The sequence below is a fragment of the Cytobacillus eiseniae genome (assembly GCF_017874625.1).
Taxonomy (GTDB): Bacteria; Bacillota; Bacilli; order Bacillales; family Cytobacillaceae; genus Cytobacillus; species Cytobacillus eiseniae.
In genome coordinates, this window is the sequence record NZ_JAGIKZ010000008.1 from 1 (window position 1) to 57671 (window position 57671).

At 36.3% G+C, this 57671-nt stretch carries 63 protein-coding genes and 1 pseudogene (1 of these 64 running past the window's edge); 9 read left to right on the forward strand and 55 right to left on the reverse strand.

The annotated features are described in order from the left end of the window. Positions 1-145 precede the first annotated feature (145 nt). The 6 genes from J2Z40_RS08700 to J2Z40_RS08725 form a co-directional block, all read right to left on the reverse strand. Complete coding sequence (locus J2Z40_RS08700; protein WP_066395093.1) at positions 146-1048, reverse strand: CAP domain-containing protein; 903 nt, start codon at positions 1046-1048, stop codon at positions 146-148. Positions 1049-1504: 456 nt separating this feature from the next. Continuing rightward, on the reverse strand, positions 1505-1966 hold the full coding sequence (locus J2Z40_RS08705; RefSeq protein WP_066395094.1) for a FixH family protein: 462 nt from the start codon (positions 1964-1966) through the stop codon (positions 1505-1507). 16 nt (positions 1967-1982) lie between these two features. Then, positions 1983-3377, reverse strand: a complete 1395-nt coding sequence (locus tag J2Z40_RS08710) for a sensor histidine kinase (RefSeq protein WP_066395097.1) — start codon at positions 3375-3377, stop codon at positions 1983-1985. Beyond that, complete coding sequence (locus tag J2Z40_RS08715) at positions 3374-4057, reverse strand: response regulator transcription factor (RefSeq protein WP_066395099.1); 684 nt, start codon at positions 4055-4057, stop codon at positions 3374-3376. Before J2Z40_RS08715 ends, J2Z40_RS08710 begins: the two co-directional genes overlap by 4 nt. A gap of 2 nt (positions 4058-4059) precedes the next feature. Then, the gene (locus J2Z40_RS08720) at positions 4060-5034 is read right to left on the reverse strand and encodes a YncE family protein (protein WP_066395101.1); all 975 of its coding nucleotides are present in this window, start codon (positions 5032-5034) and stop codon (positions 4060-4062) included. Positions 5035-5123: 89 nt separating this feature from the next. Then, positions 5124-5399 carry a hypothetical protein gene (locus J2Z40_RS08725; protein WP_066395103.1) on the reverse strand — a complete coding sequence of 92 codons (276 nt, stop codon included), beginning with the start codon at positions 5397-5399 and terminating at the stop codon, positions 5124-5126. 106 nt (positions 5400-5505) lie between these two features. Here J2Z40_RS08725 and J2Z40_RS08730 point away from each other — a divergent pair, with 106 nt between their 5' ends. After that, positions 5506-5763 carry a DNA alkylation repair protein gene (locus J2Z40_RS08730; RefSeq protein ID WP_066395104.1) on the forward strand — a complete coding sequence of 86 codons (258 nt, stop codon included), beginning with the start codon at positions 5506-5508 and terminating at the stop codon, positions 5761-5763. A 123-nt stretch (positions 5764-5886) separates the two neighbouring features. Here J2Z40_RS08730 and J2Z40_RS08735 read toward each other — a convergent pair whose 3' ends face one another. The 5 genes from J2Z40_RS08735 to deoD form a co-directional block, all read right to left on the reverse strand. Continuing rightward, positions 5887-6717 carry a hypothetical protein gene (locus J2Z40_RS08735; RefSeq protein ID WP_066399352.1) on the reverse strand — a complete coding sequence of 277 codons (831 nt, stop codon included), beginning with the start codon at positions 6715-6717 and terminating at the stop codon, positions 5887-5889. 128 nt (positions 6718-6845) lie between these two features. Then, positions 6846-7760 carry a CobW family GTP-binding protein gene (locus J2Z40_RS08740; RefSeq protein WP_066395105.1) on the reverse strand — a complete coding sequence of 305 codons (915 nt, stop codon included), beginning with the start codon at positions 7758-7760 and terminating at the stop codon, positions 6846-6848. Continuing rightward, the gene (locus J2Z40_RS08745) at positions 7753-9237 is read right to left on the reverse strand and encodes a lmo1851 family serine protease (protein ID WP_066395108.1); all 1485 of its coding nucleotides are present in this window, start codon (positions 9235-9237) and stop codon (positions 7753-7755) included. The genes J2Z40_RS08740 and J2Z40_RS08745 overlap by 8 nt, the downstream gene beginning before the upstream one ends. Before the next feature lie 264 nt (positions 9238-9501). Next, positions 9502-10353 (reverse strand): M15 family metallopeptidase, encoded by an 852-nt coding sequence (locus tag J2Z40_RS08750; protein WP_066395111.1) that lies wholly within the window; start codon positions 10351-10353, stop codon positions 9502-9504. 283 nt (positions 10354-10636) lie between these two features. Beyond that, positions 10637-11341: a purine-nucleoside phosphorylase gene (gene deoD / locus J2Z40_RS08755; RefSeq protein WP_066395113.1), complete on the reverse strand. Its 705-nt coding sequence runs from the start codon at positions 11339-11341 to the stop codon at positions 10637-10639. Between the two features lie 151 nt (positions 11342-11492). Here deoD and J2Z40_RS19995 point away from each other — a divergent pair, with 151 nt between their 5' ends. Next, on the forward strand, positions 11493-11627 hold the full coding sequence (locus tag J2Z40_RS19995; protein WP_281064459.1) for a hypothetical protein: 135 nt from the start codon (positions 11493-11495) through the stop codon (positions 11625-11627). Between the two features lie 17 nt (positions 11628-11644). Beyond that, positions 11645-11794 (forward strand): hypothetical protein, encoded by a 150-nt coding sequence (locus J2Z40_RS08760; protein WP_162840486.1) that lies wholly within the window; start codon positions 11645-11647, stop codon positions 11792-11794. Positions 11795-11812: 18 nt separating this feature from the next. Here J2Z40_RS08760 and J2Z40_RS08765 read toward each other — a convergent pair whose 3' ends face one another. After that, positions 11813-12121: a hypothetical protein gene (locus tag J2Z40_RS08765; RefSeq protein ID WP_066395115.1), complete on the reverse strand. Its 309-nt coding sequence runs from the start codon at positions 12119-12121 to the stop codon at positions 11813-11815. A 498-nt stretch (positions 12122-12619) separates the two neighbouring features. Between J2Z40_RS08765 and J2Z40_RS08770 the strand changes: the two genes are divergently transcribed. After that, positions 12620-13474 (forward strand): glycerophosphodiester phosphodiesterase, encoded by an 855-nt coding sequence (locus J2Z40_RS08770; RefSeq protein WP_162840487.1) that lies wholly within the window; start codon positions 12620-12622, stop codon positions 13472-13474. Between the two features lie 38 nt (positions 13475-13512). Here the strand turns inward: J2Z40_RS08770 and J2Z40_RS08775 are convergent, their stop codons facing one another. Beyond that, positions 13513-14283 carry a sporulation protein gene (locus J2Z40_RS08775; RefSeq protein WP_066395117.1) on the reverse strand — a complete coding sequence of 257 codons (771 nt, stop codon included), beginning with the start codon at positions 14281-14283 and terminating at the stop codon, positions 13513-13515. A gap of 133 nt (positions 14284-14416) precedes the next feature. Next, a complete protein-coding gene (locus J2Z40_RS08780; RefSeq protein ID WP_066395119.1) occupies positions 14417-14590 on the reverse strand; it encodes a YozD family protein in 174 nt (57 codons plus the stop codon). Between the two features lie 167 nt (positions 14591-14757). On the opposite strand from J2Z40_RS08780, the gene J2Z40_RS08785 reads away from it, so the two are divergent. Next, on the forward strand, positions 14758-14928 hold the full coding sequence (locus J2Z40_RS08785) for a hypothetical protein (protein WP_157087828.1): 171 nt from the start codon (positions 14758-14760) through the stop codon (positions 14926-14928). On the opposite strand, the gene J2Z40_RS08790 is transcribed toward J2Z40_RS08785, so the two are convergent. From J2Z40_RS08790 to rsgA, 13 genes and pseudogenes are all read right to left on the reverse strand, one after another. Beyond that, positions 14925-15620 (reverse strand): hypothetical protein, encoded by a 696-nt coding sequence (locus J2Z40_RS08790; protein ID WP_066399356.1) that lies wholly within the window; start codon positions 15618-15620, stop codon positions 14925-14927. The two genes, J2Z40_RS08785 and J2Z40_RS08790, sit on opposite strands and share 4 nt — an antisense overlap. Positions 15621-15736: 116 nt before the next feature. Further along, positions 15737-15967 (reverse strand): YozE family protein, encoded by a 231-nt coding sequence (locus J2Z40_RS08795; RefSeq protein ID WP_066395122.1) that lies wholly within the window; start codon positions 15965-15967, stop codon positions 15737-15739. 238 nt (positions 15968-16205) lie between these two features. Beyond that, positions 16206-16523: a hypothetical protein gene (locus J2Z40_RS19775; protein ID WP_245350038.1), complete on the reverse strand. Its 318-nt coding sequence runs from the start codon at positions 16521-16523 to the stop codon at positions 16206-16208. A gap of 55 nt (positions 16524-16578) precedes the next feature. Continuing rightward, a complete protein-coding gene (locus tag J2Z40_RS08805) occupies positions 16579-16863 on the reverse strand; it encodes a YokU family protein (RefSeq protein WP_066395124.1) in 285 nt (94 codons plus the stop codon). Positions 16864-16876: 13 nt separating this feature from the next. After that, positions 16877-18301, reverse strand: coding sequence for a lysine 2,3-aminomutase (kamA, locus tag J2Z40_RS08810; RefSeq protein ID WP_066395128.1), 1425 nt, complete (start codon positions 18299-18301; stop codon positions 16877-16879). Between the two features lie 371 nt (positions 18302-18672). Next, the gene (locus J2Z40_RS08815; RefSeq protein WP_245350039.1) at positions 18673-20079 is read right to left on the reverse strand and encodes a sigma-54 interaction domain-containing protein; all 1407 of its coding nucleotides are present in this window, start codon (positions 20077-20079) and stop codon (positions 18673-18675) included. Between the two features lie 13 nt (positions 20080-20092). Then, positions 20093-20950, reverse strand: coding sequence for a putative beta-lysine N-acetyltransferase (gene ablB / locus J2Z40_RS08820; protein WP_066395130.1), 858 nt, complete (start codon positions 20948-20950; stop codon positions 20093-20095). Between the two features lie 133 nt (positions 20951-21083). Then, positions 21084-22349 carry a peptidase gene (locus J2Z40_RS08825; protein WP_066395139.1) on the reverse strand — a complete coding sequence of 422 codons (1266 nt, stop codon included), beginning with the start codon at positions 22347-22349 and terminating at the stop codon, positions 21084-21086. Between the two features lie 28 nt (positions 22350-22377). Beyond that, positions 22378-23016 carry a 3-oxoacid CoA-transferase subunit B gene (locus J2Z40_RS08830; protein WP_066395141.1) on the reverse strand — a complete coding sequence of 213 codons (639 nt, stop codon included), beginning with the start codon at positions 23014-23016 and terminating at the stop codon, positions 22378-22380. Beyond that, positions 23001-23693, reverse strand: a complete 693-nt coding sequence (locus tag J2Z40_RS08835) for a 3-oxoacid CoA-transferase subunit A (RefSeq protein ID WP_066395143.1) — start codon at positions 23691-23693, stop codon at positions 23001-23003. Before J2Z40_RS08835 ends, J2Z40_RS08830 begins: the two co-directional genes overlap by 16 nt. Further along, the gene (locus J2Z40_RS08840; RefSeq protein WP_066395146.1) at positions 23693-25054 is read right to left on the reverse strand and encodes an aspartate aminotransferase family protein; all 1362 of its coding nucleotides are present in this window, start codon (positions 25052-25054) and stop codon (positions 23693-23695) included. The genes J2Z40_RS08835 and J2Z40_RS08840 overlap by 1 nt, the downstream gene beginning before the upstream one ends. 341 nt (positions 25055-25395) lie before the next feature. Then, a pseudogene (locus J2Z40_RS19780) lies at positions 25396-25482 on the reverse strand (YjcZ family sporulation protein); the annotation flags it as partial. A 479-nt stretch (positions 25483-25961) separates the two neighbouring features. Next, complete coding sequence (gene rsgA, locus J2Z40_RS08850) at positions 25962-27032, reverse strand: ribosome small subunit-dependent GTPase A (protein ID WP_066399362.1); 1071 nt, start codon at positions 27030-27032, stop codon at positions 25962-25964. 309 nt (positions 27033-27341) lie between these two features. On the opposite strand from rsgA, the gene J2Z40_RS08855 reads away from it, so the two are divergent. Continuing rightward, entirely contained in the window at positions 27342-28097 is a 756-nt protein-coding gene (locus J2Z40_RS08855; RefSeq protein WP_066395150.1) for a DUF4397 domain-containing protein, read from the forward strand. A gap of 83 nt (positions 28098-28180) precedes the next feature. Here the strand turns inward: J2Z40_RS08855 and J2Z40_RS08860 are convergent, their stop codons facing one another. The 4 genes from J2Z40_RS08860 to J2Z40_RS08875 form a co-directional block, all read right to left on the reverse strand. Next, complete coding sequence (locus J2Z40_RS08860) at positions 28181-28765, reverse strand: YpmS family protein (protein WP_066395152.1); 585 nt, start codon at positions 28763-28765, stop codon at positions 28181-28183. Then, complete coding sequence (locus J2Z40_RS08865; RefSeq protein WP_066395156.1) at positions 28762-29571, reverse strand: SGNH/GDSL hydrolase family protein; 810 nt, start codon at positions 29569-29571, stop codon at positions 28762-28764. Before J2Z40_RS08865 ends, J2Z40_RS08860 begins: the two co-directional genes overlap by 4 nt. A 131-nt stretch (positions 29572-29702) precedes the next feature. Next, positions 29703-30281 carry an SCO family protein gene (locus J2Z40_RS08870; protein ID WP_066395158.1) on the reverse strand — a complete coding sequence of 193 codons (579 nt, stop codon included), beginning with the start codon at positions 30279-30281 and terminating at the stop codon, positions 29703-29705. Between the two features lie 91 nt (positions 30282-30372). Then, on the reverse strand, positions 30373-31353 hold the full coding sequence (locus tag J2Z40_RS08875; protein WP_066395160.1) for a nucleoside hydrolase: 981 nt from the start codon (positions 31351-31353) through the stop codon (positions 30373-30375). Positions 31354-31948: 595 nt separating this feature from the next. Between J2Z40_RS08875 and J2Z40_RS08880 the strand changes: the two genes are divergently transcribed. Continuing rightward, positions 31949-32455, forward strand: coding sequence for a PCYCGC motif-containing (lipo)protein (locus J2Z40_RS08880; protein WP_066395163.1), 507 nt, complete (start codon positions 31949-31951; stop codon positions 32453-32455). A gap of 951 nt (positions 32456-33406) precedes the next feature. Here the strand turns inward: J2Z40_RS08880 and J2Z40_RS08885 are convergent. From J2Z40_RS08885 to ilvA, 4 genes are all read right to left on the reverse strand, one after another. Further along, positions 33407-33658 (reverse strand): DUF2535 family protein, encoded by a 252-nt coding sequence (locus J2Z40_RS08885; protein ID WP_066395164.1) that lies wholly within the window; start codon positions 33656-33658, stop codon positions 33407-33409. A gap of 92 nt (positions 33659-33750) precedes the next feature. After that, positions 33751-34509, reverse strand: coding sequence for a twin-arginine translocase subunit TatC (gene tatC, locus J2Z40_RS08890; protein WP_066395165.1), 759 nt, complete (start codon positions 34507-34509; stop codon positions 33751-33753). An 86-nt stretch (positions 34510-34595) separates the two neighbouring features. Next, the gene (locus J2Z40_RS08895) at positions 34596-34793 is read right to left on the reverse strand and encodes a twin-arginine translocase TatA/TatE family subunit (protein ID WP_066395167.1); all 198 of its coding nucleotides are present in this window, start codon (positions 34791-34793) and stop codon (positions 34596-34598) included. A gap of 212 nt (positions 34794-35005) precedes the next feature. Continuing rightward, the gene (gene ilvA, locus J2Z40_RS08900; RefSeq protein WP_066395169.1) at positions 35006-36274 is read right to left on the reverse strand and encodes a threonine ammonia-lyase IlvA; all 1269 of its coding nucleotides are present in this window, start codon (positions 36272-36274) and stop codon (positions 35006-35008) included. Between the two features lie 186 nt (positions 36275-36460). On the opposite strand from ilvA, the gene J2Z40_RS08905 reads away from it, so the two are divergent. After that, on the forward strand, positions 36461-36697 hold the full coding sequence (locus tag J2Z40_RS08905; protein ID WP_066395172.1) for a hypothetical protein: 237 nt from the start codon (positions 36461-36463) through the stop codon (positions 36695-36697). Positions 36698-37044: 347 nt separating this feature from the next. Here the strand turns inward: J2Z40_RS08905 and J2Z40_RS08910 are convergent, their stop codons facing one another. The 7 genes from J2Z40_RS08910 to J2Z40_RS08940 form a co-directional block, all read right to left on the reverse strand. After that, positions 37045-37761, reverse strand: coding sequence for a lysophospholipid acyltransferase family protein (locus tag J2Z40_RS08910; RefSeq protein ID WP_066395175.1), 717 nt, complete (start codon positions 37759-37761; stop codon positions 37045-37047). 424 nt (positions 37762-38185) lie between these two features. Next, on the reverse strand, positions 38186-38674 hold the full coding sequence (locus J2Z40_RS08915; protein ID WP_066395176.1) for a dihydrofolate reductase: 489 nt from the start codon (positions 38672-38674) through the stop codon (positions 38186-38188). Then, positions 38671-39465 carry a thymidylate synthase gene (locus tag J2Z40_RS08920; protein WP_066395177.1) on the reverse strand — a complete coding sequence of 265 codons (795 nt, stop codon included), beginning with the start codon at positions 39463-39465 and terminating at the stop codon, positions 38671-38673. The genes J2Z40_RS08915 and J2Z40_RS08920 overlap by 4 nt, the downstream gene beginning before the upstream one ends. 78 nt (positions 39466-39543) lie before the next feature. Continuing rightward, positions 39544-40245, reverse strand: coding sequence for an anthrax toxin lethal factor-related metalloendopeptidase (locus tag J2Z40_RS08925; protein WP_066395178.1), 702 nt, complete (start codon positions 40243-40245; stop codon positions 39544-39546). A 200-nt stretch (positions 40246-40445) separates the two neighbouring features. After that, on the reverse strand, positions 40446-41057 hold the full coding sequence (locus tag J2Z40_RS08930; RefSeq protein ID WP_066395179.1) for a TerD family protein: 612 nt from the start codon (positions 41055-41057) through the stop codon (positions 40446-40448). Between the two features lie 55 nt (positions 41058-41112). Then, positions 41113-42213: a toxic anion resistance protein gene (locus J2Z40_RS08935; RefSeq protein ID WP_425351384.1), complete on the reverse strand. Its 1101-nt coding sequence runs from the start codon at positions 42211-42213 to the stop codon at positions 41113-41115. 5 nt (positions 42214-42218) lie between these two features. Then, positions 42219-43853 (reverse strand): YceG family protein, encoded by a 1635-nt coding sequence (locus J2Z40_RS08940; RefSeq protein ID WP_066395185.1) that lies wholly within the window; start codon positions 43851-43853, stop codon positions 42219-42221. A 417-nt stretch (positions 43854-44270) separates the two neighbouring features. Between J2Z40_RS08940 and J2Z40_RS08945 the strand changes: the two genes are divergently transcribed. After that, the gene (locus J2Z40_RS08945) at positions 44271-44522 is read left to right on the forward strand and encodes a hypothetical protein (protein WP_066395187.1); all 252 of its coding nucleotides are present in this window, start codon (positions 44271-44273) and stop codon (positions 44520-44522) included. On the opposite strand, the gene J2Z40_RS08950 is transcribed toward J2Z40_RS08945, so the two are convergent. The 13 genes from J2Z40_RS08950 to J2Z40_RS09010 all read right to left on the reverse strand — a co-directional run. Then, entirely contained in the window at positions 44515-45318 is an 804-nt protein-coding gene (locus J2Z40_RS08950; RefSeq protein WP_066395189.1) for an HAD family hydrolase, read from the reverse strand. The two genes, J2Z40_RS08945 and J2Z40_RS08950, sit on opposite strands and share 8 nt — an antisense overlap. Further along, positions 45315-46433 (reverse strand): cysteine protease StiP family protein, encoded by a 1119-nt coding sequence (locus J2Z40_RS08955; protein ID WP_066395191.1) that lies wholly within the window; start codon positions 46431-46433, stop codon positions 45315-45317. Before J2Z40_RS08955 ends, J2Z40_RS08950 begins: the two co-directional genes overlap by 4 nt. Continuing rightward, positions 46426-47808, reverse strand: coding sequence for a phosphoribosyltransferase family protein (locus tag J2Z40_RS08960; RefSeq protein WP_066395192.1), 1383 nt, complete (start codon positions 47806-47808; stop codon positions 46426-46428). Before J2Z40_RS08960 ends, J2Z40_RS08955 begins: the two co-directional genes overlap by 8 nt. Next, positions 47735-48946: an HpcH/HpaI aldolase/citrate lyase family protein gene (locus tag J2Z40_RS08965; protein ID WP_066395194.1), complete on the reverse strand. Its 1212-nt coding sequence runs from the start codon at positions 48944-48946 to the stop codon at positions 47735-47737. The genes J2Z40_RS08960 and J2Z40_RS08965 overlap by 74 nt, the downstream gene beginning before the upstream one ends. 219 nt (positions 48947-49165) lie before the next feature. Next, positions 49166-49945 (reverse strand): TerC family protein, encoded by a 780-nt coding sequence (locus J2Z40_RS08970; protein ID WP_066395196.1) that lies wholly within the window; start codon positions 49943-49945, stop codon positions 49166-49168. 69 nt (positions 49946-50014) lie between these two features. Next, positions 50015-50596: a TerD family protein gene (locus J2Z40_RS08975; RefSeq protein WP_066395198.1), complete on the reverse strand. Its 582-nt coding sequence runs from the start codon at positions 50594-50596 to the stop codon at positions 50015-50017. Positions 50597-50688: 92 nt separating this feature from the next. After that, positions 50689-51294 carry a YpjP family protein gene (locus J2Z40_RS08980; RefSeq protein WP_066395201.1) on the reverse strand — a complete coding sequence of 202 codons (606 nt, stop codon included), beginning with the start codon at positions 51292-51294 and terminating at the stop codon, positions 50689-50691. A 511-nt stretch (positions 51295-51805) separates the two neighbouring features. After that, a complete protein-coding gene (locus J2Z40_RS08985) occupies positions 51806-52543 on the reverse strand; it encodes a class I SAM-dependent methyltransferase (RefSeq protein WP_245350042.1) in 738 nt (245 codons plus the stop codon). A gap of 235 nt (positions 52544-52778) precedes the next feature. Continuing rightward, complete coding sequence (locus J2Z40_RS08990; RefSeq protein ID WP_066395209.1) at positions 52779-53213, reverse strand: BrxA/BrxB family bacilliredoxin; 435 nt, start codon at positions 53211-53213, stop codon at positions 52779-52781. A 99-nt stretch (positions 53214-53312) separates the two neighbouring features. Continuing rightward, complete coding sequence (locus J2Z40_RS08995) at positions 53313-54440, reverse strand: virulence factor (RefSeq protein WP_066395216.1); 1128 nt, start codon at positions 54438-54440, stop codon at positions 53313-53315. 427 nt (positions 54441-54867) lie between these two features. Continuing rightward, complete coding sequence (locus J2Z40_RS09000) at positions 54868-55152, reverse strand: hypothetical protein (protein ID WP_066395224.1); 285 nt, start codon at positions 55150-55152, stop codon at positions 54868-54870. 4 nt (positions 55153-55156) lie between these two features. Continuing rightward, the gene (locus tag J2Z40_RS09005) at positions 55157-57037 is read right to left on the reverse strand and encodes an ABC-F family ATP-binding cassette domain-containing protein (protein ID WP_066395229.1); all 1881 of its coding nucleotides are present in this window, start codon (positions 57035-57037) and stop codon (positions 55157-55159) included. Continuing rightward, positions 57034-57671 carry the 3' portion of an HD domain-containing protein gene (locus J2Z40_RS09010; RefSeq protein ID WP_066395230.1) on the reverse strand. 10 nt of this gene lie beyond the right edge of the window, so the window shows 638 of its 648 coding nt (coding positions 11-648); the start codon falls outside the window, past its right edge — the gene reads right to left on this strand; the stop codon is at positions 57034-57036. Before J2Z40_RS09010 ends, J2Z40_RS09005 begins: the two co-directional genes overlap by 4 nt.

A 57671-nucleotide genomic window follows, 5' to 3' on the forward strand; every position in this document is an offset into this window, starting at 1 on the left:
CAACTTTATCCTACCATATGAAGTGAGGTTTTTTTAATACCACGCTTGAAGCTCTTTAGAACCCCCGGCGTAGCCAGGGGTTTTCGAACCCATAAAAAAAAGAACAGTACCATTTGGCACTGTTCTTTTTAGTAAAAAGAATCGATTATTTTCCAATGAACATTTGAGTCCAGTAATTACCGTCAGCCACGTGACCAATACCTAAATGAGTATAGTTTGCATTTAAGATATTTTTACGGTGTCCTTCACTGTTCATCCAAGCATTTACAACTTCTTCAGGTGAACGTTGACCCATTGCAATGTTTTCCCCAGCAGATTTATAAGAAATTCCAAATTGCTTCATCATATCAAATGGAGATCCGTATGTTGGGCTGTTATGATCAAAATATCCTTTTGCTTTCATATCAGCAGATTTTGTACGTGCTACCTTGCTTAATTCTACATCAAGTGATAGTGCAGACACGCCATTTTTAGCACGTTCTTGGTTCGTTAATTCTAACACTTTTTGCTCATATGCACTTACTGAAGATGATACAGGTGTCGTTTCTTTCGTCTGTTCAGTTTGAGCTGGCTTTTGTGTTTGTGTTTGAGCTGGTTGCTTCTCTACCGGCTTTTGTGTTTGCGTTTGAGCTGGTTGCTCTTCTACCGGCTTTTGTGTTTGCGTTTGAGCTGGCTGTTTTTCTGCTGGCTTTTGTGTTTGTACTTGAACTGGTTGCTTTTCTGCTGGCTTTTGTGTTTGTTCTTTAGCTGGTTGATTTACTACTGGTTTTTGAATTTGTTCTTTAGATAGTTGTTTTTCAACTTGTTTTAATAAGTCTGGTATTTGTATATTAGACTGATTGAAGTTCCATTTAATATTGTAATCTTTCATTACCTTTTGGATTAAGCTATTAATTTGTTCATTATTTAGATTCGTAGATTGAACAAGTTGAGCCTTCACTTGATTTGGTGTTGGGCAATTAGATGCGGCATCTGCCTTATTTACCACCGGATTTGAAACTAGTAATGCCGCTGCTGCCGCTACTGATAAAAATACTTTTTTATTCATTATGAAAATCCTCCCTGTTGTTCGAGTAATTTTTATGCTGTGTAACTTGCTCAATCATCATAACACATGCTTTTTAGTAATATTTCAGGAAGGAAATGACAAATGGTCGTATAAAGTAAAAGGAATTGGATATTACAGGAAATATAATAGACTTTAAAAGGACAAAACCCTTTGTTTTACTACTTTTCTTTAAAAATAGTAGAACAAAAAATAGATTAGGATGATTTTCCATTTTTGGTGCAGGAACTTTTGAAATACCAAAATAAAACTAGTAAATCATTATTGACAGGTTTTTTAGCTGCCCTTTTGTTTTACTTTTATTACGTGTATATTACGTATGTTTAGATTAGATTAGATTAGATTAGATAAAATGAAACACCTTCAGTAAAGGAAAATTTAGTCATTCATGCGAGAAAAATAGATCAAAAGAAAAGCAGCCAAATTGGCTGCTCATAACTAATGATCACCATGCTCTCCATCTGCTTCTTCCCCATCCATTTTCATTGGTGGTGATTCCTCTTCGGGTTCACTCGGTTGTCCGATAATAAATTCCTTTTTAGGCATCGCATGCATGTCCTTAGCAGTTACATGTGAATATATATAATAGGTTCCTTCTTCAGTAAAGCTTTTTTCTAACCGATAAATGCCATTTTCTGCATGTTCAACATCGACTTTCTCATGATTTTCATCATGTGCACGCCATATTTCAAAATTCACATCATCTGCATCTGAAACCTCTTTCCCGCCATATGTGACTTTCGCTTCAAAAATAACGGGTTCATTTACCTCTGCTTTCTCAGGATTAATCGTTAAATCCACTTCAATAATTTTAAGCTCTTCTTCCTTGCTTTCTGATGTACATGCAGCAGTAAATAGAACTGTCATTAGCAATAATAGAAATAAAATACTTTTTTTCATTGTTTTCTCTCCTTCTCTATTCTAAAACTGGTAAGTGAATTTGTATCGTCGTCCCTTTTCCAATCGTACTATTAATTATTAAGCTTCCTCCATGGAGAATAACTAATTGCTCTGCAATCGCAAGTCCTAAGCCAGTTCCTCCATCTTTTCTTGTCCTTGCCTTATTCACACGATAGAATCGTTGTTTAATTTTGTCCAAATGATCAGCAGGAATGCCAATCCCTGAATCGACAATCTCGATACAGCAGCCTTTCTCTATTGCAAATAATTTTAGATGGATACTTCCTTTCTCAGTATAACAAATCGCATTATCTAATATATTTTGGAGCACTTGCTCTAATCTGCCCTCATCCCCATTAATAATAATATCTGGATCAAGCTCATATCGGAACTGTAAGTTCTTTTCTTTAATTTTTGGCAAATACTTTTGGATCGCATCTTCAATTAATTGAGCAAGTGGAAGTGGATGCATTATGATTTGGTAATCATCAGAATCAAGCCGTGATAAATCTAACAGATCTCCAACTAATCTTTCCATTCTGCCTGCCTCACGGTATATTAACATCAGATGCTTTGAAGCATCCTCACTATTCGCAATTCCTGTAAGTAATGCATTGCTATAGCCCTTCACATAACTTACAGGCGTCCTAAGCTCATGTGATACATTTGCTAGAAACTCTTTCTTTCGCTCGTCTTCTTTTTGGATTGAAGTTGCCATATGGTTAAATGCAAGAGCGAGTTGTCCAACCTCATCCTTTGAGTGATTATTAATTCTCACAGAATAGTCACCTTTTGAAACCATTCCTGCAGCATGTTTCATTTCAAGCAATGGCTTTGTTAGTTTTCGGACGAGGAATGTTCCTAAGAAAATGGCCAAAACTAAAAATAAAATAGCTGCAATTAGCCATAAATAAGCAAAGTCTGTTGTCACTTCTGAAATTTTTGTTAATGGGATATAGAGATAAATAATCCCTTCTAATCGATTTTCATCTAAAAGTGGAATAACAACAGCCATAATTTTGCGATCAAAACGCTCTTCATATCCTAATTTCTGTACAGCTTTCCCTGCAAGCAAATCCTCTCTCTCTTCTCCACTTATCAAAGATTCATAATCAATATCAAACGGCAGACATGCGCTTAGTTCACGGGGATTATTTACAATAAAAATTTCAGTCTCCGATTTTGAACTATACCAATCAATCCGCTCCTTTAGATCATCTGACAATGGCCCACCTTCATACTCAAGCGCAAGCCTTCTACCTTCTTCAAGTAAAGCCGTTTCAACATTCTCAACATAAAGTTTTTCATAAAAAAAGTAAGACAAGAAATAGGAATACAAAATAGTGACAACAATTGCTGCAATGATTGTCAGCCACAGTTTCCTCGTCAGGCTACTAGTTAAGCGTTTCATTCTGAAGGCACCTCTAATTTGTAACCAATGCCCCATACAGTTTGGATATAGTCAGCAATTCCAAGCTTCATTCTTAATGTTTTAACATGGGTATCTACTGTACGTAAACTTCCGAAATAACCGATTCCCCATATATGCTCAAGCAGCTGCTCTCTACTTAAAGCCTGTGCATAATGCTCAGCAAGAAATAATAGAAGATCAAATTCCTTCATTGTTAAAGCAATTAGATCCCCATTTACTGCAACAGTTCTTGACATCCGGTCTATTAATATTTCCCCTATATGTATTTGAGTTTTTGCTTCCGTACTCTTTACATTTGACCTGCGAAGCACTGCTTCAATTCTAGCTGTCAGCTCACCAGGACTAAATGGTTTAACAATATAATCATCTCCTCCTAACTTTAAGCCTTTGACTTTATCCCACTCTTCACCTTTTGCCGATAAAAAGATAATCGGCGTATTATATTTTTCTCTGATTTTCTGACAAACCTGATAGCCATCTTCATCAGGCATCATAATATCAAGGATAATGAGATCCATCGCCTTGCGCTTTAATAGTTCATATCCTTCCTTCCCACTTGATGCAAGAAACACACGATACCCTGCATTTTCTAAATACATTTCCGCAAGATGACCCATATCCTCTTCATCATCAATTACTAAAATTGTTAATTGCCCCATATTTATCTCTCCCTTAATACAATTTGAAAGGGCCCATTTCCAACTGGAATTGTTTTCATTCTTTCTAAACTGTCTGGTTGAATGATATGAAGGTCATTGCTGTCATAACCTGCAATCAGCAGTTGATCCGTTCTTACGATCATCTCAAAAGGATTAGCCCCTACAATGACTGATTCTAGCACTTCCCCATTTTCATTTAATTTATATAACATACTAGTCCCATGGCTTAACACAAACACATGATCAGCATACCCAAGAAAATTAACAGGCATTAATGGGGCAGCAATATTCCTCTTAAATTCTCCTGATTGAGAATCATAAACATGAATATTCTTTTCTATTTCAGCACCTGCTCCATGACCCCCAATCCAAATTTCATTTCTATTTTCGATTAGCCATGCACCTGCAGCAGATGGATGGATTGGAAAGCCATTTAATTTTTCCTGTTTATTCAAGTCGATCACTGTTAATATCTCTTTATTAAAACTTAGAACGAATAGCTTTTGATTTGCTTCAGATTCCAAAATCGTTAATGGATTTCTTTCAGTCCTAACTTCCCATTGCTCTACTCCTTCAAAATCAAAAAATCGAATTTCACTTAAGTTTTGGTCTACTAGTGCAATGGTTGAACTCGTTTTAAGCAGCTTTCCATTCACAATTCCTTTCCCTGTTTCCCAGCTATCTATTAGACTTCCTGACTTTAAGGAATAAAGGTCAACTGTTTCCACTTGTTTGCCATAGAGCAACAGACTGTCACCATCAGGTAAGATAACTGCCCCAGTATAAGGCTTCTTCATCTCCCAATCGACCATTCTTGTTTTTTTTTCTAAATCAATGAATGTAATAGTCATATCTTTAATATTCACGGTTGCCGCTAATGAGACATGCTCATCGATTGGTGAATACCGATCTTTCGTACATGAAGAAAGAACAATGACAGCAATGATAACTAAGATAAATTGTCGTAATTTCTTCATCTAGCCGCAGCATCTCCCTCTAACACTTTATTTCAACGATTTTACACGAGATTTGTGAGAAAACTGTGAAATGTAATTGTGTATTTTGTTTATAATTGTACTTTATTCATTTCATCTAAATGAATTTGGATTAAATGATTTTTATCAGCGATAGATAATTGGGATTCCATAATTCTTTTCACTGCAAGATAAAACTTTTCATGCAGCGATTTCCTCACTCTTGGATGCGAATTTTCATCTTTAATCTCCCTAGCAATCGCTTCCTTGAGGATTTGTTCAGCCTCTTTCTCTCCAGCAAGCAGTCGATTATTCCACAGTGTACGATATTTATTTAATAAATGGCTGTAATTCACTTCAGCATTCATCGAATTCCCCACATTCTGTTTACAAATTTGATTCAACCCTATTTTTACATAAATTAAGTCATTTGTGCAAAAATAGTAGAAATACAGTTTGAAGGGAGAACAAAAGATGACCTCACCATATTGCTGTCCGAATTGTAAAACAAATAAGAGCCGGTTCAATATTATCAAACAAGTACCACAATCAGTAAAAATGGATCCACATTCTGGGATGATTCTAGAGGAATATACGAGTGAAAACTTAAGCCCTTTCCATATTGCCTATCAAGGACCTGATTATAAAATACAATGTGGCTCCTGCGGCTTAGTAGAGGATGAAAGGACATTTATAAAATTTGGTGAAAAGAATAAAATAGAAATGCGTTGATCATTCCCGTATATACTGGAAGGGCGATTCATCCTACAATAATAATTGATCTTTATGGTAATCTGTATAAGTTGATTATTCCTGGCCATGAATAAAGCTTGAGAAACGCTTCTCAAGCTTTTTTCAATCCAAATATAATTTGCTATCCTTTAGAAATTCAATGCTATCTATTTTCCATGCATCTATAGCTGAAAAACGAACAATAGACATCGTCCCTTTAAAATACTTCTTGCCGCTATTTTTTATTTGCATTTCAACTTCCACTGGCACCTCTAGACTTAATTCTCCCTCAAGATCTTCGACAGGCAACACTGACATACGTGTCAACCGAATATTTTCAATTCGTTGTAAATACTTGTTCCATTTTATGTCTTGTAAAGAAATTGCTGAAATAATCAAAGAATCCTGCTGCTTTAATCCTGCAATATACGCACTGATCATTTCATATGGATCTGCATTCGCTACATAGGCCTCCAGATTTCCAGCTGCCTTTAAAATCATTAACTTATGGGATAGATCCATAAAGTTTGTCCGATGAGTCGTACTCCCATAAAAATGAATACAAAAATGACCTGGAAAGTTATTTTTTAATGCGCCTGCCCCATGAGGCATTCCATGCATGGAAGCAGCAATCCAGCGATCTTCATGAATAACGATAATTGCACGCCTTTTCCAGCTCCATTTGCCATCATATATATCTTTCATTATCTTTGTATCAATATTCGTTAATGGCTGAACATCTGCATGGTTGCTGCCTGCACGCCTTTGCACTTGAAACTTATTGCCCGTTTCAACATCCATCACAGTAAACTTACTGTATTTCGGCAATAATTTATTTGCAGTTTCCCATTGAAGCATTTCAATCACAATTCCAACTCCAGCTCCATTTGCAAACACGATAGAGCTATGCATGAACATAAAAAAGGATACTATAATTACAATCGGGGACTTCATTTTCTCCACTCAATTTCCTATTTATTTTTCAATGGCTCATTTACATTCTCTTCAAAAGTTTCCCAAAGTGGCAAGGATTATATTCATAAAAAAAACATGTTCCGCACGGAACATGTTTTTTCTCATTCTTATTTTTCTAATGCCTGAAGCTGCTCTTCAATCTCGTTCCAATTCATATTTTCACCAATAAACACGATATTTTGCGGCATGTTCATATTTTCAGGTAAAAACAAGGGCATCCCATAGGAGTATTGAAAAAGCATCGGATAGGTTGTTGAATGAAACTTCACATAGCCTTTAATTCGATAAATCGTATCTGGCAAGCCTCTTAAAAATGCTTCAAATTCAGTTTGCTCAATCGCTTTTGTAAATTGATAAACAAATGTGCTTAATTTCAAGTCAAGCTCAGCATGAGAACGTGCCTGTCCTGCTTTCACGCTTGACGATAATTTTCTCACCTGTGACATTGGCACTTTTGCATATGTCGTTAATATTGAGAATGCATGCGAATTTACTGCTTGAACTTCCATCGTTACTTTTGACTGCTCACTTTCGGATAAATCATCCGTTTTATTCAACAATATTAAATCAGCATGACGAACCTGTTCTATTAATAATTGTTGTACTTGCGGGCTTAATAATTTCCGATCGAGCCATCGTTTTCCATCAACAACAGAGATAATCCCTTTCATCTCCATACGATCTACAAAAAGTGGAGACATCACGGCATCCAATACTTCTACAGGATGAGCTGCGCCTGTTGCTTCTATATAAATGACTTCAGGCTTACTTATTACTAATAACTCTTGGAGCTGGGATTCTAGCTTATCTTGAATCGTGCAGCAGATACAGCCATCAAGCAGTTCCTTAAGAGGAATGTCCTCATCCACTGCATTTGAATCAATCGATACCTTTCCAAGCTCATTCATCATAACTGCAACTTTTCGATTTTGCCTTTTTTCCTCTGTGAGTAGCTGCTTAAGCAATGTCGTCTTGCCACTTCCTAAGAACCCAGCTAATACATATATTTCAGTCTTATTCATTGATAATTCCTTTCAAAACCTCTACTGCTTTTTTAATTTGCGTATCATCTTTATCAAGCTTTTCCCGTAATTTCTCCATAAGAACAAGTGTTGATTCTCCAGTGAGAACACCGGTTACTTCAAGCTTTTCAGCTGATTGGAATGCCTCCACTGCCTGCTTTGACTTTTCATCGAAGAATCCATCTTCTCTTCCTGGATCATAGCCAAGTGCAACTAACATTTGCTGTACTGCTTTTACTTGATTGGAAGAAGAGGATAGCTTAATTTCTAGATCTGGATTGATGAATGGCAATGTCGCATATTCTGGTAAGGAAACTTCATAATCTGGGACAATTCCTTTTTGATGAATCCAATTTCCTTTAGGAGTTAACCATTTTTCAGTTGTAAATTTAATATTAGATCCATCCGAAAAATCCTGCGCTCGCTGTACAGTACCTTTTCCAAACGACTTCTCACCAATCAATGGAATATCTGCTGATTCGCTTACAGCACCTGCAAGAATTTCTGAAGCACTTGCACTGCCTTTATCGATGACAACAACTAAAGGAACTTCAGGATTCTTTGAACCAATCGCCTTTTTTTCTACTCGATTCCCGTTACGATCCTCAATTTGGAAAATAATTTCACCTTCAGGTACAAACATGCTAGATATTTCGACTGCACGTTCAAGTAACCCTCCAGGATTTTGGCGCAAATCAAGGATAAGACCCTTCATCCCTTGACCTTGTAATTCATTCAATACAGCGACAAGCTCATTTGTTGTATTGTCTGAAAAGGAAGTAATTTGAACCTTTGCAATTCCGTCCTCAAGCAATTCCCCATATACTGTTTCAATCGGAATCGTGTCACGAATAATTGGAACAACCATCGTTTCGTCCATTCCGTGTCGTTCAATGGTAAGCTTAACCTCTGTTCCTTTTTCACCTCTTATTAAAAGCACGGCCTCGGTAGAACTCATCCCTTGAATACTTTCCCCATCTACCTCTAATACCTTATCGTTCGGTCGTAAGCCTGCCTTTTCAGCTGGTGACCCTTTTAATGGGGAGACAATCATAATGAAGCCATCTTTCTCTTGAATTTCAGCACCGATTCCTTCAAATGACGAAGAAATACTTTGATGGAAGTTTGATGCTTCGTCAACAGTCATATAATCAGAATATGGGTCTTCAAGTGCATCAACCATCCCATTTATCGCTCCATTAATGAGCTTATCTTGATCGATCTCCTGGAAATAGGAACTCTTCAGTGAATCATAGGCAGCAAACAGCTTATTAAATTCACTTCTCCCGCTTCCACCATTATCGACAGTCTTTTCACCACCAAATAGAAATACAACCGCTGTTACACCAACAGAAAGAATAACAACGATGAGTAGCATAATGATTAATTGAAATTTTTTTAACCGGATAAGTCCCGATTGTTTTTCTGGTACCTCTTGATTTAAATCATCATTTTGCAATATCTTCACCACTTTCATTTTCCGAATAATTCCTTAAGGAGGATATTCAAAAAGTCCGGGAAAAATAGCTGCCTTAATTTCTGCGTCAGTTTGCTTATCCGCTCCTCACGTACAAAAAACGTACGCTCCGGTGCTCTAAGCTACACTTCCTTTATCTTCTCGGCTTTTTTTGTCCTCCTTTTTGAACACTCACTTAAGGAATAGAATACCATTTTCATGTTAAAAAGAACAAAAAAAAACGGATGTATATGTAAAAAAGAGATTCAGACAATTTCTGATCTCTTATATTTTCTTCACAGCTCCAAAATATTCTTCAAGGGTCCAATCATTTTTATACATTATTGTTGCTGTTTCAATACCAACATACCGGAAATGCCATGGTTCATATTGATACCCTGTAATCCCTTCTTTGCCTTTAGGATAACGTAGGATGAAGCCATATTTATGTGCATTATCAGCCATCCATTTCCCTTCTGATGTCTCTCCAAATTGTTCAGATAACTCAAATTTAGCACTTTGACTTGATAGATCCATTGTTAAGCCTGTCTGATGCTCACTGCTGCCAGGAACCGCAACAGAAAGGGCCGCAATTTCTTCACCAAATTTAGCTACCTCATTATTATATACGGTCATTTGTCTCGAATAAGAACGATAACCAGAGACAGCGAACAAATGCATGCCTTCAGTTTTAGCTGCTTCAAACATTGTCTCAAGTGCAGTTGCTGCATCTTTCCGCATATAGCTCTTTTCTACTTCTTCATCCCCAAATGAAAACAATACATTTGGACGGACCAAATCTTCTGGCTCATATACATTTGGAAGCATAAATTCTTTATTTACTAATACCATTATATTTGTTGGGTTTTGGATGACATTCTTCCCATCTACTACTTTTACTTCATTAAAGAAGGCAGAATCAAGAGTTGGTACCCCCTCCTCAGGCTGCTTTGTCTCCTCATTTATTTTTTCCACTGTCCCCTCATTTTTCTTCTGATCGTTTTCATTACTTACAGATGCAGACTCAGAGCTATTATCCTTTTGTAAGAAAGGGATACGATCTAATATAGAATCTAATTGACTGCATCCTGAAAGCAATACGGTTAATAATATAGATAATCCAATTGCCTTTTTCATTTATTTCACCTGTTTCTATCAATCTACTAAGCTATTTTTGCAAACATTGTTGCTATTTTACACATAATTTTGGTAAAGGTTGATTTCCGCTCCAATCAACCGACCTAGTTGGTAAACCATTCATTCTAACAATTGATTTAATAACAACAATCTTTTAGAAAAGAGCCATCTACTAAGAATATTATTTTAACATGGATTTTACACTTTTTCAGAGTTAAATACTAATTAAAAAGGAATAAACTGGTCCAAACTTGGTTGGACCAGTCTAAATATTTGAACGTTTTTATTTGTTTGTAGCCGCTTCTAAAGCTACTTCAATCATTTCATTAAATGTAGTTTGTCTTTCTTCAGATGTTGTTTCTTCACCTGTAAGAATGTGGTCACTAACTGTTAGTACAGATAAAGCATTTCTATTATATTTCGCAGCTAATGTATAAAGTGCTGATGTTTCCATTTCAATAGCCAAAATTTGATATTTCGCCCATTTCTCATGGTCAGCATTATCATTATAGAAAGTGTCAGCTGTGAAGACATTGCCTACTTTTAGATTAAGACCTTTTTTCACACCTGAATCATATGCTCTTTTTAATAAATCAAAGTTAGCAGTTGGTGCATAATCAATTCCTCCGAAAGTCAATCGATTCGTTTGAGAATCGGTCGATGCGGTCATAGCAAGTATTACATCACGGACTTTTACATCCTTTTGTATCGCCCCACAAGTTCCTACACGAATTAAATTCTGGACATTATAGCTATTCATTAATTCATGAATATAAATCGAGATCGACGGGACACCCATTCCTGTACCTTGTACAGAAACACGCTTTCCTTTATATGTACCAGTATATCCAAACATATTTCGCACTTCATTATAGCATGTCGCATTTTCTAAAAAAGTTTCAGCAATATATTTAGCTCTTAACGGATCTCCAGGTAAGAGAACTGTTTCCGCAATTTCGTTTTCTTTCGCTCCAATATGAATACTCATAATCAAACCTCCAATTTATTCTAAACCGTGTTTGGATCGATGCCCAATCACTATACAATCATAACTATTTCCTTATAAACGTTCAAGTATAAGCATGAATTCATTGCATACGGGTATGCTATCAATAGCTTTTCTAAAGGAGGGTAATATTATGCCAGAGGAAAAAATGAGTAAAAAATTAAGACAGGCAGTCCAGCATGCAAATGAAACAAATCCATCTGCAAGTTCAGACGGGAATCCCCCAAATACATCAAAAACAGTAAAAACAAAAAATAAAAAACAATAATATGTTGGAGGTTGAAAATGGGTAAAAAACATCGAAATCGAATCAATTCACCAAAGAAAAATAATCATATTCCAAAGGAAGCGATTATTGCCGAGCAAGAGGCACATGGGAAAGAATTCTCTGCTGCAGGTGGCCGTAAAGGAAACCCAGGTTCCAATACTGAATAAGGGGGCTTTTGCTCCCCCTTATCTAATTTTCAATCTATTGATCATATTCCAGCCACCAGGTTTTAACTGATAATAATATTGTCCTCTTCTTCCTTCATCAATGAATAAAATATCTCCTGTAGTAATAAATCGGCCAGAAAAGTCGTTAGGAATGAGATCATGAACGTTGAACATAGCAAAAACGGAATACAAGCACTCCTCATGGTCAACCCCTTCAATTGATAGTCGATACACTTGTCGGAAACCTTTACTCTGCCTAAATTCTGGTGTTTGAAAAATAGTTACATCATACACTTTTTTCTTAACCCTGCTCATCTCTTTCAGCAATTCAAAATCCCTCCTTTATTATTAAATAACAGGTTCAAATATCTTTGCTTAAGGCTCTTTTCTGAAAGATTGTTGCTTTTTAATTAAATGTTTGACGAACTAAGTCGGTTGATTGGAGCGGAAGGTGCGAGACTCCTGCATAGATGCGTAGGACAGCTGAGACCTAAGCAGGAGCGACTGCTCCGAGGAGGCTTAAGCAGACTACCCCACGGAAAGGGAGCACACGTACGCGGAAATCAACCTTTACCAACTTTATCTTAATAAGCAACAATGTTCGCGAAAACAGCCTTACTTAATGAAGATCCACTTTTTCATTCATAGTTAGTTATCGAACGAAAATCAACTTATCCTATTTCCTTTTTCGATTTTCATTATGTATTTCCCTTCATAGAAAAAGTACGTTTTTTGTCGATAATAAACAGTTTCTTTATGAAAACGCTTACATTTTGCAATCTTTCTCATATACTAATACAAATCAATTCTTTGGAGGGATGTAAATTGAGGGTTTTACGATCAGCCAAAAAGCCATTCTATGTTTATTTCCTTTTGATTAGCTGGTTCCTTGTATCAAGCTTCAACCAATATATTCAGACTCCACAGCCCTTTGAATCAATCGCCCATCGAGGTGCATCCTATTATGCACCTGAAAACACGTTTGCCGCATTCCAAAAAGCCGTAGAATTAGGATTTGATTATATTGAGCTTGATGTCCGAGTGACAAAAGATGAGCAGCTAGTTGTCATTCATGATGCAGATGTAGAGAGGACAACTACTGGAAAAGGCTATATTGGGGATTTAACAATCCGTGAGTTAAAAGAGTTGGATGCTGGTTCATGGTTTTCTCCTGAATTTCATGAAGAAAGAATCCCATTGCTTGAGGATATACTCATCCAATTTGGTCATCAGATTGGTATATTAATTGAAATGAAAGCACCAGAAGATCAGCCTGAAATGATTGAGCTATTAGCTAATGCTTTACAATTTCATACTACTAATGGACTTAATGCTCATTCTATAAAAGTACAATCGTTTAATTCACAAGCAGTAAAGTTATTTCATAGTTTAGTTCCAACAATTTCAACAGGAATTTTATTGAACACACCACTTGATCTTCTCCAATTAAGCTCTTACCAATCCTTTGCCTCTTTTCTCTCAATTCACCATCAATTACTTTCCAAATCCGTTATAGGCTACGCCCAAAAATACGGATTTGAAATCTTCACATGGACAATCAAAAAACCAAAAGAGTATCATGCAATAAAGCGGCTTGGTGTGCAAGGCATTATCACTGATGAAGATTTTCGATTAACAGAAGCTACATGGTTATTATTTGCTCGAAGCCAAAATAAATAAGCCCAAATTCGGCTTATTTATTTTGAATTTCTATTCGTTTATGAGTAGTTTTGAATAAGTGAATGCAGCTTTCCCTGCATAGATGGGATATCCCCCTGATTTAAGACAAAACGAATATTTGCTTCATCCATATTCAATGCTTCAGAGAACAAGCTACCTAACCCTCTAACCTTTCGATCTACTTGCATTAATACTTCTAAATCCCCATTAGAATTTGGAAAAAAAGTAATTTCTAATTCATCTAGACGTCCACGGAATGGCCCTGAAATTGGGACAAATTCAAATTCTTGAATAAAAGGCAATCTTCGGCGCAGTCGATGTGGTGCCTGCTCACATTCTGCCTCCCTTAGTCTAAAGCCTAAGCCGCTTAATGATTGAAATACTGAATCCATTAATTGATTCGGAACGACACGCAAATAATCTTTATCAGTAGGATCAACTGCTCCTTTAATATCTAATCCTGTTGAAATCCATACTTTCGTTTTTCCAATTGTAAGTGGTACATCTGCTGGAAGAAGGAAGGAGAAAGGAATGACCTTTTTCTCATTAGCCTTTAGAATTAATGATTCAGCCAGCTGGAAACGATCAATCAAACCATTAACAGTATATTTCTTATCATCTGTTTCTTTCACATAAGTAGTATGTAATGATAAATAAATATCCTCTATTCTTTGCTCTACATTTCCCCCTTGAATTTCAACAATGCCTCGAAGTTCTCCACCAGGTGAAACAATTTCACTTTCAAGTTTCGTGTCAACCTTTGCTGATCCAATTCCTACACTTGCCAGCATTTTATTAAATAGCGACATAGTAAATACCTCCATATTTCATTTTCACTTTACAAGTTCATTACGATTAACTCTTTTTAAAGGTTTCATTATCCATACCTTTTCATAAAAAATCCACTAAAAAATGACGAGATCTCCTCGCCATTTTACTCTATTATTCTTCTTCAGTTTCCTCATCAATAATACATTTCTTCAATAAGTACTCAAAAGTAATATCTGCAAGTTCATCTAATTCTTCCTCAGCAGGTACATACCCTCGCTTTGTTAGCTCATGAAAGAAAAATTCTGCAATTTCTTCTGTATCAATAAACACCTCAATTTCCCTCACAGCAACGCCCCCTTTGTAAAAAATGTATGATTTCCTTCTTCATTTCATGCAATTATCTCAGAAATTGGTCATCTTTAAATCCTTATCTATAATTCTAATCTTTTTAGCATTTTTTACATGTACAAGCATACATATGAAAATATAATAATTTTGTTGGAGGAAAGCAAATGACTAGTATACTCAGCTTAATTACAACAGTAAAAGAAGATTTAAATAAAGAGGATAGCAACATTCTTCATATATTTAACCGATTCTTAAATGGGGTATTTTCATTAACTATTTTATTTGGCTTTCCGATGATGATCTATTTAATTATCCGTTGGGGACAGTTTTTTTAAACCGTGCTTTTTCCATCATTATTAACAATTTGCTTGAGCTTTCTTAACACCCCATACATAAAATGCTTATATTCATCATCCTGAAACATTTCATATAATATACGGTAATCATTATATAAATCTAGCAATCCATCAATTACGACGCTTTTCTCTTGATTATTTGATAGTAATTCCCTCTCAGATTTTCGAAAAATGCTTCCTGTCAATTCTTTTCTTTCAGGAGGCTTTTCTTTTTTTACTAAATAGAGGAGACCAAGTTTTTTTATGAAGGCTTCTGCATTTTCTGCATCCGCAACAAGAGTTAATTCTTCCTCCCCCGCTTCTAGCCATTCTGCATCACTGATTCTTGACAGTTCATAAATGACATCTTCCCAAGCATCCTCTTTATAACGCCATATTTCTGTTCGAAATCCGACAACTTTAAATAAATCTGAACCATAGCCTTTTACTTGAACAAGATCACCAAAGAAGTAGTTATATTCTATATCAATATGTTCTTTCTCCAGTACTTCTCCTTTAAATTCAGACAGCATTTGAAGACTAGATTCTAGGAAAAGGCCATCACTCTTATTGACTTCATATACATACATTCCATCTAACCATTTAACATTCGTGATTTTCCCAACAGTCCCATACATTGTAATCACGACCGTATCGCCAATATTGTATTTTGGTTTTTTTCGATTGTCCATATCCTCCATCCTCTCAAGACTCCAGTCGTGAGTGAGTGCTTTATTACGATAGTATATGCAGGCAATGACTAAATCGCCAATGAAGGAAGGCAGATTGTTACGAACAATCTGCCCTTTTAGCCATCTCTTTTTTCTGTTGTGATGTACTGCTCCCACGCTTCATCAAATACGGTCATGCTCTCCAAGTAAGAGACGTTAAGCTCTAAATACGAGCTAATTTCATGATAATTGTATGAAGTCTTTGGAAAACCGTGATCTTCATATGCATTATTAGCAAACTGACTAATCGAATCTTTTGGACTTGGATGTCTATATTTCATCAAATGATGATAAAAAGTTTTTGCCATACGTATCTCCCACCTAAATATAAATTACCAACCTTCAACATTTGTATTCTTATTCTAATCAAAAAATAGAAGGTTCGTCTATATAAGATTAGTGGAAGCCCCAAATCAATCTCTTTTAATTTAAAGGACCACCTCTTCTCTGGTAAGAAAACATGTATATGGAACGTGGACCAATAAAGGGATATGCTAAACAAAAAAACAATCCGTTTTTTATTTTACGGATTGTTTTACACTTTTACTATTGCCAGCGATCAGTTTTTCCTAGCTCAGTAATTGCCCAAATAATATTAAACATTAAAATGGCGATTGTAATTGGAACTGCACCAAGCCAATTTTTCCCATACTTTTCCTTGATTACTCCAACAAAATAGCCACAGAAAAATAAAACAAACATGGCGACTGCGAGCATGATCATTAAGACGAGCTTCATTATCCCCTTTTCCTCCCGTTTCGGAAATGCAATTTCTTTCCCATATAAAATGAATAGATCCTCAAGACTCATTATAATGTTAGGAATTGCATAATTCGTAAAGGAAAGTTGTATAATCTGTGACATTTCCCCTTGCTTTGTTACAAATATACATTTACATATTTATTTAATAGCTATTTGTTTACGATGTAAAATCAAAATAATTTCTCTTTAACAGTCTAGGTTGCGCCATTAAGTTTTCAAAGCTAGTCTCAGGTCCAATTTCATTTGTATTGATAAGAAATAACTGATCTTCTATTTCTTTTACTAATAAATCTGTTTGGTACTTCATCTCACAATTTACACAAATAATCGTTGGTACTTCACTAATTTTTATTGCTCTCGTGCCGTCAGGAAGCTCCCAGTACACATCGTCTGCACCCTTTTTAATCTTTTCACTTTCACACCATGCGCATTTCTCTGTCATCGATAATAGCCTCCTACTCATTTGTAACAACTTGATCGTCTTTTCCACTCTCTTGTTGCTTTGATTGCTGTGCCATGAACTTTTTCTCCTTTAATTCATCCCGTTTTTCACGTTTATTTTTTAATGAAGCATGGGATGGATCATGTTCATATTTTTCACGTCGATCAAGTCGTTCTAATCCTTCAGGGACAAGATTGAACTTCTTATCATTCAGCAATGCTGCAATCCCAACATTTGATTTCTTATCGTCCATATTTGGATAAATCTCTTTGAAATATCCTTCAGCACGACCTGGCACATAGTTTTCTGGCTCTGGATAAGTCGTAATCACCCCTTCAAAATTACGAAGAACGATTTTATCTGCACTTTGGGAAATTAAATAATTGGGCTGTAGAGAAATTTTCCCTCCCCCACCTGGTGCATCAACAACAAATGTCGGGACAGCATATCCTGACGTATGGCCTCTCAAACCTTCAATAATTTCGAGCCCTTTTGAAACTGGTGCACGGAAATGTCCAATCCCCTCCGATAAATCACATTGATAAATATAATATGGACGTACACGTATTTTCACTAAATCATGCATCAATCTCTTCATAATTGGTACACTGTCATTAATACCCGCAAGAATTACAGACTGGTTTCCTACAGGAACACCTGCATTTGCTAGCATTTCACAAGCTTTCTTCGATTCCTCCGTAATTTCAATCGATGTATTGAAATGCGTGTTCAGCCAAATTGGATGGTATTTCTTTAAGATATTGCACAGATTTTCAGTAATCCTTTGTGGAAAGACAACAGGTGCTCTTGTGCCAATTCGAATAATTTCCACATGATCAATTTCTCTTAAGTTCTTTAAAATGTATTCAAGTATATTATCATTAATTAAAAGACCATCGCCTCCAGAAATAAGCACATCCCTCACTTGTGGCGTATTTCTTATATATTCAATTGCCCCATCTAGCTGTTTTTTCGGCACACCCATCCCAATTTGTCCTGAAAACCGCCTTCTCGTACAATAACGGCAATACATTGAGCACTGATTTGTTACAAGAAAAAGTACACGGTCTGGGTATCGATGGGTGAGTCCTGGTACAGGAGAATCTTCATCTTCATGAAGGGGATCTTCAAGATCATATTTTGTTTTATAAATTTCCTTTGAAATAGGAACTGATTGCATCCTAATTGGACAACGTGGATCATCAGGATTCATAAGCGATGCATAATAGGGAGTAATATTTAATGGAATCGTTTTCGTAGATATTCGTACACCTTCTTCTTCTTCAGGTGTCAGATTAATCACTTTCTTTAAGTCATCAACTGTTCTTACAGTATTTGTTAGTTGCCAGAGCCAATCATTCCACTGCTCTTCAGTTACATCTTTCCACAATTCAATCTCTTGCCAGTGACGGCTTGGTTTATATACAAATGATTTCATTTTTAATTCCTCCTACTCATTCTCTTTATTAAACACCTGCAATTTCCGTGCCAATATTGATTCATTTATTTTAGATTATGCCTCATCACTGTGATTTGACTGTTATAAATACATTCCCGACCCAATAATTATAATAAAATTCAGAAAAAAATAAGGAAAGAGTGCCCATTTACTGGCACTCTTTCCTTACTAACACGTCCATGCTATTTACTTTAACCTACTAATCATCTGCCAAAAAATTGTCATTTAAATGCCGAAAAATAAGCATGAGGCAAATTACAGCATTTATTACACCTCAGATGATAAGATATTTAGATTATAAATAGGATGAGCCTTTTCAAAGCTTGTATGAATACGCTCATCCTATTATTCTATTCAATCTGCAGCTTTTGAATCTTATATTGCAAAGTCTGTCTTGGAATTTCAAGAATTTGTGCTGCTTGCTTAATGTTTCCATCCGTTTGTTTTAATGCAGTAGTGATTAATTCTATTTCTACCTGCTGTAAGTTTTTTCTTAATGATAAGTTTGTATTTGATTTTTTCGTTGCTTTTGACTCGAGATGCTGCTTAAGCATAACGGGTAAATCATTTTCTGTAAGCACCTCCTGCTCACATACATTCATCATATATTCAATCGTGTGTTTCAACTCTCTTACATTCCCTGGCCATTTGTATGTTAAAAATAAATCTATTACTTCTTGGTCGACCCCTTTAATTGTCTTTTTAAATGATTTGTTAAAAACATGGATAAAATGATCTGTCAAAAAAGGAATATCTTCCTTTCTTTCTCTTAATGGCAGAAGCTTGAAGGTAAGTACATTCAAACGGTAAAAAAGATCATCTCGAATCAGCTTCTTTTCTAGCGCCTTTAATGGGTGAATATTCATTGCGGCAATAATTCGTACATCGACAATGCTTGTACTCGTACTGCCAACACGTCTTATTTGTCCATCCTCTAAGACACGCAATAGCTTCGCTTGTAGCTCAATCGGCATCGTATGCAACTCATCGAGAAAAAGCGTGCCTCCATCTGCAAGCTCGAACAAACCACGCCGGTCCACTGCTCCAGTATAGCTGCCCTTTGATGTCCCAAATAAGATGCTTTCTAACAATGATTCAGGGATTGCGGCACAGTTCTGAGCAATAAATGGACCATTTGCCCGAAAAGAAGCATGATGAATCCCTTGAACAAACAATTCTTTCCCACTGCCACTTTCGCCAAATATCATAATTGGTGAATCTGATTTTGCTAGTTTCTTTGCTTCTTTTTTGATTGTTTTAAACTCTGAATTGATCGTTAGTATGCTGTTAAGTGTATAATTTGTGCTGCTTGCTATTTTTTTATTTTTCTTTGAAATGGGCTTCATTTTACTCTGCAAATCTAGTAAACTTTCAGACAAACTTTTCAATCGTGAGTAATCCTTCGCAATTTCAACTGCTCCTGCAATTTTTCCATCTACCCTGATCGGCAATGTTGTATTAATCGTCTCTATTTGCTCTCCATGAACATTCACGAAAACTTGCGGCTGGTTATAAATGGGCTTACTCGTTTTCATTACTTTCAATAAAGTACTCGTCTCCTCCGAAAGAGAGGGGAAAACAGTTAATAATGATCTGCCAAGCACTTCCTTAACGGTCATCCCATCATGTTTCGCAGCTATTTCATTGTAATAAATCGTTACTCCATGAACATCGACGACATGAATTGCTTCATCGATTCCATGTAAGATCGCTGTCAAAATCTCTTTTGAATTCACTTGGATTTCAGTAATTCTCATCCCCCCCAATAAATTATTTTGTTACTGAAAGATCTTTTGTCCAAACATTCATATCCTCTAGCTTATTGTATATATAACAATTATTGACCAGTCTTCCTCGATACGAATAATTTAGCTGGTGAAGAGCCGCATTCATTCCAAATGATAGTGATCTAGCAATTGAATATGCACAATAGATCCCTTTCGCCTTAAGCTCTTCTTCAAGCTTTTCTAATAAAATTTTCATTAAGCCATGCTTTCTATGCTCTGGCAATGTAGCACAATCTGTTAATTCAGCATTTTTATAAAAGGAATTTACTTCTGCGGAGGCTGCACTAACAATTTCTCCGTTCATTTCGAAGCCATAATAGATCGTTCCATCATCGAGCGTCTTTCTGATATATTGCGGGTCATTTAGTGGAGTTGGGTAGATTTGAAACACTTTTCCATAGAGAACTGCTAGTGCTTCTGCATCCTCATGTGTACACATCTTTAATTGATAATCAGACGGAGGCAGGACTTCAAATCGATTACGATCCAATTGAAGAACATTTGTAACGATTTGATCCTCCGTTAACCATTCAGTACTCGTATGCCTTTCATTCGTATAGTATTTAGTAAAAAAATAAAGGGTTGAACCAAGAAAGTATTGATCAATTACGGCCTCCATTTGAAATCCAGACTCAATTAATCGTAAGTAATGCTCTTTCCTCCCTTTAATAATGAGTTTTTCAGCCTTATGTTCTCCTATCATTTCTTCTGCTTTTTTTATAACTAAAGAAATATCTCCTTGCAGATCATCAATCCGTATCCGCTTATTAAAAGAATCGATGTATATATCCGCAGTAAATTTATTATTCTTTATTAGTACCTGATCTGCAATTGTATTCAATCTTTCATCCTCCTCATAAAAGTTGCCCTGCTGCTATTGACTAGCATTTATTGAATAATATCTAATGGCTTTCACCGCCAATCGTATCTGTCCCCCTTACGTTGAGAAAAATTGCAAAAAATCAAAAGTTTGACTATGAATCTATTTTACACCATTCAAGCAATGATAACGCAATGATTTCAGCTGCAATAAACACTGCGTCAACAGAAATGTACTCATTTACATCATGTGCTGCCTCAGTTGTGCCGGGACCAAAGATGACAACAGGGGTATTACCGACAGTTGAAAGAATACCTCCATCTGTCCCCCACGGGGATGCCTCAATAATTGGTTTTTCTTTTTTGACCTTTTCAAAACTCGTTTTTAAAGTTGTCATTAACGGGTGATCTACTTCTAGATTTCCTGGCAGCCATCTGCCCCCAAACCACTCAATTTTCGGCTGATTATTCCTAAGCCATTCATCTGATTTTGCTAATTGTGATAGACAATCTTCAAGTTCTTGTTCAACCTTCGCCATTGTTTCACTTGGTGCAACCCCGATTCTACCCTCAATTACGGCAATATCTGGAACAGAAGACGGCCATTGCCCACTTTGAATTTTCCCTATATTTATCGGAACAGGAATTGGGATATTTTGATAAAGTGAATCATTTATTTTTGCATTACGCATTTTTTCTAACTCATTCAATGCCTTAATTATCAACATTGCTTTTTCAATGGCATTCACACCTTCATATCTCGTCCCTCCATGTGCCGAGCGACCTTTCACCGTAATTCTAAACCACATGGAGCCTTGCTGCTTAGGAAATAGTTTCATATTTGTTGGCTCAGGAATAATGGCACCATCTGCCCGATAGCCCCTTAACACAGTTGCTAGTGTCCCTGCACCACCACTTTCCTCTTCAATGACACTTTGAAAAATCACATCCCCCTTTAATTGTATATTCAAACTAATAATTGCCTCCATTGCAAGTAAAAGGGAGGCAGTCCCCCCCTTCATATCCGTAGAACCACGGCCATATATCTTCCCATCCTCAAGTAGACCGCTAAAGGGATCCTGATGCCAATCCTTGCGATTCCCCTCTGGGACTACATCAATATGCCCATTTAATATCATCGATTGGCCGCCGCCTGTACCCTTTAAAACACCAATTACATTTGGATTTCCTGTGAAATCCTTGCGGTCAGAACGATAAACAGGATGCTCCAACAGCTTATTCTCTCCTATTTCCCAGATGTCTAATGTAAGTCCAAGCTTTCGGCACTTTTCAATGATGATCGCTTGAGCACTGCTTTCATTTCCTCTTGTGCTCCCTTCTTGAACAAGCCGCTGAAGGAAGCGAATGCCTTTTTCACGATTTTCTTGCAACCAATTTTTTATTTTGATTTCTTCTTGCATATGACCTACGCCCCTTTTTTGATTGAATTTACTCGTGAACTTCACAATTTGTATTAGCCCGTATATCTTCAATTGAATAAGGGGAAAATCGTTCCTTCAACCATAGACCAGTACTTTTCACCTCAAAGACTCCCATTTCCGTTATAATTAAGTCTACACATTGCCCAGATGTTAGCGGCAAGGAACATTCTTTAACGATTTTTGCTCTTCCATTTTTGTCTACATGATTCATTAATACAATTACCTTTTTCGCTTTTTGTGCAAGTTCCATTGCTCCACCCATTCCTGGGACCTTTTTTCCAGGAACAATCCAATTCGCTAAGTCTCCTCGTTCACTAACCTCTAATGATCCGAGAATGGTCAAATCCACTCTCCCTCTTCTAATCATTCCGAACGAAATTGCACTATCGCAATACGATGCACCTTTCACGACCGTAACAGGGAACCCCCCTGCATTACATAGATTTTCATCTTCCTCTCCATATTCTGGACTTGGTCCCATCCCAGTTATTCCATTTTCCGCATGAAACATAACTCGGATGTGATCTGGCAAATGATTGGGAACGAGAGAAGGAATCCCAATTCCAAGATTAACAACCATTCCATTTCTTATTTCTTCCGCTGCCCTTTTGGCAATCTGGTTACGAATATCTATTCCCAAGCCCATTTCCAATTCACTCCTTTAGATGGAACGATGAAATCAACGAAAACACCTGGCGTAATAATCTCATCAGCCTCTAGTTCACCAAGTGGAACAATTTCTTCTACCTCTGCAATTGTCATGTTTCCCGCCATAGCTACGAGTGGATTTGTGTTTCTTGCACTTTTATCGTAAATTAAGTTTCCATATGGATCCGCTTTTTTTGCATAGATGATCGAAATATCACCCGTTAATGCTGTTTCAATTAAGTATTCCTTCTTATTTACCTTCACCCGCTGCTTGTTTTCTGTAACAATTTCATTATCCATACCAATGTCTGATAGAATTCCAGCGAGCCCAACACCACCTGCACGAATTCTTTCTGCCAAAATTCCTTGTGGTGAAAACTCCACTTCAAGCTGGCCATCTGTCATTAATTGTCCTGCAATTGGATTTGAGCCAATATGTGAAGCAATTACTTTCTTCGCTCTTCCTTTACTGACGACTTTCCCTATCCCTATATGCGGAAATCCAGTATCATTTCCGATTAAAGTTAATTCCTTGATTCCTTTTTCGATTATTCCATCAATGATTGTCGGTGGTGAGCCGATCCCCCCAAATCCACCAAATAAAATTGTCATTCCATCATGGAAATAGTCCATTGCCTGTTCAAGTGAAACAATTTTATTAAAGGTATTTTCCATTAACCCTCTCCAACCTCCATCTTTGATACATAATCTGTTAGCATTTTTAACGCTTGATGAAAGCGCTTTACTAATTCATCTATTTCTACTGTCTTTATCGTTAAAGGAGGTGCGATTAATATAGCATCACCATTCACACCGTCAATCCCCGCCCCAGCAGGATAGATGATAATCCCACATCTTTCTGCATATTGAATTAGCTTCTGTGTCAGTAAAAATGCACGTGGAAAGGGGGTTTTATCTTTTTGATTTTGCACAAATTCTAAACCGATCATTAATCCTTTGCCACGAATATCGCCAATAATCGGATATTGCTCTTGCAATCTTTCTAATTCTTTGATCAAGTACGCACCCTTACCTGCTACTTCTTTCATAATTTTCTTTTTATCTAAATACTCAAGCACAGCAAGAGAAACAGCACAGCTTTGTGGGTTTGCACTTAATGTATGCCCGCTCATGACAATTTTCGATCCCGTTAAGATTGGTTCCATAATTCGATCACTCACAAGTGCAGCTGCAATTGGTGCATACCCTGCCCCCATTCCTTTACCAAGGGCAACAATATCTGGCTCTATATCCCAATGCTCACATGCAAGCATCGGTCCAGTCCGACCGAATCCTGTCATTACTTCATCTGCAATAAAGAGGATATTATTTCTTTCACAAATTTCCTTAATTACTCGGTAGTAATCCTTTGGAGGTGTAATTGCTCCACCAGACGCACCAATAATTGGTTCAGCAATAAATGCTGCTATTTGTTCTGCGCCAATGCGTTTAATGACCGTATCTAATTCTTGAGCACAAACATATCCACATTCTGGTGCTTTTCGATTGTATGGACAGCGGTAGCAATAAGGTGGATGGATGACAGGAAAATCTTCGAGAAGTGGAATAAATCTAGCTCTTCTCCCCGTATGCCCAGACATCGAAAGGGCTCCTAATGTGATGCCATGATAGCTCATCCAGCGTGAGAGTACTTTATTTTTTGTGAAAATTCCTTTTTCTTGCCAGTATTGAATGGCAATTTTCATTGCTGTTTCCGTTGCTTCTGACCCGCTGTTCACAAAAAAACTCCAATTCAAATCGCCAATCGCCAATTCAGCAATCTTTTTGGCTAAATTTTCTGCAGCCTCACTTGTAAATTGGGAACGGTACACAAAGGAAACACGCTTTGCTTGTTCATTCATCGCATCAATTATTTCTTTTACCCCATGACCTATATTCGCGGTAATCGCACCTGATGAAGCGTCCAAATATTCCTTTCCTGATTTATCATATAAATAAACTCCTTTTCCATAGTCAATAACGGGATAAATCGTCTCCAGCATCGGCTTAATTAAATTTGTATTTGTATCTGTCATAAACTCCCTCCTCCCTGTATAGAAGCAAGTCCATCAATGTTGGTCATCTATTTTATTATATGAGTTGGTTTTCTGAATCTTTCTTAGATAAAAAAAAAGAGCCCACTTTGTTATAAGAAGGGCTTCATAAATGTAGTTGGATTAGTAAGGGAATAATCAAAATACTTATTTACAATTAGTAGTTAAATTGCTAAAAACTTATAGTGATCATGCTTAAAGTACTACTAAGAAAGCATGTGAAGCTCATTGCTTTCACATGCTAGCTTTTAGCTTTATTACATTGTTTACTCCCGGAAAGGGAACCTATTTTACTTTATACCCATACTTTCTTTATTCAAAATTTACCATTCGCCGTAGCAGCTTGCACCAATAATGATTAACAAGATGAACAAAACAACAATTAAAGCAAAACCATTAGAGAATCCTCCACCGCAATTACCACCATAAGCACCAGCTACTGGATACGAGTAACCAGAATAACAAGGATCAAAACCGCAACCATAACCATATTGCATAAAAGCTCACTCCTCAAATTTTTTAGGCATTTTCCATATTAAATTATGTAGTCAACGCTTGACCTGTACGGGTGTTTGCCTATTTATTATGGAAAAGTTCATTTAGAAGGAGCGCCAACCATACTTGCACTAGAAAAGAACGAAAAAAATAACCTCTTCTTTTGAAGAGGCATTTATTTTTAACTAGGAAACTATAAAATCGTACGTTGTGTATAACTTTATGAATAGTTTAAACTACGTCCATCTTCGGCGCCTATTCCTATCAAACTTCAGTACTGCTCCGCACCGATTGCGTCAAGCACGGTATCGCACACACTCACCGTGTTTCCTTTATCGAATGGGGCAGTTATCCACTTTGTACGGCGAGACCTTAGGTGCCTGCGCTTTTATTCTTATCTATTTTGCTTTACATCCGTACTTATCTTTTTCCAGCGTTTCTTTTCTTCTACTTGTGCGCGTTTATTTTGCTTTCGTTCAAAATAGGCAAGTTCTCGTTGAAGCTTTTTATAGCTAGTGAGCCGTTGGTTGTCTAGCTGGCCGTCCTCTATTGCGGCATGAACTGCACAACCTGGCTCATTTATATGAGTACAATCCCTAAATTTACACTCTTCTGCTAATCCTTCGATATCTGTGAAACTTTCAGCTAATCCTGTTTCACTTTCCCATAACTGAAGTTCTCGCATACCTGGTGTATCAATTAAAACCGTACCTTGTGGAAGCAGGATTAATTCTCGATGTGTCGTCGTATGCCTACCTCTGTCATCCCCTTCACGTATCGTTTGAACCTTTTGTTTCTCATTCCCTAAGAGATAATTAGTCAATGTTGATTTGCCAACACCTGAAGAGCCAAGTAGCGCGATCGTTTTTCCTGGCAAGAGAAATGGCTGTAAACGATCAAAACCGCTTTCATCGACTACACTAATAGAAACGACGGGAACCCCCATTGCAATAGCCTCAACCATTGCTAATTTATCGTCTAAATCATTACATAAATCTGCTTTTGTTAAAATGATAACTGGATTTGCTCCACTTTCCCATGAAAGCAGCAAATATCTTTCAATCCTGCGTAAATTGAGATCATCATTTAGTGAGTTAACTAGAAAAATCGTATCCACATTTGCAGCAACAATTTGCTCTTCGATATTCGTTCCTGCAGCCTTTCGTGAAAATTTACTCATCCGAGGCAGTACTGCTCGAATGATTCCCCGGTTTTCTCCATCTCTTGTTTTTATTACAACCCAATCACCAACAGCTGGATAGTCCTCTCTTGATGCTGCATTAAAAGACAGTTTTCCAGATATTTCACATAATAACTCTTCCTCTTCCGTCCAAACCCGATACATTCTCTTATGTTCAAGCGCTACACGGCCAACTATGCAGCCTTCTTCTTTATATTTATCAAATTCTTTTTTAAAATAACTGTTAAAACCAAATGTTTGTAAATTCAATGTTATTTCCTCCATGCGTGTTAATTTTTTAAATAACAAAAAAACCATAGACTACACAGCCCATGGTTTAATACGCATAGAAAATAGAGAAAATTCTACAATAATTAAACAGATTGAATTTGGGCTGTGTAAGTATTCATTTCAATTAACGTATAAGCATTCACTAATATTGTCATTACACTTCACCCACCTTCTACTAATTTATATTTAGTATATGGAATAAGTAACCAAAAGTAAAGTCTTTTTTTATAAAATCCATGACACCAACCTATATACGAATGCATATGTTACTAAAGGATTCCATCAAGATAAGGAGCGAGAGGCATGCCCCAAAATAAAAGTTATTTTCAGAAAGCGGACATGTACGATTATTTAAGCAATTGTTATAAGTACACAGATCCGAATAAATACATTACTTATTATAAGAAGCATCTTAAATATAGACAATTAGCCGAACAATCCATAAGTGAGACACGGCTACCTGAACAAAATGGAGTATATAAACCTGCTTTAATTCGCTTAATTCATGCTTCCATTGATGCCTCTGAAGTTGATATTTATGTGAATAGCATTCGGGTGTTAAAAGCATTTCCTTATAAGGAAGTTAGTACGTATTTGCCCTTGCCTGCAGGTAAATATCAAATAGACATTTATCCTGCTGGGAATATGGTATCGACGGTATTAAGCAGGAAAGTTGTCATTGAAGACGGAAAAGTATATTCACTTATTTTCAGCGGACAGGCAAAAAATCTAAAATGGTTAGCAGTAGAGGGTCAATTATTCGTTCCAAGAGGAGAAGCAAAACTTCGATTTATCCATCTCTCAAATGATACTCCAACTGTAGATATTGCAGTTAAGGACAGAGATGTAATTTTCTCGAATGTATCGTATCGAAAGGCAACTAGTTATCTCGGACTCTCTCCAATGAACATTGATCTGGAAGTTAGAATTGCAGGTTCTCATAACATTGCCTTGCCAATGCCAGAAGTCCAGCTTGAGATGAATAATATTTATACGATCCTTTTAATTGGCTCGCTAACTGATGGCTCAGAACTTGAAGCACTAATGACTTTAGGGTAAGAAAAAGGCATGACATCTGTCACGCCTTTTTTTAAGTAGGAAATGAATATCGTTTACCTTAAAATCTAGTTCGAGCGTCTCTCTTATTGATTAATAGGAACGAACAATGTAAATTGGATATCATCCTTTTTCAAATCAAATGTATCCATCTTTATTTTTACTTCACTTTTCAATTTCATGTTTTGTAAAGAAACATATATCCGTTCCTCGCTTGGATGAATAGAAACTCCTTTAGGAAGGGTATAATTTTTTGCAATAAAATTCAACACATAAGAAACTGGCAATTGAAGCTGTCCAACTGAAATCGATTTTTGCTGAAGGACAAGATCTCCATTTTCTAATACTTGTGGTTCAAAGGTCAGTTTCAGCTGAATATCTTGACTGAACACAGGAATAAGCCCGTATAGTTCTACTTCTTCATTTAAGAGAACCTTATAATCAATTGCCCCTGTTAATCCTTCCTTTTCAAGATAATGATTTATCAATTGATTCAAATCTTGCTTATCTGTTTGAATTTTAAAGGGCACATAATTTTCTGTTTTAATATAATCTTGAACATACTCTTCTTCCTCAGCTGGAATATTAATTAATATAAGTAACAAAATAAATAAAGCAGCTAAAATCCCTATAAGAAGAAAGAATAATTTCTTCCATTTATTATCCTTCAATATTGATTCTCCTCATGCTTTTCTAAAACCTCTTTACTGATTGTCTCAAAAATTTGTCTCGCCATTAAATCATAGCCTTTATCATTTGGGTGGAAGTAATCTGTATGCAGTAGATTTTCTTCATTTTGAAAAAAGATATCTGCAATTTCTGTAAAATAAGCATTTTGATGTTCCATTATAATATTTATGCTTGCTTGATTCCAATTATCGATAATCTCATTTATTTCTTTAATATCAGCAAACCATTTATAAAAAGGATTATATAATCCCACTAATACAATCTGGCTATTAGGATTTTCATTTTGAATAATAGATAGCACTTTTTTTAAATTCTTTTCATACAAGCCTTTTTGATTCTTAAATGCATCCAGATTCAAATTTGTAAAATGTTCACGAACTACCTTCATAATGTCATTTCCGCCAATTGTCACAATGACATAGTCCGCATTTTTTATTGTATCCTTCACTTCTTTAGACTGTAATTTCTTAAGAAGCTGGTCTGACCGATTCCCTTTTACACCAAAATTAGTAAAAGTCGCATCATTGATTCCTTTATTCTCCTCTAGCAGTTTCTCAAGATATGGCACATAGCCCCCGCTATTCGTGCTATCTCCAACCCCTTCAGTTAAAGAATCACCTACAGCAACAACCGAAATATCCTGCGGCAAAAAACTTTCAGGCACTTTTGTTTTTTCAATAAGCGCAATTTCTTTATCCCCCACTGGCAACCCATTTACCTTAGCTGATTGATTACAGGAAGTAAGCAAAAATATACAAATTATAGCGATCGGGAGTGTTAGTCTCAATGTATCACCCACCTTTTTTTAAATAAATAGAAATACGATCAGCATTTAACACTATCTATCTTATTATAACACGTGATCAAAATATCATGAGAATCCATTTGTTCGAAAAAAAAATAGACCGATCGATCGGTCTATTGTAATGTTTTAATATCATCAATAATTTCTTCATATGGAACATCTTCAAATCCACTATAAATTTTCTGGATTTTTCCCTCTTGGTTAACTAAAAAGAAGTATGATTGATGAACGACATAATCACTGCCTTCTGCCTTTTGCACAAGCGTCTTGAAATGCTCGACTGCAAATTCCTCAATCTCTTTTTGAGAATAACCAGTTAGAAAATGCCAATTTGTTAAATCTGCGTTGTTTGCTTTGCTGTACTCCTTTAATACTTCAGGCGTATCCACATCTGGTTCAATGCTAAAAGAGACAAATTCAATATTATCTATTTTCTCTTCCTTAGCCATTTTCTGTAGTTTCGCCATATTAAAGGTCATTGGCATGCAAATATCCGGACAATTCGTCCAAATAAAATCTGCAACCCAAACCTTTCCATCAAGATCAGATAAACCAAATGACTCATTATTTTGATCTGTATAAGTAAAGTCCGGCACTGGCCAATTTCTCGCATCTTTTATCTCACCATTATTGCATGCAGAAAGAATTAACAATGTAAATACACTCAATATAGTAAGAAATCGTTTTTTCATCCTTTAATCAACCCCTATTCATATACGTCCTAATTTTAGCAGACACATACGAAAGAAGGAAGAAAAATTAGTGACAAACTTGTGAAGTTCGCTAGGCCATCTTGCCACCTTCATTTTTCATCGTCTCGTAAAATGTTTTAATAAAGGAGGAATAATTAAACTGAACCGCAACTTTATGTACCTTATACTCCTCAGATTTTAAATCTGGTACCTTTCTGAAATCACCGATGCTTTGTCCGAAAGCAATTCCCTGGTCAACAACTACTTGAACGGGCACTTCTTTATATATAATTTCAGTAGGTTCCTGAATTGCCCATAATGTAAATACATCATGCAATGGACTCCCGCTAATACCAGGATTCGTTGTTTTATAGAATGAATAATAATAGTCAACCATATCCCTTAATACGAGACCTGCTTGATTATTCGTTTTCAGATAATATTCATGAAGGGAATCCATAATCGATGGTGTAATGATTGCAGACATTGTAACATCTAATGGAATGATGTGGATTTTCTTTGGTGCTTCATTTATAAGAATTTTCGCAGCATAAGGATCTCCGTAGAAATTCGCTTCCGCAATTGGTGTCACATTTCCAGGTACATTAAATGCTCCGCCCATAATGTAAAAATCATTTACACTTTTCATGAGATTTGGATACAGAATAAATGCTGTTGCTAATGAGGATAATCTTCCGATATTAACGATGACTAAATCATTCTTATACTGCTCAATTAATGGGACAATTTCATTAAAATTCTCAAATATATTAGGGTTTACTTCCATACCAGAATCAAATGGCCCAAGACCTTCAAAACCATGAACTTCTGGATAATATGGAGGTTTAACCCCTGTTAATGGCAATCCAGCACCCCCAAAGGTCGGAATTATATCCGTACCAGTTAAAGATTGTAAAAAAGCTGCATTTTTTAACGCATCCTCTTTAGAAACATTCCCGTACTCAGCTACAATGCCAACAACATTCAGTTTCTCAGAAAAAAAAGAGAAAATAACAGCAACAAAATCATCAATTCCAAAATCACCAAATAAAAGGATATTTGTACTTTTCATCTTATTAACCACCTTTCTTAAAGGATGTTCTCGCAAATATTGTTGCTACTTAAGATAAAGTTTGGTAAAGATAAATCTCCAGCTCCAGGTTGCTCTCCTTCTGCAGAGTAGTCCGTTTGAGCCATCTCGGAGAGCAATAGCATTCACTCTGCCTCTGTCTCTGCTTGCTGTCCCTACTTATCTAAGGTGACATTAAATACGTTTCATGTATTGACACCGCACGAAGGAGATGCGACAGCATTCTTGAGGAGTCTTGTACGTAACGCTCCTATCAACCGAGCTATTTGGTAAACTATTCCTGCTAACATTTGATTCAAAAGCAACAATGTTCTGGAAAAGAGCCTTCTTAAATAATATATTCACAAATGGAAAATAGATGGCAAAAACTTATTGAAAAATTATTATCATTTGCTCTCACTACATTTCATCTTCTCCATCCAATGAGCTAATTGCTCTATCATTGAATTTCACAATTTTAGTACAATCTTTGAAAATCAAAATATGTCTACACATTTTGTGATGTATGTTACAAATTCACTATGAAAATCTATGGTATGATAATGTTTGGAAAATACATTAGAAAAAGGGGATTTTTATGAAGAAAAATATTTTTGCCTATTTCCTCTCCATTACAGCCATATTATTTGTCCTTTCTGCTTGTTCTTCATCACAAGAGGAATCTACCCATTCTGACAGTGAGAATGAGCATTCATTTCATGCAGAAAATGGAGATTTACGAGAACGAACTCCATCAGTCTCTGAAGCACCTAATTTTTTGGATGATAAACATGAACAAATACAAACGGTTTATGCTGCCGTTGGACAATATCAAGAATTACTAGAATACATCCCATGTTATTGTGGCTGCGGGGATTCTGCTTCACATAAAGATAATTATGATTGCTTTATTTTTGAAAATAAAGAGAATGGTGAAATTGTCTGGGATGATCATGGAACAAGATGTGGCACATGTCTAGATACAGCAGTTGATAGTATCAATATGTATAATGATGGAAAGTCAATGAAGGAAATTCGCGAATACATTGATGAGAAATACAAAGAAGGATATGCGGAACCGACACCTACTCCATTCCCAGCCTAAATGGAATATAAGTAAATAGCCTTGATTATGTAAAAGCCCGAGTAGCAGTACTCGAGGCTTTTTTGTTGGTATGTGGGTTAATAGATTTTCGTGTGGCTTGACAAAGGGAATATAGATCAGTTTTAGCTTTAATCATCGTCTTTGATCTCCTTTTTTCACAGCTATTCTTATAAAAAATACACTAGTATCTATAAGCAGTTCGGTTCAGGGGTAGAAAAGTAAAAAAGAATAAGTGTTCTAGCAAGCGAATTAGCATATATTCCACCCTCTTCTTTACATTGTTATGACAAGTATGACTAAGTTTTACTATCGAAAATAGCAACAAATTTAATATTGGTTTTACCCATTAGGTAATAGCTTTTGGTCACAAAAATAAAATATATGTTAAAAACTGTGCAAATGGATTATATGAATGAGCTAGGGAAGAGATGGATAGTTGTTGATTCTCTTTTCTAGGATCGAGAAGGTCCACACTTGTCTGCTGGGGGATCAGGTTGAGCATCCAATCGAATGAATAGGCGGAAAATTTCCGCTTATTTCACAATTATTAATAAAAACAACTCAAATAAGCGGAAATATTCCGCCTATTGTCTCGAAATATTCAAAAATAGGGGCTTTTTTCATTGAATAAGCGGAAAAACTCCGCTTATTTCCGCCAAAACTAGCTTTATTCTGTATTTAACCGGAAAATTTCCGCTTATTTCACTTATACTCGTTACGCAATTGAGGACAAGACATCTTATTTAGATGGAAATAAGGTGAGGTTATAAGCAGGAACGTTTTTTAGCAAATAACTTATCAACTAAAGAATCATTAAATGATAAAAAACGCAGAGATGCTAATTTCTGCGTTTTCTGTGTAATTACATATTCAAAAGATTATGCAATTTAGCTTGATATTGCCTTATAAAATCGTATTTTCTTGAACTACATAAGTACTTAAGCTAGTGCTTTAAGCATTATTTTTTAAATCAGGCGTCTTAAAAATTTGACGATAGACTGGCCATTTTAAGACAGACTTCATATATTCTCTGAAAGAAAAACTATTTTTATTGCTTTCGACAGCTTGAATTTTCTTTATAAAGCCATGTAAACGGACTTGAATCATGAAATAATGTGGGCTAGATTTATTCAATACAGGAATTTCTGTGATAATGACCTTCTGTCCAGCTGAATTTTTGAACTCTAGGCTTTTGACTAGCAAAATATCAATCCTCTTTTTCACCCGTTTGAATTCATTATACCCTATAACATGATCGAAAAGTGTCTGTTCTTGGTGCGATGCTAAATTATTTTTTACTCTTCTTCCATGAGTTCAAATTCTTCACTTTCCTGCCATTCCTTTTCTTTTTTCAACTTCCGTTTATATACAATCTTAGATAAGTTGATACTGATTTCATATAAGAAAAGCAAAGGGATTGCTACTAGCACATCTGACATAAAGTCTGGTGGTGAGATGACAATTGAAATGACAACCAATACAAAATAAGCATATTTTCTAATTTTTTGTAATGCATAAGGATCAATGATACCAAGTGATGTTAAGAACATAATCACAACAGGTAATTCAAATAAAATCCCAAATGGAATCGTCATATTCAAAATAAAGCGGAAATACTTGTCTGCTGTAAAGTTTGTTTCAAGCATCTGTCCGCCCAGCTCAACTAGGAAATTTAAAACAGTTGGAAAAATCACAAAATAACCAAAGCTAAGACCTACAAGAAAAAGAACAAAAAGGGCTGGAATATATGAAAGTGAAAGCCGTCTTTCATTTGGTTTTAATGCAGGTTTCACAAACAACCAAATCTGCAATGCTAGAATTGGAATAGTCCCAGCTATTGCAATAACTGTGGCAATCATAAAATATACCCAAATAATATCGCTTGGTCCAAGAACGATTAATTTAACATCAAGATCGCGAACAACCCAATGATAAATATCTTTTACATATACAAATCCGACAATAAAAAAAACAAGAAAAGCGCCTACCGTAATAATAAGTCTTTTTCTTAATTCATCTAAATGATCAACTAAGTTTAGTTCTTTATCACTCATAATTTTCTCCTGCCATTTTCAAGTGAGTAATTACATTATTGACGTTAAAAGCCGAAAAAAAGGGCAAGACATAAAATCTTGCGCCCTTATTTAACCGTTTTTTTCTTATCGTCATCTTCAAATTCTTCCATAACATCACTTGTTAATTCACGAGTGGACTTCTTAAATTCTCTTAAAGTCTGACCGAAGGCACGCCCAATTTCAGGCAATTTCTTTGGTCCGAAGATAATTAATGCCAATACAAGAATTAATATTAATCCAGGAATACCGATGTTTGATAACATAAACATCCTCCTTCAAGTACTTACTTTAAATCTAGTTTCATTATAGTATTTAACAAGCTAGTTGTGGGCATGAAATTAAAAAATTCATATTTAGTTCACAAAAAAAATATATATTATTGATTTGTGACTTTTTTCATTTCTATTTGCCCTCAATTCTGCCGTATTCCTATCCTTGAAACTTTATATTCGTATACAATCATACCCTTTTCAACTTAAACAAGCAAATGGAATAGGTTACTGTCCTTATTTATCTCTTTATAGGAAAAACCCTTCCTATCCATTCTTTCAATTAAGCCAGCATAATCCTCTCTAGATTTCAGTTCAATTCCTACGAAAGCAGGCCCATTTTCTTTATTATTTTTCTTCGTGTATTCAAAACGGGTTATATCATCCGTCTTTCCAAGTACTTCATCTAGGAATTCTCGCAATGCTCCCGCACGTTGTGGAAAGTTGATAATAAAAAAGTATAACAGTCCCTCATATAATAATGAACGTTCCTTCATTTCCTGCATTCTTCCAATATCATTATTTCCACCACTGATTACACATACTATATTCTTATCTTTAATCTCACTCTTATAAAAGTCAAGCGCAGCAATAGGCATGGCACCTGCTGGCTCGGCGATAATTGCGTGTTCATTATACAATTCAAGAATCATTGTACAAACCTTCCCCTCAGGAACAAGGATAATATCATCTACTAATTCTTGACAAACATCAAATGTTTTCTTTCCAACACATTTAACTGCGGCACCATCCACAAACTTATCCATTTCATTCAACGTCGTAACAGTTTGATTTTTGATGGATGTTTTCATAGAAGCAGCACCTTTTGGTTCAACACCAATCATTTTTGTTTTAGGTGAGATACTTTTTATATATGTACTCATTCCTGCCATTAAACCACCACCGCCAATACTCGTAAAAACAAAATCAATTGGCTCTTCACAATCATTTAAGATTTCAACCGCAACGGTCCCTTGACCAGCTATTACCTTCTCATGATCAAATGGATGAATAAAGGATCTTTGCTCCTCCTCAGCACATTGAAGTGCTTTTGTATAGGAATCATCAAATGTGTCGCCTACTAAAATAATTTCAATAAAATCTCTGCCAAACATTTCAACTTGATTTACTTTCTGACTTGGGGTCGTAACTGGCATAAAGATTTTCCCTTTAACACCTAGTTGTTTGCAAGCATATGCAACGCCTTGCGCGTGATTTCCTGCACTTGCACAAACAATGCCCTTTTTTAGTTCCTCTACAGCTAATGACTTCACGGCATAGAATGCTCCTCTAAGCTTAAAAGAGCGGACATGCTGTAAATCCTCTCGTTTTAAATAGACATTACAGGCATATTTTTCCGATAGACGCTCATTTTTTTGCAAAGGAGTATGGGCAACAATGTCTTTCAACTGCTGATAGGCAATTAAAATTTCCTCCAACTGCACCCATTTTTTCTTCATCACCTTTTGTTCCATTTGTCACCCTCATCTCTCTAACGTTTAATTTTTCAATTATATCATGTCAAAAATGGTTTTCAATCATATAATTTAAATATTTAAACTTTTCCGATATTTTGCGGATTAAAAAGAAGGATTTTAACATATACTGATCGAAAGTTATGAAAATCCGATTTTTATCTTATCTACTAGGGAGGTGGAATTGTGGAATATTCATTATGCAGCCTTGATAGCTCGTTGCCCGTTGAAGTTACTTTGGATGAGGATAATGGACGGTATATGATTCGCAAAAGCGACTCTAGCGGAGAGTTTTTCAATACACCTTATGAATTAATTCAATGGGTAAAAAGTAACTTTTCACCTGAAGATTTTTGTGATCCTCTTGAGTTTCAAGGAATGGTGAAGGAACTAACAGAATACTTAGTTAACCCAAGCTATTAATGTAAGAACAAATGCGCAAGCGCTTTGATCATCCTCAGGCATAGCACAAGACGAGCCTCACGGAAAAGGTGTCCTTTACCGATCTTTAGAGGATCGGCTTGTGACCTCTAGGTCGACAAAAACGCGACTGTCGACACTAGTACATCCTGTACGTCGGGGGTAGGCGCTCCTCCTATAAGAAAAACACTTATACTCGTGCGATGCTTATTCTGCTGAAGTATTCCTTGTGGAGCTGGACGCAGACAAATTTGTCGCAAAGTTATACACAACATTCAAGTTTAGTTTACAATTTCCTGAACAATTGCAAAAGGCTTCTGTTTCGTAACAGAAGCCTTTTGCATCGATCTTTATAAAGAAAAGCTATCAATAATTATCTTTCTTACAGCTACTGCTGTTTCCTTTAAATCTCTTTGCTGAAACACACTTGGGTCGATAGGCTGACAAATATTGATTTGTACATTAGCAGGACGAACGAGACGTCCATTCTTTTCAAATATATCTGAAGTCCCTTTGATCCCAATCGGTACGATCGGTACGCCTGCATCTTTTGCTAGACGTAAGCCTCCTGTTTTAAATTCTCCAATTGGCCCGCCCTTGCTTCTTGTCCCTTCTGGAAAAATAACGATGGAATGACCGTTCTTTAATTTTTCAACACCTTCACGGATTGATTTCACCGCACTTCTACGATCCTTCCGATCGATAAAAACACAGTTCATTACCTCCATCCAAGAAGAGATAATTGGCGCCTTCTTTACTTCCACTTTGGAAATGAACCCAAAAGGCTTTTCAATATTTGCTAATAATACAGGAATATCAAAATCACCTTCATGATTGCATACAAATACAACAGGACCATCTGGAATCAATTCCTGACCTTTCACTTGTACGTGAGAACCTGTTATCTTCATAATTGTTTTAGACCATTTACTAGGTGTTTGATGAATCAAACGATCACGTTCATCAACTGGCATTTCTGGATGTAACTTTTTCATTTTTGATAATGTTGGCAAGCTATATACTAGATAGCTCATCATGTAAATTAAAAATGCGAGTAATCGTATCATGCTGTTCCTCCCAAACTCTCAACTGCATTTTCTATTATATAATAGATAAGTATATTTAACTATAGTGCTCATATTTGTATTCTAAAGTAAGAACAAAAGCGCAAGCGCCTTGATCAGCCTCAGGCATAGCACAAGACGAGCCTTACTAAAAAGGCGTCCTATACCGATCTTTAGAGGATTGGCTTGTGACCTCGAGGTCGACAAAAACGCGACGTCCTGTCGCATTGTCGACACTAGTACGTCCTGTACGTCGGGGGTAGGCGCTCCTCCTATAAGAAAAACACTTATACTCGTGCGATGCTTATTCTGCCGAAGTATTCCTTGTGGAGCTGGACGCAGAACTTGTCACAAAGTTATCCGCAACATTTACATTTGTATTTTCCTATATAAAAAATAAAGCAGCCTAGAATTAGGCTGCAGTAAATTATGTATTTCGCGTATAAATTTCAAAATCATAATCATATGGGTTTTTTTCGTTTCTAATCCCTTTTTCCTTCGAAATCAAAGTCCATTCGGCTAAAATGAGCTCCGGGAAAAATGTATCCCCTTCAAACTCATGATGAATCCGAGTTAAATAAAGCTTGTCTGCTTTAGGTAAAATCAGTGAAAAGATTTCAGCACCACCAATAACAAAGATTTCTTCGTCCGTTTGTTTGCTATATTCTAGAAGTGCGTCAATTGATTTCATGATTGTACAGCCCTCACATGCAAAATCCTGATTACGAGTGATGACTATATTCTCTCTTCCTGGCAACGGTCTTCCAATTGAATCCCATGTTTTTCTGCCCATCGCAATTGGATGCCCCATGGTCGTCCGCTTGAAAAATTTTAAATCCTCAGGCAAATGCCATGGCAGCTGATTGTTTACACCAATCACACGATTGTTGTCCATTGCCCACATAAGTGAGATCATACACTCACCACTCCTTTAATATGTGGATGTGGATCATATTCTTCAAGAGTGAAATCTTCAAATGTAAATCCGAAAATATCTTTAACCTCAGAATTTATTCTCATTTTAGGCATTGAACGAACATCTCTGTTTAATTGCAGCTGAATTTGATCAAGATGATTATGATAAATATGAGTATCCCCAAATGTATGGACAAATTCACCAGGTTCTAAATCACAAACTTGTGCAATCATTAGTGTAAGAAGTGCATAGGATGCAATATTAAATGGAACACCTAGAAATACATCTGCTGACCGCTGATACAATTGACAAGAAAGCTTCCCATCAGCCACATAAAATTGGAACATACAATGACATGGCGGCAAGGCCATCTTTTCAATATCTCCAACATTCCATGCATTCACGATCAAACGTCGTGAATCCGGATTTGTTTTTATTTGATCGATTAATTCAGTAATCTGATCAATAGTGTTTCCATCTCCACTCGTCCATGACCTCCATTGGTGGCCATATACGGGGCCTAGATTTCCATCCTCATCAGCCCACTCATTCCAAATTCGCACCCCATTATCTTGCAGGTACTTAACATTTGTATCTCCATTTAAAAACCATAGTAATTCGTGGATAATCGAACGAACATGCAATTTTTTTGTCGTTAATAGAGGAAAGCCCTCAGCTAAATTAAAACGCATTTGATAGCCAAATGTGCTAATTGTGCCTGTTCCTGTTCGATCTTCTTTGTTAACACCATTTTCAAGGACATGCTTGCAAAGCTCCAGATATTGTTTCATTTTCACCCAACCTTTTTTGTATCATGCTTATATTGTGAGAGATGTAAGCATTTTTTTCAAGCGTTATTTAGGTTAAGTCTAGTTTAAACCTTTTATAAATCGATATGTCTCTGGTGCCCTATTTTTTAAAAGATTTCTTGAATCTCCTCCTAGAAAATATAATGCAAAGGCTTCTGCAAAATATTCTTCAGGAAACGATAAGAAGTAATCTTGTGATGGAAATAATTTAGCTTTCTCCTTTTTCCAAATTGCTTGAAATTTATGGTTATTTCGAATTCCCTTATATACATATCGATCTATAGAATGGGCAAGTTCATGCAGTTCTAAATTAATCGAGCTGTGCCCACTTCCCTTATCACTCGAACCAATTTTAACAAGGACGGTTCGGGAACCGCCGATGCCAGGAACATCATCCCATGTCGTTCCATTAGTATATCCTCTAGGGATGATTCCTTGTAGATGTGCAGCAGTAGGGTTATCTGTCAATTGTCCAATGAAAAGTTTAAGCTTAATATTTTCTTCGCCTACTTTTGATAAAAGCGAGAATGGCAAGTTATCTAATCTTGAAATAATTTGAGAAGCTGCATATTCATCAAATGGTTCAGTAGGTAATATGATTATGCTGCCTAATAAATTAGAGGAATTTAAGACAAGCGTTTCTTTTAGAAGTGAATGCCTAGGATAATCTTTCAGTAGGATCCCACCCATCGCTGCTTGCGAATTGCCCATTAATGCAAGTGAAATGATTAACATAAATGTACATAAACTAAACTTTTTCATTGGCAATGCCCCTTTGGTCATTCTCGGGAAGTACTATCTTCATAAATGAATAGTTTAATTATATCATGGGCGAGTATTTCATAGAACGCTAGTTATCTAGAAGAATATACAGTATTTGGGGGTAATTTCCAAAAGGAGAAACAGCAAAAAAGCCTGAAGATTTCTTTCAGGCTTTTTATTAATAAGAATGGTTTCAACGATTAAGAGAATGTGCGGACAACATCGCCAAGGCCTGGTGCAGATGTACCTGTACCAACAGCAGCGAACTTCCATTCACTTCCATGACGATATAATTCACCAACGATTAAGCAAGTTTGTCCACTATAATTATCCGTTAAATTAAAGTGAATTAATTCTTGGTTATTCGCAGAATTCACAATTCGAATAAATGCATTTTGAATCATGCCGAAATGCTGTTTTCTCTTTACACAATCATAAATATTAACGACAAACACAAGCTTATGAACTTGTGATGGTACACGACTTAAATCAACAAGGACTTGCTCGTCATCTCCGTCTCCATCCCCAGTCAAATTATCACCCGTATGTTGTACACTGCCATCTTTACTTTTTAAATTACCGAAATAGATCACGTCACTATTATTTCTGATCTTCCCATTTTCCCCTAACATAATGACAGATGCGTCACAGTCAATATTCGAACCGCCTCCGCCACCGAACAGCGATCCTAATAATCCTCCGCCACCACTTTTTTGTACAGGATCCCATCCTAAACCTACCATAATTTTTGAAAGTCCTGGGTTCCCTTTTGTTAAATCGACACGTTGTCCTTTTTGTAAATTAATAGCCATTTACTTCACCTCATAAAAGTATTATGTAATCAATCGGTGAAACACCGATTGTGTATTAACCTTGTTGCTTAATTTTTTTGAAATTATCTTGAAGCTGTTCAAGTCTTTTTGTACCCTCTTCACGCATACGCTTATTTTCTTCTTCAATTGCTTTTGTTTCCTGCATGCCTTTTATAATAATATTCCATGATTCCTCAATCGTTTCAATCTTGATGCTTGGACTTCCAGCAAGTCTTGCAATATCAGCACTTTGTGTTGAAATATTTTGCGCATTGCGAAGAAGCATTTCATTTGTTCTTCGATCAAGTTCATTCATTGAATCAGCTACTAGCTTTTGTCTTTTTGCTGCTACAGCTTGAATAAGTCCATTTTTAAAAATTGGAATTGTCGTTACAAAGGCAGAATTGATTTTTCCAATCAGCTTCGTATTCCCTCTTTGTAGCAGACGGATTTGTGGTGCAGTCTGAAGAGAGACCATCTTAGCCATTTCTAGATCATACACTCGTTGTTCAAGTAGATCGACTGCATTTCTTAGCGTATCAAGCTGCATGGATGCCATTTGGTCACCAGCAGCTGCACGTGACTCAAGCTGCGGCAATTGGTTTGCTTTCAATTCATCTACCTTCATCTGGCCAGCCACTGCATACTTCTCAAGTGTGATATAGTACTGATAGTTTTGTTCGTACATCTGGTCAAGCATTGTTGTCGAATCAACCATCTCATTTTGATACTTTGAAATTTCCACATATACTTTATCAATTTCGTGGCCCATCGTTTGGTATTTACCAAACAGCTTATCCATTAGCTTTTCGCCTTTTTTAAATAGCTTGCCAAATAAACCGCCAGATGTTTTCTCAAAATCTTTTTTGTCAAATTTATCCATTATCCGGCCGAGCTGCTTTAATAATTCTCCTGAATCCTCAACTTTAGTCGCTCTCATATTGCCGAGAATTTGATCGGAGAAACGAGAAATTTGAGTAGCTGGTTCTTTCCCAAACTCAAGAATTTGAATTTGATCCTTTTCATCAATTGTTCTTGCTAAATTCATCACTTCTGGGTCTTGACGCAAAGCTAGTTTAATTTCAGATACACTCGCTTCAGTCAATTTTTCTTCAGGTGCTTTATTTAATGTTAAATCTAAATTTGTCTGCTGCATTTGATTCATCGCTTCAATCTCCTTGTGAAATTTTTCACTCTATTTAATAAGGATGGCTCCTTAAATTCCTGTTCAAAAACGACATCCTCTAACCAATGCACATCGTATATGCCATCATCAACAAAGTTTTCTAAGTCATTATGCCCTGGTGGATTGTAGATAACAATATCAATGCCAAATTGATTAAGTAGTAATAATAATGCCGCATCTGTTCTAGTCATTGTCCCATTTAGTTCATTATTATATAAAATAAGTTTCGGTACTTCCTGGGAATAATCGAACTTTTGCAGGAGCTGCAATATACTAGGAGGAATTTGCATCCCTTGAGTAAATAGATAGGTCTTTATTTCTTCTTTATCCTCATAGTGAGCAGCTTTAAGATATGGACGAGCACAAATATTCCGAATGGCTGTCGCAATGCCATATTGAAGTCCTGTAGGCAAGTGCTGATATTTCCAATAATGGGCATTCACCATTTTTTGAGGATCCAATAATCCATCTGAACCTAAGGCATTCCGATAATGAAATCGGAAATCATTATTAATATTATTAGTAAACGGAAATCTTTGGATTAATAGACTATGATCATATTGACTGATCGTCTGCAATCGTTCCCAATACTCTTTACGATTTTTACTTACTCCTTGCACTTTAGCGAATATAGCTGGGATCTTTACTTTGCCATTTTTCACTTCAAAGTTTGGCCGAATCATGGCTATTTCTTTTATCAATATAAATAGCTCATCATATGTTGTTTTAAGAGTGACAGAAATTGGCGTGTAATCCCTCAGTTGCCATGGCTTATAGAGACCTGATCCTTCATGATTTAGGATGGATTCAATTTCCCTTGATGCCCGGTACGCGACAGTCGCTGTTCTACGTCTTTTCTCTGTAGGAAAAGGCTCCTGCTGTTTTTTCTCTGGATATTGATGTAAGAAGGCTTGCTCAATATCTGTTCCTTCGCCAATTTGAATGTCTTCTCCCGATGGTGAAAATACAACAATGTCACAACCAAGCTGGCTTAAATAATATAAAAAGTATTGGTGGCTTTTTGTTGAGTTTCCATACCATAAAAACTTTGGCATTCCATTGATCGGGTCTAAATCATCCCAATTGGCGGTCAAGTGATTAAATGACCATTTAATCACATCGACGAGCACACGCCTTAATTCCTGACTTTTTAATCCATTTGGTTCTTGTGCAGAGAATAGTTGAAGAATCGCAATCATTGCTTCTCTTACTTTTCGATGCAAGGAAGGATATTTTGATTTTAGCAGCAGCTGTTCACCATCAAGAAAGGCAACAAACCGATTAATAGATAAATTTTGCTCGCGATTAATATTCAAAATCTTTTGAATGGATTGAAATTGCTGGTTATCAATCGTTTTATCAAGTGTGTCTTCACTAATCAGCATTAGGCCAGCATTTTCAATATGAATATAATCAAATAGCTTATTGTAATATTCATCTTCATCCAGTGGAACACCTAAAAAACGTGCAATTACCTGCCCTAGCTGGATTGTTCCTTGTTCCAAAGAATAGTAAGGCCTTTCTTTTGGTTCCTTTTTTAACATGGGTAACCAGTTATCAATCGTTACTGGCAAAAGTTTTACTTTCATTTGGCTATATGTTGTTTTCATATGAATAGATCCCTTCCCTCTATGAGCGAAAGACTGTAATTTAGAAAAACGAAAACTAGTAAAATGCAAACATACAGGAACCAAGGTTCGTACGTATGCGTTATTTAATGTAAATATATTACCATCATATCATATATACAATTGATTTCTAAATTGTTTCCTCTAATTAATACGAAAAAAACAGAAAAAAGATTCATATTTATTATCTATTATTAAAAATCAAATCAAAAAATCCCTTTCAATAAAACGGAAAGGGACATGTGAGTGGAGCCAACCCCAGCAAAACATAGCAATATTCTTTTCAAGATGATGGCCATATGTAATGGATTTGAGTTAAATTGTTTATGGTCTTTTTTATATCACCTTTTATCTCGTCCGTGCATATAGATGAGTACTATGAATAGAAGGTGAGGCAACATGAGGTTTCGTTATCGAAGAGCAAACATACAAATGCAAGAATCAGATAGACAATTAATTGAAGAAGTATTAAGTTCAGAGACATTTATTCTGATAGACTTATTTTTTTGGTCCTTATTGATGACTTTAATGACCTTTACAATTCACTACACATTGATTGGCGCGATTTTAATTTTTATTAGTTCTTATGTTTTTGGAATTAGTTTATTTTATAGTTTAAAAAGGTGGCTGAGAGAACCACTTGTTAAATGAGACTCCCTTTTAACTCTTTAACAATACCTTCAATGATTTCCTCTCCAGCCATGACTCCTTTATTTTGCGTTTGTTTATAGTGATTACAATTGATATGTGAATTTATTAATTCGCCATGGGAAGGAATATACGACTGATCGCAAATTTTCAAAAAGTCATCATCAAGCAGAGAATCCCCTGCACCAAATATATGATGGATGCCTTCCCGTTCTTTTATGAATTTCACTGCTTCCCCTTTACAAACAGGTACAGGCATTAAATATAACTTTCTTCCTTGAATTGAGATTCTCCAGCCATTTGCTTCTGCCATTAATTGTAGAAGCTTTTTCGTCTCTATTGAAAGCTCCTCATCAAGAATATAATAGAAAAAAAGATTCTCAACTTTTTTTAGTACTCCCTTTATTTGAAAGGATGCGATAGCGTCAATCATCTCTACAAAACTCATACACTCATGTTTTAGTCGATAGTCAACAAGGTGACGCCATTCTTTAAGGGATACCCCATTATGGACAATATTCGCCCCATTTGAAGTAATTGCATATGTTAATGGAATTTGTTTAGTAAAGATGAATATTCTTGAATATTGTTCATGAGTTCTTGTTGTAACAGGAACGAATAATAATTGATTAGCAAGCTCCTTTAAGAGAGTATAGGCATGTATTGTCATGAACGCTACTTCCCGGCCATCTTTTTTTTCTACACCGATTAGCTTTTCGTCCATTTGCTCATTCAATTCGATAAGGGCTCTTTTTGAATAGATTAAGGTACGGTCTAAATCAGAAGCAAACATCATCATTCGTTATTCTCAACCTTCTTAATTAATCCACAGCACGTATAGCTCATATTTGGATAGTGGACAATCTCTACATTTCTTTCTTTAGCTAGCAATATAATATGCCTCACATATGGACTAGTTGGATCTTTCATCAGTATTTTCCAGGGTACTCGCCGAAGTAATACTCTTGTTGTTTCCCCCACTCCAGGCTTTACAAAATGAGTGGATTCAATTCCGAATCTCTCAGCCATCTCCACTACTTCTTCCATCCCTTTAAAGGTCGCTTCTTCATGGTTTTTTAATAAATTTTCCGCAATTAAACATGCATCTTCCGTTACCTTGGAAAATTCATTTGTTACTACATCCAAATACTCATTAGATACATCTTCTCCCCTTAAATGTTCATAGTATTTTGCCCCATGAAAATCATTTTCTCCAATCAGTTCTTTATTCAAAACGGTACGACTTACTAGACCGGATACAGTTGAATTTAAACATGCACTTGGAATAAGGAAATCCTCTCTCGTTCCATAAAGACTTGTACATTGCCCAGGGTCTGCAAGCACAGCAAGCGTGTCATCGATTTCTACTCCATATTTATTGCAAAAAGCCTCACAAGCTTTCGTTAGTTCAATTGAAATAGCCCCTTTGCCAGTCCAGCCATCAATAAATTGAATTGACTTCCCTGGGTGCTCCCTCAAAATATGGCGAATCGCATTTTCGTCGATACCCCGATCACGAATAATAGAAATACTGTAATGGGGCAGCTCGATATGATACTTTTGTTGGATATATCTTTTTATTAGAATACCTATCGGCGTGCCCGCTCTTGCTAATGAAACAAGAACTGTATTTTCCCCTTTTTGATGAAGAATTTGCTCAGCCACAATTCCTGTACATAATGCCACTTTCTGCTTATATTCCTCAAGTGTCTCTTTGAACACTTGTAAATAATGAGCTGGAGGCTGATATTCTATTGGCAATGTTTCACTATAATGCTCACCTGATTGAATGTTTTTCTCTCTATGCTCAATCGTACCTTCTAGCTTATATGCACTTAGATCCTTTAATAAAAAATGGACATCTTTCTCATCATATGAACCAAACGTAGTCCGGTTGCCAACTAATTCATTCATCTGAACACCTCCCATTAAGGAAAACAATTTTTATATTCGGTATTTTTGTTTTCTTTAGCTCATTGAGCATTGGCTGTAGCCTTTCCTTTGAAATCGCCCGTTCAAAAAATACAAAAAGCTGATTATACTCGTTCTGCGGGATATTATAAACAAATTGGTCAATTTCCCAGTCTTCAGGATTGGGAAAAGCAAGTCCATATTTTGCACCATACTTTTCATGATTAGCTACATATATGGGACTCCTTGTTGTCGAATGATACTGAACTCCTTCTCCCATATAGGAAGCAATTTTCATCGGAATATACATAAACTCTCCTGTACCAAGACAGAGAATTCGATCATCCTCAGTTTCTTTCACTAAATAATCAGCTATTTTCTGCAAGATTCTATTTGTTTCCCTTGTCATCGAAGAGTCTAATCCAAAGCGGCCTGTTTCCTTCAAGTAAGGAACATGTCTAACCATCCCGCCTAATGTAATCGATGAAGCATCAATAGTGGATAGAAGTTCTGGAAAGATTTCATTTAGAAAGATGGTCGATATCGTTGTCGAACTACTTTCTATTTCTTCAACATCATCTGCACAATTTTCAATCATTGGAGCTCCAGATAGCTGAATACGACCTTTTAATAAACTAACTGAATGTATGGTAATTCCAAGTTCCTTCTCAAGCGCCTGAAATTGTTGATGATTTTCTTTCGAACGCCAATCTAGGATGGAGACGACCGTATATGATTTCCTTGGAAACCTCATATGGATGGATCGAATAATATTTATATTTGTTTTCCCTGTAGTCATTTCATCATCAACAAGAATGATATCTCGATCATTATTTAAGATGGATTCATCAACATAACATCGATGGGAAGTAGCATGTGAATGTTCCTCTTCAAATGTAATAACAGGATCCATTCCACGAAGCTCTTCTCTAGTAGTATGAAAGAAATCTGCCTTTTGAAAAGAATGATAGAATGCATGTCCAAGTGCTGTTGCAGTTTCGGCAAAGCCGATGATAACAGGCTGAACATGTTCATCAATAAATGGATGATCATTATATTTTTCGGGGTCATACATAAAGGCAGATAGCAGATCATCCTTTCGTCCAGTCACAACCCCATTCACCATTTCCATATACCGATTGGCAAGTAATTGTCCCGTAAGCAAACCAATCTTCGGGTTAATCGGCAGATGCTTGCCAAGAATTCGGCTCACAAATAGAAAGGACCTCTTTTTGTTCATTCTAGCAGCCATATAGAATAACTGATCCAGTTGTAAATGATATGGATTATCTGTAATCTCAATATCAATTTGTAACTGGTTGAGGATTGGCAGTGTAAATTTCATTGGTAAGCAAGTCAATGTATGTGAATTCTTCATTTAGCACCCCGTATATTTCTGATTTCAGGAGAATCTTTTGTGCCCAATAATAATGCGGCTTAATTTCATTCATTTTATTATGAAATGCGCTTTTCATTACACCTATTTCTCCATTAGCCTGTTCTATAATGCTTTTCGCATCTAAATATTCTTCATAGGTTACAGTATTTAACGCCTGAACTGGTCGGATATGCGTTGGATGGATGATCGTTTTCCCTGTTAGTCCATTTGTAATATCCATTAAAATTTCTCGGATGAACCCATCCATATGTTTATCTATTAATTCATGCCGGAGATTTACCCCTTCTTGGCCAAAGCGTTCTCGGAAAGGTGTTTGTCTTAACTGCGGCTTGAGCATTCTTTCTTTTGATGAGAAATACTCCCATACCGGACCTGATATGACATATGGTTGATCTGACCGTAAAAATACGTTAATAATATCTGAAATGCAGTCCCTTACAACTGCAATATCGTATACAGTCGTATCAGAATTCCTGCGGATGCCATAAAGCCCACAAAAATCAGTAGCGCCAATACGAACATTCAAGATCATCTCCGCATAATCATCAAGAAGATGTTTAATTGCAAGAAGCTCGTCTAATCTAGTTTCTCTTTCAATTACTTTTTTTGTTTCTAATATGGGCAGGGCATACAATCGATTTCCTTGTTTATTCATCATTTTCAATTCCTCTAGAATGAGTCTGCCTACTGCTGGTGAAAATTTGGGGATGACAACGCCTGTTAGTAAATTAAGTCCTTTTCTAATCTGACTTCTAAGACGAACGAGTTGTTCATGACTTCTAATTCTAATAAAGATTAATGGCAAATCATCCGCATGAAGGAGTTGCTTTTCAATATCTTCACTCATGTGATTGAGCTCATCGATTAGACATGCCTCTGCGAATTCTACCTCTTCATCCCCGATTGCATCCTCTAAATCGATAACCATCGAAGTTAGTCCCGCATGTTTCTTTGAAAGCAAATCCTGATGGATATTTGGCCTTGTCGCAGGCATGTACAATGTGGCACCAAGGGCATAGGATAATAATTCTTTTCTGGAATCCTTATTAAAAGAAATCGGCTGTTTATAAAAAATCTCTTTATATTCTTCATTATGAAGATCTGAAAATAATCTCATCTATTAACTCCCTTTTCTACTATATTAATAGAGGCCATATGATAGTTTCATTTATGCATATTTATTTAGACATTCCCTACTTAACCTACATTCGTTATCTATAATTCTTTTCAATTAAGAGTCTATTTGCTCGTTAAAGTAGGATAAAAATGTAAAAAGAAAGGGAGCGGACAAATGTCTGATCCCTTTCTAGATTTTTTAAATCAATTAATATTGATATTAGTTTCCACTATGACTTGTTGTTTCTTTCTTTTTATTTCGATAGTGTACAATAAGTGTAACAGCAAATACAACAATAATTAATAGGAAGAAATATACATGTTCGATGTGAATTCCGGCTGCACTTAGAAGCATCTTCGTTCCAATTAGCAAAATCAAAACATAGGCACTTGTTTCCAATTCAGGAATTTTGTCAATCAACTTCAAGAATACACCAGCAATTCCACGCATCATAAGAATACCAAGCATACCGCCTATTAATAATACCCAGATTTCTTCACTCACTCCAAGAGCAGCCAGGATGCTATCAATCGAGAAGGCAATATCCATTAATTCAACTGCAATAACGGTTCCCCAGAAAGTACCAAAAAGACGAATAAGCAAACCCTTCTGATTAACTCCTTTAAGTTCTTCCTCATCACCTGCAGCTTGAGCTTTTCTTTTGTCAATAAAATATTTAATTGCAAGCCATGCTAAGTATAGAGCACCTAAAACTTTAATATACCAAAATTCTATTAAGAATACACCAATTCCGATTGCTAGGAACCGGAAGAAATATGCACCTAATAATCCATAGAAAAGCGCCTTTTTACGTTGCTTATCTGGTAAATGTTTCACCATTACAGCTAACACGAGTGCGTTATCCGCCGATAAAAGCCCTTCTAAAACTACAAGTGTCCCTATTAGCATCCATGCTTCGGGGGTAGATAATGCTTCAACCCACATTTCCCAATTAAAAAACTGGGAATAGGTATGAATAATACCTTCAATAATTTCCATTGTTGATTGTTCCTCCTGTTATGTTGCAATAAATTAATTTCAGTTTACATCGTTAATAATTATTTGGGCTTAGCCAATTTGTAAGCCAAAGTCTCTCGCTAATGCAGCAAGTCCACCTTGATAGCCACTACCAATTGCACTGAATTTCCAATCGCTATTATGGCGATACAATTCTCCTACAACTAGAGCTGTTTCAATAGAAAAATCTTCACCAAGATCATAACGAATCAACTCTTCACCAGAGTCTTCACTCATAATTCGAACATAGGCATTTGATACTTGACCAAAGTTTTGATTACGTGCTTCGCCATCATGAATCGTGATTGTAAACGTAATTCGTTGAATTGTAGCCGGTACATTTGCTAAGTCTACTTTCACCTGTTCGTCGTCTCCATCGCCTGCACCTGTTCTGTTGTCACCAGTATGTACGACAGAATTGTTTCCGCCATTTGTATTATTATAGAATACAAAATCACTATCAGATGTTACCTTTCCATTTTCACCAAGTAAAAAAACAGAGGAATCAAGGTCGAAATCATTGCCTCCATCATATTTATTTACATCCCAGCCAACACCTACAACTACTTTTGATAGTCCAGGATTTGATTTTGTTAAATCTACTTTTTGTCCTTTAGATAAACTAACTGCCATAAGCTACAATACCTCCATTAAATAGAATACGTATATTTACGCTTGTACTTCAAAAAGGTTTCAAAAATATATAAAAAACGCCTTGCCAAATTTTAACTCATCCATTTTGGCGGTGTATTCTTATCCCAATAAATACTTCCAAGCTCATGATGCTCCTGAAACTTGTCATGATGCGTGTGATAATGGAAATTAAACCAATATCCTTGTTGAGGCGGTTGATCCCTTCTAACATGGAAACGAATCACATCTTCATCTGTCTTTTCATTTTGGATATTGAAAATTTTTTCTGAATAGCCACCACTAGAACATTCAGAAACGACTAAATAGCCTAAATCTTCCTCTGGATACTGCTCAGCAACTAACTGAATAGCCTTTTCAATATTCGGTAAAATGACCTCAGAAAATTCATTTTCAATTACCGGTTTTATTTTGTTGCCAAACTTAGTAAATGATTGGATCTCCGCTTCTGAAAGCATTCTACTAATAAAATCCTCTTTACTACTATATCCAATTTCTTCAGAAATAGCAGATACTCCACCACTTGAGTGGGTGTCTTCATTTGAGTGCTCTATAATATCCCTTTTAAGGTTTTTATCTGAATTCGAATTGTCATCAAATATTGCGTACGAAGGTGTAACAAGTCCAAATGTTAATATCGTAACCATGACGACGAATGATTTACGAAGCCATGCTGGCATAGTGAGAGTCCCCCTTCTCCTATATTACTTCATATATTTCATTCATTCCCAACTTGATTCATTTCACTGTTCAACTAACTCATTTCGTAATTAATAATTAAAATTCATTCAAGATATTTATATAAGGAATACTATAGCATATTCCTATTCTATTATTATACTTTCTTTTATGATAAAATGGAAAATTTGAATTCCGATTTCATAAAAATTTTTTCTTCATTTAAAAGTCAGCATATTTGGGTATAGTAAGGAATAAAACTCATATTACTTAAAAAAGAATTAGGAAGGAGGACAACAAATGGATTGGACTATACTTTTTGCTTTTGTTTCAATTATCTTACTCGGTTATTTTATGTACTTAGCAATTGCAGAATAAAGTATACCTAATGGCATGGGGGGAATAGCGTTCCCCCAACCAAGGTGGGGATTTCTTTGGAAGCTGTCTTCTATATAGGAGCATTGGATTTCTAATCAAAGAAAAATCCAGTAAAGCAATTTCCTACCAAGCGCATTATTTTTCTATTACGCCAAAATGAAATTTTGCCGTTTTTCTTTTAAATACTTCGAAACCGAATTCAGAAAATCTTGTACTTCGAAAGTGATCCTTTAAGACAACTCGTTCTTTCGCAACTCTGATAGCCTCATTAATTAATTCATCGGTTATTTCCTCATAAATGGCGAAATGACTTAATGCCTCAATCCCGTCCGAATCCAAAATATGCTCCTCGAACATCGGATCGAAATAAACGCAGTCATAGGTCCCATCAGGAATACTCTTTAAAAAGGCAAGTGATAATTGATTAGTAACTTTTATTTGCTTCATCGCTTGATTCATTGCTGGAATGCCAGATTCCCAGGAATTAAGTCCTTCTTTCACGATATACGCTAAGCATGCATTTCCTTCAATTCCAGTTACTTTACCTTTAGTCCCTACCGCAAAGCTCGCAACAATACAATCTGAAGCAAGCCCTAATGTGCAATCAAGTAGTGATTTACCCGTTTCTAGTCTTGTTGCCTCCAAAAAAGGATCATGGTCCCCTTTCATTAATCGCCTAATTCGAAACATCGCAGAATTAGGATGGAAAAAGAAGGGCGCAGTTTCTCCTAAGGGATATAGCTCCAATCGTTCCTTGCCGACTACAAGACAGTCGACCTTTTCAGATGTCTGGATCATTTGTACAGATCGTTTTTTCCTTTCTATGTAACGTCCATTTAACTTATGAGCAACCAGCTTTGCCTGTCGGATCATTTCATCATTTGTTCTTCCAGCTGTTGTAACAATTACGTTCAAGAATATAAACTCCCTTATTTTAAAAAGGATGTCCATCAGACATCCTTTTTCGTTATCAATGAAATTATCTATTCGGTTTTATCCCCTATCAATCTACAGGTCTAATCCTAAACGACGTTGTCAACTACAACACCCGCCCATGTTCACGGTGTTCTCTGTATCGTCAGGAGCAGTAGGCCAATTGTACAGGGACTTAAATATTGGCCTCAAATGCAGCAAGCAGGTTTTCCATAATTGCTTCCATTGGCTGGTCTTCAATATCATAGCGGTGAATAAAATGAACAACCTCTTTCCCCTTTAATAATGCCATCGATGGAGAAGATGGTTCATACCCAGTGAAATATTCTCTCATCTTTGCTGTCGCTTCTTTATCCTGTCCGGCAAATACAGTTACTAAATGATCAGGTTTTTTATCTGAATTTAGTACTGCTTGTGTTGCAGCAGGACGAGCTAAACCTGCTGCACAGCCACAGACAGAGTTTACTACAACTAGTGACATTCCTGTTGCATTCTCCATGAATTCTTCTACCTTTTCCGCTGAAACTAATTCTTTAAATCCAGCATTTACAAGCTCTTGTCTCATCGGTTGTACCATTTGCTTCATATATTCTTCGTATGCCATTGACATTTAAAAACGCCCCGTTTCTTTTCAAAATATTTTAATGTAAGCATACTATATTCTAAGTAGGGTATGCAAAAATTACATTTATTCTGTACTTAAATAAAGTTACTTCTTACGAGACTCTGTCATTTGCTTCCAAACAGACCCCATCGCTTCTTCCCCTTGCGTGATTCTTTCTAATGCTAATTTAATTTGCATGCTTACTTCAAATTCTGGATCATTTTCTGCCGCCTTTAATGCAGAAATCGCTCGTTCATCCCCTATTTCATATAGAAACATGGCAGCACGCCAGCGCACAAGCTTACTTGTATCCTTTAACGCTTCCATCATTTCAGACATCGCTTCTATAAAGCCAAGATCGGAAAGGCAGTCACCAGCCGTTCTTCGTACTGTCACCGATTTATCCTTCAATGCTTTATAAAGCAAAGGCAAAACTTGTGTGTCCTCTATCATACCAAGATATACTGTTGCTAATCTTCTAATGGACGCTTTTTCATCTTGTAATGCTTTTTCCAAAACAGGCAAATCCGCTAGCTCTGGATCATTCATTTGTTCAAGCTTTTGATAACGGATCCGCCAATCAGCTACATCTAGATCTGTTAGTTTTAATTTGAATAGCTTTCTACCTTGTTTTGTCTGTTCTTTTTCAGGATTATTTGCCTGATCAACGAGCATTTTCAATCTGCTTTCAGGATATGCTGCGTTCAGTTCTTCGACAACATCATTACCTATCTGATTAAAATCTCCATATCTAATACCTGTTTCAATCCATTTCCGGACTAACACAACATTATCGCCTTCAAGCTGTGCTTCCTTTAATGCTTTCATAAAAAGTTCAGGCAATCCGAAGCGTCGCTCTTCATTTCCATCTATTAACTTTACCTGCACGGGGATCTCTTTGTATTTCTGAACAAACACTTTTATTTCTCCAAAATGATCATTTGTGAATGTTTGATTTCCTTTATCTACTGATGCTTCTTCACCAAAAGCATTTCTCACTTGCTGGAGCAAGTCTTTCCAATCATATTTTGCATTTCTTTCAACCGCTAAGAAATCAGCCACATGGTAAACACCCTTTACACCTTCAATCGAAAGGATCTCTTGTATGATTTTCGGTGCTCCTTCTTGATTATCCACCTTATAATTATTACTCTTACCCATCGGAAGTTCTTCATCAAGAATAACTTTCATTGTATTTGGACTAGGCGTTGGTTCAATTGCATTTATTTTCACAGATTTTCACCCTTTACACTGTACTTACCTATTATTTAATATATTTTAACATAAGAGAATGAATGAGTCCTACTGTGGCGCTTATAATTGATCTAAAATGAAGGCTGTACTCCTCTAATATAGTCGTTATTTTACAAATGATTGGCGGGTTGATTATCTCTCCAGCTAGGTTTAGGTTTCACCTGTCCATCTCACTAAGAGGGAATCTCACATCTTCCACTTCAATCTACCACTTTTTGGTTAACTGTACTCACATATCGATTTCATAAAAACCTAAACGAAAATGCAAGGGAGTTGCGGATCTAAAGAAAAGGATCTGTTATACTGAATGTTGATTTTACTATGTTTGAAAATAAGCAGAAAAATTCCGGCTATATTGGGAAATGCCTCTATTTCCTTAAAAACAAGCGGAGTTTTTCCGCTTATTTCATCCAAATCGATGGATTTTGTCTGATTTAGAGAAGTTAACCGGAATTTTTCCGCTTATATTCTCTTTTTTAGCTTCCTTTTTCACATTAACCGGAGTTTTTCCGCTTATCTTTTTGCTTCTTTCCTTTCTCTTTAAATGAACTCTCTCATAACATACACGAAAACCAACAGTGAATAAGTTCGGAGCCAAAGAAAAAAGCCTGTTAGGCATGTGTTTAAAATAGAATCCATATTTGGATGATCCTACTCCACATATTCCCTTCAGGCTTGAATATACAAACATGATCTTATTGCTCTACCATTTCAGATAGATAGCTCCATCTTTCAATTAAATGTTCCAATTTCTCATTTAGAACTACTTCTTCTTCCATTAGAGCTCTCGCCTTTTCAAAATCACTGCCTGTATTGTTCATCTCAATCGTAATTTCCTCGAGACGCGCTTCCGTATTTGCGATCTGTTCTTCAATACCTTCCCATTCTCTTTGCTCATTATAGCTAAGCTTCTTTTTCTTCGGCTTTTCTTGTTGTTGCTGTGCACGAATTGGGGCATCAGCCTTTACCTGTGTTGCCATTTTTTCCTTTTCAAGAAACTCCGTATAATTGCCAAAGAACGAATCGATTTGTCCTTCTCCTTGAAGAATGAGAAGTTGATCTGCCACTTTATCTAAGAAATAGCGATCATGGGAAACCGTAATCACTACTCCTTGGAACTCTTCTAGGTAATCCTCGAGCACTGTTAATGTTTGCGTATCCAAATTATTTGTTGGTTCATCAAGAAGCAAGACATTCGGCTCATTCATCAATATTTTTAATAAATATAACCTGCGCTTTTCTCCACCAGAAAGTTTGCGAATAGGTGTACCATGTGTATAAGAAGGAAATAGAAAGCGTTCAAGCATTTGTGCAGCCGAAATCGTTTTCCCATCAGAAGTCTCTACAACTTGAGCAGTTTCCTTTAAATACTCAATCATCCGCTTATTTTCATCCATATCTTCACTTTCTTGCGTATAATAGGCCATTTTCACAGTTTGCCCAATGAGATGTTCACCTGAATCTAACGGGATTTTCCCAGCTAGAATATTGAGAAGGGTTGATTTGCCTGTTCCATTCTTACCGATAATACCGATTCGATCGCCAGGCTTCACGAGCAGATCAAAAGAATCGATTATGACCTGATCTCCATAGTTCTTCGAAGCAGACTTTAACTCAAACACTTGCTTCCCTAACCGACTCCCATTCAAGGACATATCTAGCTTTTCAGTCGATTTAATTGATGAAAGCTGATCATCCAGTTGATCGAAGCGCTGAATTCTTGCCTTTTGTTTCGTCGTTCTAGCTTTTGCCCCTCTACGTATCCATTCCAGTTCTCTTCGGTATAGGTTTTTTTTCTTTTCATTCGTCGCTGCCTCATTTTCTTCACGGATAGCCTTCGCCTCAAGAAAAGCAGCATAGTTTCCTTTATAGCTATATAAATTTCCTCCATCAAGCTCAAACATTCGATTCGTCACACGATCAAGAAAGTAACGATCATGTGTGACAAGTAAGAGTGCCCCTTGATATCGTCCTAAATATTCCTCCAGCCATTTCACAGAATCATAATCGAGATGGTTTGTCGGCTCATCAAGAATGAGTAAATCAGGTGATTGAATTAACGCTTGAGCAAGAGCAATCCTTTTCTTTTGCCCACCAGAAAGCTCCCCTATTTTTTTACTAAAGTCTTCGATACCTAGCTTTGTTAAAATCGACTTCGCATTTGTACTTGCCTCCCAAGCATTTAAGGCATCCATTTTCTTTTGTAATTCAAAAAGCTTCTTTTGGATTTCTTCGTGATCAGGCGCTTTATTTAATTCGGATAATGTCTCCTCATATTCACGCAGCAAGACTAAAATGGGTGCATCGCCTCTGAACACTTGCGCTAAAATCGTTAAATTTGGATCTAAATCTGGCTGCTGTGCTGAATAGGATATCGTATAATCCTTTGGAGAAATTAATTCACCCACATCCGGAAGGTCTACGCCTGCAACAATTTTTAACAAGGATGATTTTCCAGTCCCATTCACGCCAATTAGTCCTACACGATCTTTTTCAGAAATAGTAAAGGAAATATCATTAAACAATTCCTTTTCCCCATATGTTTTTGTTACATGTTCAATTGAAATCATTTTCATAACTTACCATTCCATTCAATATAAAATTGCTCAAGAAATTGCTCCATAAATTGATGACGCTGATCTGCTATTTCTTTTGCTGTAGCTGTGTTCAGTAGATCCTTTAGCTTTAATAGTTTTTCATAAAAATGATGGACAGAAGAAGACTTTCCTGTTCGATATTCTCTTTCGGTCATTTCTTCTCTTACATTCAATTCAGGATCATACATCGCATGCCCCTTTTTACCCCCATAGGCAAAAGTACGAGCAATTCCAATGGCACCTAATGCATCCAGCCGATCTGCGTCCTGAACAATCTCAGCTTCAACCGTTAACAATTTTGTATGATTGCCGCCTTTAAAGGAGATTGAATCAATAATTTCAATGATTTGATCATAATCCTTAGAATCAAGCTTTAACGATCCGAGAAAGTCAGTTAGTTTTCTTTTCCCTGCCTCTTTTGAATAATTTAATTTTTCATCGGGAATATCATGCAATAATGCAGCTAATTCAATGATAAAACGATTCCCATTGTTTTCTTTTTCAGCTATGTATAATGCATTTCTTCTAACGCGCTCAATATGATACCAGTCATGTCCAGAGCTATCTTTACTTAGCACGTCTTTTACAAATGCTTCTGATTTTAATATGATTT

Excerpts from the sequence above, each read along its gene's own strand:
- J2Z40_RS08955 (WP_066395191.1), bottom strand. The coding sequence starts at position 46,433 with ATGAATGAATTAGTTGGCAACCGGACTACGTTTGGTTCATATGATGAG.
- J2Z40_RS08795 (WP_066395122.1), bottom strand. The coding sequence starts at position 15,967 with ATGGCAAAAACTTTTTATCATCATTTGATGAAATATAGACATCCAAGT.
- J2Z40_RS08945 (WP_066395187.1), top strand. The coding sequence starts at position 44,271 with ATGAGGTTTCGTTATCGAAGAGCAAACATACAAATGCAAGAATCAGAT.
- J2Z40_RS08915 (WP_066395176.1), bottom strand. The coding sequence starts at position 38,674 with ATGATCTCACTTATGTGGGCAATGGACAACAATCGTGTGATTGGTGTA.
- tatC (WP_066395165.1), bottom strand. The coding sequence starts at position 34,509 with ATGAGTGATAAAGAACTAAACTTAGTTGATCATTTAGATGAATTAAGA.
- J2Z40_RS08930 (WP_066395179.1), bottom strand. The coding sequence starts at position 41,057 with ATGGCTATTAATTTACAAAAAGGACAACGTGTCGATTTAACAAAAGGG.
- deoD (WP_066395113.1), bottom strand. The coding sequence starts at position 11,341 with ATGAGTATTCATATTGGAGCGAAAGAAAACGAAATTGCGGAAACAGTT.
- J2Z40_RS08935 (WP_425351384.1), bottom strand. The coding sequence starts at position 42,213 with ATGCAGCAGACAAATTTAGATTTAACATTAAATAAAGCACCTGAAGAA.
- J2Z40_RS08940 (WP_066395185.1), bottom strand. The coding sequence starts at position 43,853 with ATGAAAACAACATATAGCCAAATGAAAGTAAAACTTTTGCCAGTAACG.
- J2Z40_RS08950 (WP_066395189.1), bottom strand. The coding sequence starts at position 45,318 with ATGATGATGTTTGCTTCTGATTTAGACCGTACCTTAATCTATTCAAAA.
- J2Z40_RS19995 (WP_281064459.1), top strand. The coding sequence starts at position 11,493 with ATGCCAGAGGAAAAAATGAGTAAAAAATTAAGACAGGCAGTCCAGCAT.
- J2Z40_RS08825 (WP_066395139.1), bottom strand. The coding sequence starts at position 22,349 with ATGCAAGAAGAAATCAAAATAAAAAATTGGTTGCAAGAAAATCGTGAA.
- J2Z40_RS08870 (WP_066395158.1), bottom strand. The coding sequence starts at position 30,281 with ATGAAAAAACGATTTCTTACTATATTGAGTGTATTTACATTGTTAATT.
- J2Z40_RS08880 (WP_066395163.1), top strand. The coding sequence starts at position 31,949 with ATGAAGAAAAATATTTTTGCCTATTTCCTCTCCATTACAGCCATATTA.
- J2Z40_RS08705 (WP_066395094.1), bottom strand. The coding sequence starts at position 1,966 with ATGAAAAAAAGTATTTTATTTCTATTATTGCTAATGACAGTTCTATTT.
- J2Z40_RS08745 (WP_066395108.1), bottom strand. The coding sequence starts at position 9,237 with ATGAAAGTGGTGAAGATATTGCAAAATGATGATTTAAATCAAGAGGTA.
- J2Z40_RS08990 (WP_066395209.1), bottom strand. The coding sequence starts at position 53,213 with ATGTCAATGGCATACGAAGAATATATGAAGCAAATGGTACAACCGATG.
- J2Z40_RS08760 (WP_162840486.1), top strand. The coding sequence starts at position 11,645 with ATGGGTAAAAAACATCGAAATCGAATCAATTCACCAAAGAAAAATAAT.
- J2Z40_RS08715 (WP_066395099.1), bottom strand. The coding sequence starts at position 4,057 with ATGGGGCAATTAACAATTTTAGTAATTGATGATGAAGAGGATATGGGT.
- J2Z40_RS09005 (WP_066395229.1), bottom strand. The coding sequence starts at position 57,037 with ATGAAAATGATTTCAATTGAACATGTAACAAAAACATATGGGGAAAAG.
- J2Z40_RS08895 (WP_066395167.1), bottom strand. The coding sequence starts at position 34,793 with ATGTTATCAAACATCGGTATTCCTGGATTAATATTAATTCTTGTATTG.
- J2Z40_RS08925 (WP_066395178.1), bottom strand. The coding sequence starts at position 40,245 with ATGAAAAAGTTTAGTTTATGTACATTTATGTTAATCATTTCACTTGCA.
- J2Z40_RS08725 (WP_066395103.1), bottom strand. The coding sequence starts at position 5,399 with ATGAATGCTGAAGTGAATTACAGCCATTTATTAAATAAATATCGTACA.
- J2Z40_RS08875 (WP_066395160.1), bottom strand. The coding sequence starts at position 31,353 with ATGAAAAGTACAAATATCCTTTTATTTGGTGATTTTGGAATTGATGAT.
- J2Z40_RS08985 (WP_245350042.1), bottom strand. The coding sequence starts at position 52,543 with ATGATCCGACAGGCAAAGCTGGTTGCTCATAAGTTAAATGGACGTTAC.
- J2Z40_RS08960 (WP_066395192.1), bottom strand. The coding sequence starts at position 47,808 with ATGAAGAATTCACATACATTGACTTGCTTACCAATGAAATTTACACTG.
- J2Z40_RS08975 (WP_066395198.1), bottom strand. The coding sequence starts at position 50,596 with ATGGCAGTTAGTTTATCTAAAGGACAAAAAGTAGATTTAACAAAATCA.
- J2Z40_RS08920 (WP_066395177.1), bottom strand. The coding sequence starts at position 39,465 with ATGAAACAATATCTGGAGCTTTGCAAGCATGTCCTTGAAAATGGTGTT.
- J2Z40_RS08980 (WP_066395201.1), bottom strand. The coding sequence starts at position 51,294 with ATGCCAGCATGGCTTCGTAAATCATTCGTCGTCATGGTTACGATATTA.
- J2Z40_RS19775 (WP_245350038.1), bottom strand. The coding sequence starts at position 16,523 with ATGTCACAGATTATACAACTTTCCTTTACGAATTATGCAATTCCTAAC.
- J2Z40_RS08830 (WP_066395141.1), bottom strand. The coding sequence starts at position 23,016 with ATGGGCTTGGGAATAGATATTCGTAACCAGATTGCCAAAAGGGCAGCG.
- J2Z40_RS08700 (WP_066395093.1), bottom strand. The coding sequence starts at position 1,048 with ATGAATAAAAAAGTATTTTTATCAGTAGCGGCAGCAGCGGCATTACTA.
- J2Z40_RS08965 (WP_066395194.1), bottom strand. The coding sequence starts at position 48,946 with ATGAGATTATTTTCAGATCTTCATAATGAAGAATATAAAGAGATTTTT.
- J2Z40_RS08910 (WP_066395175.1), bottom strand. The coding sequence starts at position 37,761 with ATGATACGATTACTCGCATTTTTAATTTACATGATGAGCTATCTAGTA.
- J2Z40_RS08805 (WP_066395124.1), bottom strand. The coding sequence starts at position 16,863 with ATGACAGAGAAATGCGCATGGTGTGAAAGTGAAAAGATTAAAAAGGGT.
- J2Z40_RS09000 (WP_066395224.1), bottom strand. The coding sequence starts at position 55,152 with ATGTTTGTATATTCAAGCCTGAAGGGAATATGTGGAGTAGGATCATCC.
- J2Z40_RS08790 (WP_066399356.1), bottom strand. The coding sequence starts at position 15,620 with ATGGACAATCGAAAAAAACCAAAATACAATATTGGCGATACGGTCGTG.
- J2Z40_RS08710 (WP_066395097.1), bottom strand. The coding sequence starts at position 3,377 with ATGAAACGCTTAACTAGTAGCCTGACGAGGAAACTGTGGCTGACAATC.
- J2Z40_RS08775 (WP_066395117.1), bottom strand. The coding sequence starts at position 14,283 with ATGTCGCTATTTAATAAAATGCTGGCAAGTGTAGGAATTGGATCAGCA.
- J2Z40_RS08735 (WP_066399352.1), bottom strand. The coding sequence starts at position 6,717 with ATGAAGTCCCCGATTGTAATTATAGTATCCTTTTTTATGTTCATGCAT.
- J2Z40_RS08750 (WP_066395111.1), bottom strand. The coding sequence starts at position 10,353 with ATGAAAAAGGCAATTGGATTATCTATATTATTAACCGTATTGCTTTCA.
- J2Z40_RS08835 (WP_066395143.1), bottom strand. The coding sequence starts at position 23,693 with ATGGAAAATACCTTTAATAAAATTGTTTCACTTGAACAGGCAATGGAC.
- J2Z40_RS08740 (WP_066395105.1), bottom strand. The coding sequence starts at position 7,760 with ATGAATAAGACTGAAATATATGTATTAGCTGGGTTCTTAGGAAGTGGC.
- J2Z40_RS08815 (WP_245350039.1), bottom strand. The coding sequence starts at position 20,079 with ATGAGAATTACTGAAATCCAAGTGAATTCAAAAGAGATTTTGACAGCG.
- J2Z40_RS08840 (WP_066395146.1), bottom strand. The coding sequence starts at position 25,054 with ATGACAGATACAAATACAAATTTAATTAAGCCGATGCTGGAGACGATT.
- kamA (WP_066395128.1), bottom strand. The coding sequence starts at position 18,301 with ATGAAATCATTTGTATATAAACCAAGCCGTCACTGGCAAGAGATTGAA.
- rsgA (WP_066399362.1), bottom strand. The coding sequence starts at position 27,032 with ATGGAGGAAATAACATTGAATTTACAAACATTTGGTTTTAACAGTTAT.
- J2Z40_RS08720 (WP_066395101.1), bottom strand. The coding sequence starts at position 5,034 with ATGAAGAAATTACGACAATTTATCTTAGTTATCATTGCTGTCATTGTT.
- J2Z40_RS08855 (WP_066395150.1), top strand. The coding sequence starts at position 27,342 with ATGCCCCAAAATAAAAGTTATTTTCAGAAAGCGGACATGTACGATTAT.
- J2Z40_RS08785 (WP_157087828.1), top strand. The coding sequence starts at position 14,758 with ATGACTAGTATACTCAGCTTAATTACAACAGTAAAAGAAGATTTAAAT.
- J2Z40_RS08970 (WP_066395196.1), bottom strand. The coding sequence starts at position 49,945 with ATGGAAATTATTGAAGGTATTATTCATACCTATTCCCAGTTTTTTAAT.
- J2Z40_RS08730 (WP_066395104.1), top strand. The coding sequence starts at position 5,506 with ATGACCTCACCATATTGCTGTCCGAATTGTAAAACAAATAAGAGCCGG.
- ilvA (WP_066395169.1), bottom strand. The coding sequence starts at position 36,274 with ATGGAACAAAAGGTGATGAAGAAAAAATGGGTGCAGTTGGAGGAAATT.